Annotated in this window: 64 protein-coding genes and 1 pseudogene (1 of these 65 cut by a window edge); 39 read left to right on the plus strand and 26 right to left on the minus strand. The window is 63.2% G+C overall.

Going from position 1 to position 54,379, the window contains the following annotated elements:
* The first annotated feature begins 37 nt into the window (after positions 1–37).
* The 15 genes from IQ35_RS15495 (at position 38) to IQ35_RS15565 (ending at position 14,856) form a co-directional block, all read left to right on the plus strand.
* Entirely contained in the window at positions 38–163 is a 126-nt protein-coding gene (locus tag IQ35_RS15495) for an AMP-binding enzyme (protein WP_277872632.1), read from the plus strand.
* On the plus strand, positions 160–1,410 hold the full coding sequence (locus IQ35_RS15500) for an NAD(P)/FAD-dependent oxidoreductase (protein ID WP_145074634.1): 1,251 nt from the start codon (positions 160–162) through the stop codon (positions 1,408–1,410). The genes IQ35_RS15495 and IQ35_RS15500 overlap by 4 nt, the downstream gene beginning before the upstream one ends.
* Before the next feature lie 15 nt (positions 1,411–1,425).
* Positions 1,426–1,908 carry a 4-hydroxylaminobenzoate lyase gene (locus tag IQ35_RS21585; RefSeq protein WP_145074636.1) on the plus strand — a complete coding sequence of 161 codons (483 nt, stop codon included), beginning with the start codon at positions 1,426–1,428 and terminating at the stop codon, positions 1,906–1,908.
* 1 nt (position 1,909) lies between these two features.
* Positions 1,910–2,695, plus strand: a complete 786-nt coding sequence (locus IQ35_RS15510) for an enoyl-CoA hydratase-related protein (protein ID WP_158636673.1) — start codon at positions 1,910–1,912, stop codon at positions 2,693–2,695.
* Positions 2,696–2,718: 23 nt separating this feature from the next.
* Positions 2,719–4,263 carry a phenylacetic acid degradation bifunctional protein PaaZ gene (paaZ, locus tag IQ35_RS15515; RefSeq protein WP_145074640.1) on the plus strand — a complete coding sequence of 515 codons (1,545 nt, stop codon included), beginning with the start codon at positions 2,719–2,721 and terminating at the stop codon, positions 4,261–4,263.
* A 3-nt stretch (positions 4,264–4,266) separates the two neighbouring features.
* Positions 4,267–6,282, plus strand: a complete 2,016-nt coding sequence (locus IQ35_RS15520) for a 3-hydroxyacyl-CoA dehydrogenase NAD-binding domain-containing protein (RefSeq protein ID WP_145074642.1) — start codon at positions 4,267–4,269, stop codon at positions 6,280–6,282.
* Positions 6,279–7,043 (plus strand): alpha/beta fold hydrolase, encoded by a 765-nt coding sequence (locus tag IQ35_RS15525; protein ID WP_145074644.1) that lies wholly within the window; start codon positions 6,279–6,281, stop codon positions 7,041–7,043. Before IQ35_RS15520 ends, IQ35_RS15525 begins: the two co-directional genes overlap by 4 nt.
* Before the next feature lie 3 nt (positions 7,044–7,046).
* A complete protein-coding gene (gene pcaF / locus IQ35_RS15530; RefSeq protein ID WP_145074646.1) occupies positions 7,047–8,249 on the plus strand; it encodes a 3-oxoadipyl-CoA thiolase in 1,203 nt (400 codons plus the stop codon).
* On the plus strand, positions 8,249–8,668 hold the full coding sequence (locus IQ35_RS15535) for an NAD(P)H-dependent oxidoreductase subunit E (protein ID WP_145074649.1): 420 nt from the start codon (positions 8,249–8,251) through the stop codon (positions 8,666–8,668). The genes pcaF and IQ35_RS15535 overlap by 1 nt, the downstream gene beginning before the upstream one ends.
* Positions 8,665–10,203, plus strand: coding sequence for an NADH-ubiquinone oxidoreductase-F iron-sulfur binding region domain-containing protein (locus IQ35_RS15540; RefSeq protein WP_145074652.1), 1,539 nt, complete (start codon positions 8,665–8,667; stop codon positions 10,201–10,203). Before IQ35_RS15535 ends, IQ35_RS15540 begins: the two co-directional genes overlap by 4 nt.
* Positions 10,200–11,015, plus strand: coding sequence for a formate dehydrogenase accessory sulfurtransferase FdhD (fdhD, locus tag IQ35_RS15545; protein WP_145074655.1), 816 nt, complete (start codon positions 10,200–10,202; stop codon positions 11,013–11,015). The genes IQ35_RS15540 and fdhD overlap by 4 nt, the downstream gene beginning before the upstream one ends.
* Positions 11,015–13,858, plus strand: a complete 2,844-nt coding sequence (gene fdhF / locus IQ35_RS15550) for a formate dehydrogenase subunit alpha (protein WP_145074658.1) — start codon at positions 11,015–11,017, stop codon at positions 13,856–13,858. Before fdhD ends, fdhF begins: the two co-directional genes overlap by 1 nt.
* Before the next feature lie 29 nt (positions 13,859–13,887).
* On the plus strand, positions 13,888–14,067 hold the full coding sequence (locus tag IQ35_RS15555; protein WP_145074661.1) for a formate dehydrogenase subunit delta: 180 nt from the start codon (positions 13,888–13,890) through the stop codon (positions 14,065–14,067).
* A gap of 201 nt (positions 14,068–14,268) precedes the next feature.
* A complete protein-coding gene (locus IQ35_RS15560; RefSeq protein ID WP_145074782.1) occupies positions 14,269–14,529 on the plus strand; it encodes a helix-turn-helix domain-containing protein in 261 nt (86 codons plus the stop codon).
* Between the two features lie 90 nt (positions 14,530–14,619).
* Entirely contained in the window at positions 14,620–14,856 is a 237-nt protein-coding gene (locus tag IQ35_RS15565; protein ID WP_145074664.1) for a helix-turn-helix domain-containing protein, read from the plus strand.
* 2 nt (positions 14,857–14,858) lie between these two features.
* Here IQ35_RS15565 and IQ35_RS15570 read toward each other — a convergent pair whose 3' ends face one another.
* Entirely contained in the window at positions 14,859–15,401 is a 543-nt protein-coding gene (locus IQ35_RS15570) for a helix-turn-helix domain-containing protein (RefSeq protein WP_145074666.1), read from the minus strand.
* 205 nt (positions 15,402–15,606) lie between these two features.
* On the opposite strand from IQ35_RS15570, the gene IQ35_RS15575 reads away from it, so the two are divergent.
* The 16 genes from IQ35_RS15575 to IQ35_RS15650 all read left to right on the plus strand — a co-directional run bounded on the left by IQ35_RS15575 (position 15,607) and on the right by IQ35_RS15650 (position 28,938).
* Positions 15,607–16,578 carry a transglycosylase SLT domain-containing protein gene (locus IQ35_RS15575; protein ID WP_145074669.1) on the plus strand — a complete coding sequence of 324 codons (972 nt, stop codon included), beginning with the start codon at positions 15,607–15,609 and terminating at the stop codon, positions 16,576–16,578.
* Entirely contained in the window at positions 16,578–16,832 is a 255-nt protein-coding gene (locus tag IQ35_RS15580) for a TrbC/VirB2 family protein (RefSeq protein WP_145074672.1), read from the plus strand. Before IQ35_RS15575 ends, IQ35_RS15580 begins: the two co-directional genes overlap by 1 nt.
* A gap of 2 nt (positions 16,833–16,834) precedes the next feature.
* The gene (locus tag IQ35_RS15585) at positions 16,835–17,149 is read left to right on the plus strand and encodes a TrbC/VirB2 family type IV secretion system protein (RefSeq protein ID WP_242003365.1); all 315 of its coding nucleotides are present in this window, start codon (positions 16,835–16,837) and stop codon (positions 17,147–17,149) included.
* Entirely contained in the window at positions 17,149–17,415 is a 267-nt protein-coding gene (locus IQ35_RS15590; RefSeq protein ID WP_145074675.1) for a TrbC/VirB2 family protein, read from the plus strand. The genes IQ35_RS15585 and IQ35_RS15590 overlap by 1 nt, the downstream gene beginning before the upstream one ends.
* Positions 17,416–17,425: 10 nt before the next feature.
* The gene (locus tag IQ35_RS15595) at positions 17,426–17,764 is read left to right on the plus strand and encodes a VirB3 family type IV secretion system protein (RefSeq protein WP_158636674.1); all 339 of its coding nucleotides are present in this window, start codon (positions 17,426–17,428) and stop codon (positions 17,762–17,764) included.
* Positions 17,757–20,156 (plus strand): VirB4 family type IV secretion/conjugal transfer ATPase, encoded by a 2,400-nt coding sequence (locus IQ35_RS15600; protein ID WP_145074678.1) that lies wholly within the window; start codon positions 17,757–17,759, stop codon positions 20,154–20,156. Before IQ35_RS15595 ends, IQ35_RS15600 begins: the two co-directional genes overlap by 8 nt.
* A 76-nt stretch (positions 20,157–20,232) precedes the next feature.
* Positions 20,233–20,871, plus strand: a complete 639-nt coding sequence (locus IQ35_RS15605) for a type IV secretion system protein (protein WP_206751997.1) — start codon at positions 20,233–20,235, stop codon at positions 20,869–20,871.
* A complete protein-coding gene (locus IQ35_RS15610) occupies positions 20,871–21,155 on the plus strand; it encodes an EexN family lipoprotein (RefSeq protein WP_145074684.1) in 285 nt (94 codons plus the stop codon). Before IQ35_RS15605 ends, IQ35_RS15610 begins: the two co-directional genes overlap by 1 nt.
* A 3-nt stretch (positions 21,156–21,158) precedes the next feature.
* Complete coding sequence (locus IQ35_RS15615) at positions 21,159–22,226, plus strand: type IV secretion system protein (RefSeq protein WP_145074687.1); 1,068 nt, start codon at positions 21,159–21,161, stop codon at positions 22,224–22,226.
* A 13-nt stretch (positions 22,227–22,239) separates the two neighbouring features.
* Positions 22,240–22,617, plus strand: a complete 378-nt coding sequence (locus IQ35_RS15620) for a hypothetical protein (protein ID WP_145074690.1) — start codon at positions 22,240–22,242, stop codon at positions 22,615–22,617.
* Positions 22,618–22,619: 2 nt separating this feature from the next.
* The gene (locus IQ35_RS15625; RefSeq protein WP_145074693.1) at positions 22,620–23,309 is read left to right on the plus strand and encodes a VirB8 family type IV secretion system protein; all 690 of its coding nucleotides are present in this window, start codon (positions 22,620–22,622) and stop codon (positions 23,307–23,309) included.
* Positions 23,306–24,172, plus strand: a complete 867-nt coding sequence (virB9, locus tag IQ35_RS15630) for a P-type conjugative transfer protein VirB9 (protein WP_145074696.1) — start codon at positions 23,306–23,308, stop codon at positions 24,170–24,172. The genes IQ35_RS15625 and virB9 overlap by 4 nt, the downstream gene beginning before the upstream one ends.
* Entirely contained in the window at positions 24,169–25,524 is a 1,356-nt protein-coding gene (gene virB10, locus IQ35_RS15635; RefSeq protein WP_242003367.1) for a type IV secretion system protein VirB10, read from the plus strand. Before virB9 ends, virB10 begins: the two co-directional genes overlap by 4 nt.
* Positions 25,525–25,554: 30 nt before the next feature.
* On the plus strand, positions 25,555–26,580 hold the full coding sequence (virB11, locus tag IQ35_RS15640) for a P-type DNA transfer ATPase VirB11 (RefSeq protein WP_145074699.1): 1,026 nt from the start codon (positions 25,555–25,557) through the stop codon (positions 26,578–26,580).
* On the plus strand, positions 26,580–28,526 hold the full coding sequence (locus IQ35_RS15645; RefSeq protein ID WP_158636676.1) for a type IV secretory system conjugative DNA transfer family protein: 1,947 nt from the start codon (positions 26,580–26,582) through the stop codon (positions 28,524–28,526). The genes virB11 and IQ35_RS15645 overlap by 1 nt, the downstream gene beginning before the upstream one ends.
* Entirely contained in the window at positions 28,516–28,938 is a 423-nt protein-coding gene (locus tag IQ35_RS15650) for a hypothetical protein (protein WP_145074703.1), read from the plus strand. The genes IQ35_RS15645 and IQ35_RS15650 overlap by 11 nt, the downstream gene beginning before the upstream one ends.
* On the opposite strand, the gene IQ35_RS15655 is transcribed toward IQ35_RS15650, so the two are convergent.
* From IQ35_RS15655 to IQ35_RS15680, 6 genes are all read right to left on the minus strand, one after another.
* Positions 28,935–29,399 (minus strand): type II toxin-antitoxin system YhaV family toxin, encoded by a 465-nt coding sequence (locus IQ35_RS15655; protein ID WP_145074706.1) that lies wholly within the window; start codon positions 29,397–29,399, stop codon positions 28,935–28,937. The genes IQ35_RS15650 and IQ35_RS15655 overlap by 4 nt on opposite strands.
* Positions 29,400–29,411: 12 nt before the next feature.
* Complete coding sequence (locus tag IQ35_RS15660) at positions 29,412–29,735, minus strand: type II toxin-antitoxin system PrlF family antitoxin (protein ID WP_145074709.1); 324 nt, start codon at positions 29,733–29,735, stop codon at positions 29,412–29,414.
* A 312-nt stretch (positions 29,736–30,047) separates the two neighbouring features.
* Complete coding sequence (locus IQ35_RS15665; RefSeq protein WP_184205005.1) at positions 30,048–31,793, minus strand: ATP-dependent nuclease; 1,746 nt, start codon at positions 31,791–31,793, stop codon at positions 30,048–30,050.
* 344 nt (positions 31,794–32,137) lie between these two features.
* Positions 32,138–32,623, minus strand: coding sequence for a hypothetical protein (locus tag IQ35_RS15670; RefSeq protein WP_145074714.1), 486 nt, complete (start codon positions 32,621–32,623; stop codon positions 32,138–32,140).
* Positions 32,620–34,137 (minus strand): relaxase/mobilization nuclease domain-containing protein, encoded by a 1,518-nt coding sequence (locus IQ35_RS15675; protein WP_145074717.1) that lies wholly within the window; start codon positions 34,135–34,137, stop codon positions 32,620–32,622. Before IQ35_RS15675 ends, IQ35_RS15670 begins: the two co-directional genes overlap by 4 nt.
* Complete coding sequence (locus IQ35_RS15680; RefSeq protein ID WP_145074720.1) at positions 34,134–34,718, minus strand: ribbon-helix-helix domain-containing protein; 585 nt, start codon at positions 34,716–34,718, stop codon at positions 34,134–34,136. Before IQ35_RS15680 ends, IQ35_RS15675 begins: the two co-directional genes overlap by 4 nt.
* 324 nt (positions 34,719–35,042) lie before the next feature.
* Between IQ35_RS15680 and IQ35_RS15685 the strand changes: the two genes are divergently transcribed.
* Positions 35,043–35,303 (plus strand): hypothetical protein, encoded by a 261-nt coding sequence (locus IQ35_RS15685; RefSeq protein WP_158636677.1) that lies wholly within the window; start codon positions 35,043–35,045, stop codon positions 35,301–35,303.
* A gap of 81 nt (positions 35,304–35,384) precedes the next feature.
* Here IQ35_RS15685 and IQ35_RS15690 read toward each other — a convergent pair whose 3' ends face one another.
* Positions 35,385–36,002: a hypothetical protein gene (locus tag IQ35_RS15690; protein WP_145074726.1), complete on the minus strand. Its 618-nt coding sequence runs from the start codon at positions 36,000–36,002 to the stop codon at positions 35,385–35,387.
* 123 nt (positions 36,003–36,125) lie between these two features.
* On the opposite strand from IQ35_RS15690, the gene IQ35_RS15695 reads away from it, so the two are divergent.
* Positions 36,126–36,896, plus strand: a complete 771-nt coding sequence (locus IQ35_RS15695; RefSeq protein WP_145074729.1) for a DinB/UmuC family translesion DNA polymerase — start codon at positions 36,126–36,128, stop codon at positions 36,894–36,896.
* Complete coding sequence (locus IQ35_RS15700) at positions 36,896–37,150, plus strand: hypothetical protein (protein WP_145074732.1); 255 nt, start codon at positions 36,896–36,898, stop codon at positions 37,148–37,150. The genes IQ35_RS15695 and IQ35_RS15700 overlap by 1 nt, the downstream gene beginning before the upstream one ends.
* A gap of 340 nt (positions 37,151–37,490) precedes the next feature.
* Here IQ35_RS15700 and IQ35_RS15710 read toward each other — a convergent pair whose 3' ends face one another.
* The 4 genes from IQ35_RS15710 to IQ35_RS15720 form a co-directional block, all read right to left on the minus strand.
* Positions 37,491–37,934, minus strand: a complete 444-nt coding sequence (locus IQ35_RS15710) for a thermonuclease family protein (protein ID WP_145074735.1) — start codon at positions 37,932–37,934, stop codon at positions 37,491–37,493.
* A gap of 69 nt (positions 37,935–38,003) precedes the next feature.
* The gene (locus IQ35_RS15715) at positions 38,004–38,303 is read right to left on the minus strand and encodes a hypothetical protein (RefSeq protein WP_158636678.1); all 300 of its coding nucleotides are present in this window, start codon (positions 38,301–38,303) and stop codon (positions 38,004–38,006) included.
* A 131-nt stretch (positions 38,304–38,434) separates the two neighbouring features.
* Positions 38,435–38,599 carry a hypothetical protein gene (locus tag IQ35_RS21280; RefSeq protein ID WP_184205008.1) on the minus strand — a complete coding sequence of 55 codons (165 nt, stop codon included), beginning with the start codon at positions 38,597–38,599 and terminating at the stop codon, positions 38,435–38,437.
* A 649-nt stretch (positions 38,600–39,248) separates the two neighbouring features.
* The gene (locus tag IQ35_RS15720; protein ID WP_145074738.1) at positions 39,249–39,647 is read right to left on the minus strand and encodes a single-stranded DNA-binding protein; all 399 of its coding nucleotides are present in this window, start codon (positions 39,645–39,647) and stop codon (positions 39,249–39,251) included.
* Positions 39,648–40,513: 866 nt separating this feature from the next.
* Here IQ35_RS15720 and IQ35_RS15725 point away from each other — a divergent pair.
* Both IQ35_RS15725 and IQ35_RS15730 read left to right on the plus strand, forming a co-directional pair.
* Positions 40,514–40,873: a type II toxin-antitoxin system RelE/ParE family toxin gene (locus IQ35_RS15725; RefSeq protein WP_145074739.1), complete on the plus strand. Its 360-nt coding sequence runs from the start codon at positions 40,514–40,516 to the stop codon at positions 40,871–40,873.
* A complete protein-coding gene (locus IQ35_RS15730; protein ID WP_145074740.1) occupies positions 40,866–41,201 on the plus strand; it encodes a helix-turn-helix domain-containing protein in 336 nt (111 codons plus the stop codon). The genes IQ35_RS15725 and IQ35_RS15730 overlap by 8 nt, the downstream gene beginning before the upstream one ends.
* A gap of 19 nt (positions 41,202–41,220) precedes the next feature.
* Here the strand turns inward: IQ35_RS15730 and IQ35_RS15735 are convergent, their stop codons facing one another.
* The 8 genes from IQ35_RS15735 to IQ35_RS15770 all read right to left on the minus strand — a co-directional run bounded on the left by IQ35_RS15735 (position 41,221) and on the right by IQ35_RS15770 (position 45,725).
* Complete coding sequence (locus tag IQ35_RS15735; RefSeq protein WP_145074741.1) at positions 41,221–41,451, minus strand: hypothetical protein; 231 nt, start codon at positions 41,449–41,451, stop codon at positions 41,221–41,223.
* Between the two features lie 67 nt (positions 41,452–41,518).
* Entirely contained in the window at positions 41,519–42,523 is a 1,005-nt protein-coding gene (locus IQ35_RS15740; protein WP_242003368.1) for a DUF2493 domain-containing protein, read from the minus strand.
* A 293-nt stretch (positions 42,524–42,816) separates the two neighbouring features.
* Positions 42,817–43,032 (minus strand): DUF6117 family protein, encoded by a 216-nt coding sequence (locus IQ35_RS15745; protein ID WP_145074744.1) that lies wholly within the window; start codon positions 43,030–43,032, stop codon positions 42,817–42,819.
* Complete coding sequence (locus tag IQ35_RS15750) at positions 43,019–43,537, minus strand: hypothetical protein (protein WP_145074747.1); 519 nt, start codon at positions 43,535–43,537, stop codon at positions 43,019–43,021. The genes IQ35_RS15745 and IQ35_RS15750 overlap by 14 nt, the downstream gene beginning before the upstream one ends.
* 80 nt (positions 43,538–43,617) lie before the next feature.
* Positions 43,618–43,887 carry a DUF5983 family protein gene (locus tag IQ35_RS15755; RefSeq protein WP_145074750.1) on the minus strand — a complete coding sequence of 90 codons (270 nt, stop codon included), beginning with the start codon at positions 43,885–43,887 and terminating at the stop codon, positions 43,618–43,620.
* Between the two features lie 155 nt (positions 43,888–44,042).
* The gene (locus IQ35_RS15760; protein WP_145074753.1) at positions 44,043–44,444 is read right to left on the minus strand and encodes a hypothetical protein; all 402 of its coding nucleotides are present in this window, start codon (positions 44,442–44,444) and stop codon (positions 44,043–44,045) included.
* A gap of 34 nt (positions 44,445–44,478) precedes the next feature.
* Positions 44,479–45,075, minus strand: a complete 597-nt coding sequence (locus IQ35_RS15765) for a DUF6927 domain-containing protein (RefSeq protein ID WP_145074756.1) — start codon at positions 45,073–45,075, stop codon at positions 44,479–44,481.
* Between the two features lie 17 nt (positions 45,076–45,092).
* Entirely contained in the window at positions 45,093–45,725 is a 633-nt protein-coding gene (locus IQ35_RS15770) for a hypothetical protein (RefSeq protein WP_145074759.1), read from the minus strand.
* Between the two features lie 146 nt (positions 45,726–45,871).
* Here IQ35_RS15770 and IQ35_RS15775 point away from each other — a divergent pair, with 146 nt between their 5' ends.
* On the plus strand, positions 45,872–46,129 hold the full coding sequence (locus IQ35_RS15775) for a type II toxin-antitoxin system ParD family antitoxin (protein ID WP_145074762.1): 258 nt from the start codon (positions 45,872–45,874) through the stop codon (positions 46,127–46,129).
* Positions 46,126–46,422, plus strand: a complete 297-nt coding sequence (locus tag IQ35_RS15780; RefSeq protein ID WP_145074765.1) for a type II toxin-antitoxin system RelE/ParE family toxin — start codon at positions 46,126–46,128, stop codon at positions 46,420–46,422. Before IQ35_RS15775 ends, IQ35_RS15780 begins: the two co-directional genes overlap by 4 nt.
* A gap of 21 nt (positions 46,423–46,443) precedes the next feature.
* Here the strand turns inward: IQ35_RS15780 and IQ35_RS15785 are convergent, their stop codons facing one another.
* The 6 genes and pseudogenes from IQ35_RS15785 to IQ35_RS21085 all read right to left on the minus strand — a co-directional run.
* Positions 46,444–46,662 carry a zincin-like metallopeptidase domain-containing protein gene (locus tag IQ35_RS15785; protein ID WP_242003369.1) on the minus strand — a complete coding sequence of 73 codons (219 nt, stop codon included), beginning with the start codon at positions 46,660–46,662 and terminating at the stop codon, positions 46,444–46,446.
* Positions 46,663–47,045: 383 nt separating this feature from the next.
* Positions 47,046–47,912: an ArdC family protein gene (locus IQ35_RS15790; RefSeq protein ID WP_145074771.1), complete on the minus strand. Its 867-nt coding sequence runs from the start codon at positions 47,910–47,912 to the stop codon at positions 47,046–47,048.
* A 169-nt stretch (positions 47,913–48,081) separates the two neighbouring features.
* Entirely contained in the window at positions 48,082–50,244 is a 2,163-nt protein-coding gene (locus IQ35_RS15795) for an integrase (protein WP_145074774.1), read from the minus strand.
* Positions 50,241–52,028 carry a hypothetical protein gene (locus IQ35_RS15800; protein WP_145074777.1) on the minus strand — a complete coding sequence of 596 codons (1,788 nt, stop codon included), beginning with the start codon at positions 52,026–52,028 and terminating at the stop codon, positions 50,241–50,243. Before IQ35_RS15800 ends, IQ35_RS15795 begins: the two co-directional genes overlap by 4 nt.
* Positions 52,025–53,374 carry a tyrosine-type recombinase/integrase gene (locus tag IQ35_RS15805; RefSeq protein WP_145074780.1) on the minus strand — a complete coding sequence of 450 codons (1,350 nt, stop codon included), beginning with the start codon at positions 53,372–53,374 and terminating at the stop codon, positions 52,025–52,027. Before IQ35_RS15805 ends, IQ35_RS15800 begins: the two co-directional genes overlap by 4 nt.
* Positions 53,375–53,531: 157 nt before the next feature.
* Positions 53,532–53,663: pseudogene (locus IQ35_RS21085) on the minus strand (zincin-like metallopeptidase domain-containing protein); the annotation flags it as partial.
* A 141-nt stretch (positions 53,664–53,804) separates the two neighbouring features.
* Here IQ35_RS21085 and IQ35_RS15810 point away from each other — a divergent pair.
* On the plus strand, positions 53,805–54,379 hold the start of the coding sequence (locus IQ35_RS15810; RefSeq protein WP_062061472.1) for a tyrosine-type recombinase/integrase. Its footprint extends 637 nt past the window's final position; the window shows 575 of its 1,212 coding nt (coding positions 1–575); the start codon lies at positions 53,805–53,807; its stop codon lies beyond the right edge, outside the window.

The raw sequence follows: 54,379 nt of genomic DNA on the forward strand, positions 1-54,379 counted from the left end.
TCCCGGGTCAACTCTCAGTGGAAATCAACAGGTAAGGCTGAAGGAGCACTGCAAGGAACATCTGGCCCCTTACAAGTACCCGCGCTGGATAACTTTCGTCGACGAATTGCCCAAGACGGCCACCGGCAAGATTCAGCGCTTTCGTCTGCGAGAGAAAGCATGAGCCAGTCTGATAGATATGACATCGTCATAGTTGGCGCTGGTCACGCCGGTGCGCAGGCAGCGATTGCACTGCGGGGGGCGGGGTTCGAAGGTACGATTGCCGTGGTGGGGCGTGAAAATGAGCTTCCCTACGAACGGCCGCCGCTCTCGAAGGAATATCTTGCTCAGGAACGTCCGTTCGAGAGCCTCTATCTCCGTCCGGCGGAATATTGGACCGAAAAACAGATCGCCATGCTTTTAGGCAAGACCGTGGTGGCAGTTGATCAAGCAGAGCATACGGTTTCGAGCGAAGACGGAATGCGGATCGAATTTGGAAAACTGATCTGGTGCGCCGGTGGCGATCCACGCGGTCTTCCGGTTACGGGCGCGGACTTGTCCGGGGTCCATGCGGTGCGCGATCGCGAGGATGTCGATGCCATCATGGCCGAGCTTCCGACAGTCGATAAAGTCGTGGTTATTGGCGGTGGCTATATCGGTTTGGAGGCCGCCGCAGTCCTCTCCAAGTTGGGTAAACGAGTTACACTGCTGGAAGCACTGCCGCGTGTGCTGGCCCGGGTCGCGGGCGAGGGCCTGTCCGATTTTTATCATGTAGAGCACCGTGCTCAAGGGGTCGATTTGCGGGTCGATCAGCAGGTCGAAGCATTGGAGGGGGACGGGCATGTCTCCGGGGTCAGGCTGGCAGGTGGGGACATCTTGCCTGCGCAGATGGTTATCGTCGGTATCGGCATTGTTCCATGTGTCGAACCGTTGCTTGAGGCCGGGGCCGCTGGAGGCAACGGCGTTCTCGTTGATGCGCAATGCCGAACGACTCTCCCGGATGTCTTCGCGATAGGCGATTGCGCCGCGCATCGGAACGCCTTTGCCGATGGCGATGTGATTCGCCTTGAATCCGTACAGAATGCCAATGACATGGCGGCGGTAGTGGCCAAGACGATCTGTGGCGAAGAGGCAGAGTACAAGGCAACGCCCTGGTTTTGGTCCAATCAGTACGATCTGCGCCTGCAGACTGTCGGGTTGTCCGCCGGTCATGACCATGCGGTCGTCAGGGGTGACCCCGCCAGTCGCAAATTTTCGGTCGTCTATCTGCGCCGCGGACAGGTGATCGCGCTCGACTGTGTCAACAATGTACGCGACTATTCGCATGGTCGCAGGCTGGTCGAACTTGGCATCAAGGCCGATCCGGCCGAACTGGCGGACGATTCCAGGCAATTGAAGGAATGGCTGAAGGCGTCCTCTCCGACCGCTTGAAAGGTAGAGTATGTTATGAGTGAAAGTCCGCAAACGCCCGAAGCATTCGTGCAGCATTTCGTAGAGGTGACGCAGCGCATTTCCGGGCAGGTGATTGGTTCGGACCTCGAAGAGCAACTCAATCAGGCCTTTCCGGCAGGGGGCGAGTGGTTCGAAGCTGCCAAACGGATGTGTCGCGCAGGCTGTGAAGAAGGCTGGCTTTGCGCGCGCGAAGCTGGCGGGATCAAGTTCGGCCGCGCCGTACCGCCCAGCGATACCCTAAATGGCATGTCGATCGATGTCGTAGAGATGGACAGTATCGTCGGACCCCACCATTCGCACCCAAACGGAGAGATCGATCTGGTGATGCCGCTGCTTGGCGCAGCGGAATTCGATGGGCGTGGTGCGGGCTGGAAGGTTTACGGCCCTGGTTCGGCCCATCGACCCACCGTCACTGGGGGAAAAGCGTTGGTGCTCTACCTACTGCCGGACGGTGCAATCGAATTTACCCGGGGTTGACGTGTCTGACCCCGCCGAAAAACGTATTGCGCTGCATATACAGGATAGCATTGCCACGATCACACTGACGCGGGAGGCGCGTAAGAACTCGATCGACGGGCCAATGCATTTTGCTTTGCGCGATGCACTTTCCCGGATCGAAACAGATCCTGCAATCCGTGCCGTCATACTGACCGGTTCCGGAACGGCCTTTTGTGCAGGCCAGGATCTGAACGAGCGCGCCCGCACGTTTGAGCAAGGCGATACGCCAGACCTTCGCGCTTCGCTGGAAGATAATTACAACCCGCTTATCCGCCGGCTGGCCCGCTTGGACTGCCCGGTCATATCGGCAGTTAATGGTATTGCCTTTGGCGCTGGCGCCGGTCTTGCCATCGCTGCCGATATCGTACTCTGCGCTGAATCCGCCCGCTTCCAATTCGGCTTTGTCAATGTCGGGCTTGGTCCGGACAGTGGTGTAAGCTGGACCTTGCCGCGGCTCGTCGGTCAGGCACGCGCACTTGATCTTGCACTGACGGGGAGGCTGGTGAAGGCGGATGAAGCATTCGCCATCGGTCTTGTCAGTCGCGTTGTCATCGATGCAGAATTGACGACGACTGCGCGTGCCATCGCCAAGGAATTTGCTGCGTGCTCGTCCAGTGCTTTGACCTCGATTAAGAAGCTACTTCGAACCAATCCCAACGGGTCATTCGATGCCGCCTTGGACGCTGAGCGCGATGCCCAAGACCGGCTTGGTCGAAGCGATGCCTATCGCGCAGCGGTTCTCCGCTTTGTGCAATCCCGTAAGTGATTTTGCTTTAGGATCCAAACTCTATGAACAATGTAATAGCGCTAAAAAGCTACGCCGCAGACCGTTGGCTTGCGGAAGGCGAAGGGGCAGAACTCGTCTCGGCTATCGACGGCGCGACGGTCGCCCTCATGCCAGGAGTAGCCGATGTGAGGGAGATGATCGATCATGCCCGCCGGGTCGGTGGCCCGGCTTTACGGGCCATGACTTTTCGGCAGCGAGGAGAAATGCTCAAGGCGGCGGCTGCGGCAATTAGTGAGCGTAAAGCCGAACTTTACGCGCTGTCCTCGTTCACCGGGGCGACGAAGGGTGACAGCGCTTTCGATATCGAAGGCGGGATTGGCACATTTTTTGTCTATGCTTCGAAAGCCAAGACACTACCCGATGCGCATTTCATGCTGGAAGGTGGGCGCGAAACGCTAAGTAAGGGAGATTTTTTAGGGCAGCACGTCCTGGCCCCCCTGATCGGGGTCGCAGTTCATATTAACGCTTACAACTTCCCTGTTTGGGGAATGTTGGAGAAACTGGCTCCGACGCTGCTTGCTGGCATGCCCGCCATCATAAAACCTGCGACCTTCGGGTCATACCTGACTGAAGCGGCATTTCGGATCATGATCGAAAGCGGGGCGCTACCCACTGGATCTGTTCAGTTGCTTCTGGGCGATACGAGCGATCTGCTCGATTTGCTCGACGGGCAGGATAGTGTGGCCTTCACCGGTTCGGCCGCGACCGCCAACCGGCTAAAAACTCATCCTAACATAGTGAAGAACACCGTGCGGTTTGCGGCCGAACAGGACAGCCTCAACGCGTCGATCCTTGGTATGGATGCGGGGCCGGGCACACCGGAATTCGACTTGTACGTCAAGGAAGTTGCGCGCGAGATGACGCAGAAGGCGGGGCAAAAATGCACTGCGATCCGGCGCGCGCTCGTGCCGACCAGTATGCTGGACAGTGTTCAGAACGCGCTCATTTCACGCCTTGGCAACGCGACGATCGGTGACCCTCGCGATGAGACGACCAGATTGGGCGCGCTTGCCGGAATTCCCCAACGAGCGGATGTGATCGCCAACTTGGGGAAGTTGACGGCGGAGGCTGAGGTCGTTTTTGGAGGAGAAGTTCCAGAACTGCATGGCAATCTTGCCAAAGGCGCTTTTTTCGAACCGACCCTTCTGCGTTGCGAAAACCCGGATGCGGCAGAAGCGGTCCACTCGATCGAAGCCTTCGGCCCGGTTTGCACGCTTATGCCTTACCGTGACGCAGACGACGCCATCATGCTCGCCAAAAAGGGCAAAGGTTCGCTCGCCCTTTCCATTTTTAGCCACGACAGAGGCGTGACCGTGGATCTTGTGAAGGGGGTCTCGACTTTCCACGGCCGGGTCATGATCGTTGATCGTGACAATGCCGAGCATTCGACCGGTCATGGCGCGGCGATGCCGCATCTTCAGCACGGAGGGCCCGGTCGCGCTGGTGGCGGGGCCGAACTTGGCGGTACGATTGGGATGCTGCCCTATATGCAGCGTAGTGCCATTCAGGGGAGTGAAGCCTTGATTAGCGCAGTGGCGGAATCCTGATCGATGCAAGAAATCGCCAAGTGGGAACGGGATGGTGCGGTCGCCATCCTCACTATCAATAATCCCCCGGTAAACGCCATTTCCAGAGAGGTGCGTGCTGCGCTGGTCGAAGGCGTGAACCGGGCCGCCAAAGATGACGATGTCGGCGCGCTGGTTATTGCTTGTGCAGGTCGCACTTTTTTTGCCGGAGCCGATCTTAAGGAATTCGGAAAGCCGTCGACCAAACCGTTCCTGACCGAAGTTGTAGATACGATCGAGAGTTCGGACAAACCAATCGTGGCCGCGATCCACGGCAGTGCGTTGGGAGGTGGTCTTGAGATCGCCATGGCCTGTCACTGGCGCGTTGCCGAGCCGGATGCCAAGCTTGGCCTGCCCGAAGTCAAGCTGGGGTTGATGCCCGGCGCGCGTGGGACACAGCATCTGCCCCGTCTGGTGGGGGTGAAGAATGCGCTGGAGATCATTGCGTTCGGCAATCCGGTTACGGCCCGTGCAGCGCATGAAATGGGTCTTGTCGACGTCATTGCTGAAGGGGATCTCCTTCAGTCGGCAATTGCGCAAGCGAACAAAGTTGTTGGAAGGCCGCCGCGCCGAACACGCGAGCAAGTCGCTGAAAAAGTCGACGACGCCGTTTACGATGAGTTCGCCAGGTCGAATTCCCGCAAGTTCGATCGACTCGATGCCCCACCGGCGATTATCGCGTCGGTTCGGGCCGCGACAGAGCTGCCGTTTGAACAAGGTGTCGCGCGCGAACGGGAAATATTCCTGAAGCTGCGGGAAGGACCGCAGAACGAAGCGCTGCGGCACGTATTCTTCGCCGAGCGTGAGGCCGCGAAGGTGCCGGGAATCGATAGTGTAGTACCGCGCGAGATCAGCCGGGTAGGCGTGGTCGGTAGTGGCACCATGGGCAGTGGTATCGCAATTGCACTGCATGTCGCCGGCTATCCCGTGACGCTTTACGAGCGCGATCCGGCGGCTCTGGATCGTGGCTGTCAACATATTCGTGCGGTGCTTGAAGCGAATGCCAATGCAGGGCGGATGACCCGGGAAGCAGCGGATGCGGCATTGAACGCACTTCAACCGGTTACTGCTATGGAAGCGTTGTCCGATGTCGATCTGGTAATCGAGGCCGCTTATGAAACGATGGAGGTCAAGCGGGCGATCTTCTCAGAGTTGGACCGCATTGCCCGACCGGGAGCTATTCTCGCTTCCAACACGTCCTATCTGGACCTTGATGCGATAGCTCAGGTGACGTCGCGTCCATCGGACGTCATCGGGCTGCACTTCTTTTCGCCGGCGCATGTGATGAAATTGCTCGAAATCGTGCGTGGTGTAGAAACTGCCACCGACGTGATCGCGACAGCCTTTGTGTTGGCGAAATGCATCGGCAAGCGCGCCGTTCTGTCGGGCAACGCCTGGGGCTTTATCGGCAACCGGATGCTGGCGGTGCGCCGCGAACAGGCCGAAGCGATGGCCGTGGAGGGCGCTTCGCCTGCACAAGTGGACAAGGTGATGGAGGCTTTCGGGATGGCCATGGGGCCGTTTCGCGTTGGGGACCTTGCCGGGCTGGACCTTGGATGGACGCCGGAAACCTCGAGCGGTTCGACCATTAGGGAACGGCTCAACGAAGCTGGGCGGCGAGGGCAGAAGACCGGCAAAGGCTTTTACGATTATGATGAGAAACGCCGCCCCGTTTCTTCGCAAGAGACGCTCGATATTATCGCAGGCTTTGCGCGAGATCGCGGGATCGTGCAGCGCGCGTTTACCGATGAGGAAATTCTCGATCGCCTGCTCTGGCCCATGGTGAACGAAGGAGCGTCGATTCTGGCGGACGGTATCGCGCTGCGGGAATCCGATATCGATGTGGTTTGGATCAATGGCTATGGCTGGCCTGCCTGGAACGGTGGCCCGATGTTCCACGCCCGCAGAACTGGTCACGGCGAAGTCATCCGTCGTCTTGAGGAATTGGGAATTCAGCCTTCTGCGGGACTTCGTAAATTGGCGGAAGAGAACGCGCCATGATATTGTCGACCATCGAGGTCGCGGGCAAACGGCTCGAAGTAGCGACCTGGCGATCAGATCACGGACGCGGGCTTCCCATCCTACTGTTGCACGAAGGACTCGGCTCAATCCGTTTGTGGAAGGCTTTTCCGGAAGAACTGGCCGCAAAGACTGGGCGGACAGTCATCGCATGGTCGCGAAGGGGGCACGGATCTAGCGATGCGCGCGATGATGCTCACACTGTGAACTATATGCATCGAGAGGCGGATTTCCTTCCAGACATTCATCACCAGCTAGGAATCGAACGTGCCCACTGGTTCGGTCACAGCGATGGTGCATCGATCGCACTGATTGGCGCCTCGCGTACCCAACAATTCTGTTCCAGCCTGATACTCGAAGCGCCTCATGTTCTCGTCGAAGACCTGACATACGAGAGCATCGCCAAAGTTACCGCCGGCTTTACGCAGTCCGATATGGGAGAGCGCATGCGGCGCTATCACGAGGAGCCGTATCCGCTATTTCGAGACTGGAGTGCGATTTGGCTATCGCCGGAATTTCGCGAATGGAACATTGAGGATGTTCTGTCTAGAATCGATAAGCCCATGCTGCTTATCCAAGGCCGCAACGACCAATACGGAACGATGGACCAACTGGATAGGATCGTTCGTGCGGTTCCGCGAGCCATCAAGGTGGAGATCGACGATTGTGGTCATTCCCCGCATCTTGAACAGGAACAGCGAGTGCTCGAAGCGGTATGCGATTTCCTAAAGGATAAGGAATAAGACATGGCCGCCGCGTTTATTTGCGATGCTATTCGCACACCGATCGGTCGCTATGGCGGTGCACTGTCTTCCATTCGTGCCGATGATCTGGCCGCCATTACTATCCGTGAGCTGATGAAACGCAACCAGGGCGTAGACTGGGCTGCGCTAGATGATGTCATCCTGGGCTGCGCTAATCAGGCGGGCGAGGACAATCGCAATGTCGCCAGAATGGCCGGGCTTCTTGCAGGGTTGCCACACGCCGTCGGCGGCTCGACCGTCAACCGGCTGTGTGGTTCCGGCCTCGATGCGCTGGGCACTGCGGCACGTGCCATTCGTGCGAGCGATGCGGAGTTCATGTTGGCCGGTGGAGTCGAAAGCATGAGTCGGGCGCCATTTGTCATGCCGAAGGCATCTGCGGCATTCTCTCGGGTTAACACCGTCTACGACACGACGATTGGCTGGCGCTTCGTAAACGACGCCATGAAGGTTCGCTATGGCGTCGATTCCATGCCCGAAACTGCAGAAAATGTTGCCGTGGACTTCGGCGTATCCCGCGAAGATCAGGATCATTTTGCCCTGCGTAGCCAGCAAAAGGCTGCCACGGCGCAGGCTAACGGTCGTCTCGCGGTAGAGATTTGCCCTGTCCTCGTTCCGCAGCGCAAGGGCGAGCCCCTCGCTGTTGATAGAGATGAGCACCCCCGCGCGACGACATTGGAAGATCTATCGCGCCTGAAGCCAATCGTGCGAGCGGAGGGATCCGTTACCGCCGGAAATTCGAGCGGGGTGAACGACGGGGCGGCTGTCCTGATCGTCGCCAGCGAGAAGGCTGCCTATACACATGGCCTTATACCGCGCGCTCGTATAGTCGCAATGACAACGGCAGGCGTAGAGCCACGGGTCATGGGGATTGGGCCGGCGCCGGCTACATTGAAGCTCTTGCAGATGACTGGTATTGCTATCGACGCCATCGGAGTGATCGAACTCAACGAGGCGTTTGCATCGCAGGCGTTGGCCGTCATTGAGGCGCTAAGGCTGCCGCACGACGATCCGCGCATAAATCCGAATGGCGGCGCGATCGCTCTTGGGCATCCGCTCGGGATGTCTGGCGCTCGGCTTGGACTGACGGCTACTGAAGAATTGATCCAAACCAACGAGCGCTACGCCATCGCAACGATGTGCATCGGTGTTGGGCAGGGTATTGCCCTCTTGCTTGAGCGGGTTTGATGTCGATTTCTTTAGAAGCCATCGTCGCTCGTCACGCGGACCGAGATGGCCCGCTCCTGCCGATCCTGCATGACGTGCAGGCGGAAATCGGCGCTATTGATGCGGGTACGGAAACGCGCATCGCGCATCTTCTGAACCTGACCCGCGCCGAAGTGCACGGCGTGGTCAGCTTCTATCACGACTTCAAGGCCCAGGCCGATCCGCGCCCGGTGGTGCATATCTGCCGGGCCGAGGCGTGCCAGGCCCGCGGGATCGAGGCGATGATGCCTGCCGTCGCCGCAGCGGCTGGCGACAGGGTTCGGGTCGAGACGGTCTATTGCCTAGGCTTGTGCAGCGTCGGCCCCAATGCGCGGATCGGCGACGATCTCCACGCGCGGCTGGACGAGGGCGCTCTGACGAAACTGGTGGAACGCGCATGACCACGGTCCGCATCTCCGACGACGCTGTCACCCGCGCTTGCGGGGCGGACAAGGTCGTCTCCGCCTTCGAAAAACTTGGCTGGACCGTCGAACGTGTGTCGAGCTGGGGCATGCACTGGCTGGAACCGCTGGTCGAAGTGAACGGTGTCGGCTGGGGGCCCGTGACGGCGGATCGCGTGGCCGAGATTGCCGAGGGCAAGGCCGATGACCTGTGCATCGGACCGGTCGCCGCGCATCCCTTCATCGCCAGCCAGCAGCGGCTGACCTTTGCCCGCGCGGGCAAGACGCGACCGCTTAGCCTTGACGATTATGCCGCAACCGGCGGCTGGGCCGGACTGGACCGGGCGCGCGCCATCGGCGGCGAGCGGGTGTTGGCCGAGATGATCCAGTCGGGCCTGCGCGGTCGCGGCGGCGCGGGGTTCCCCGCCGGGATCAAGTGGCAGACCGTCGCCAAGGCATCTGGCGAGCGTAAGTACGTCGTCTGCAACGCGGACGAAGGCGATAGCGGCACTTTTGCCGACCGTATGGTGATGGAAGGCGATCCCTTCGCGCTGATCGAGGGCATGGCGATCTGCGCCCATGCGGTCGGGGCGGGGCAGGGCTATGTCTACCTGCGCAGCGAATATCCCGACGCCATCGCCAAGATGAACGCGGCGATTGATCTCGCCGCCGACCGGATCGCACCGTTCCGTATGGAAGTTCGCGTCGGTGCGGGGGCCTATGTCTGCGGCGAGGAAACGTCGCTGTTGAACTCGCTTGAAGGCAAGCGCGGCGAAGTGCGGGCCAAGCCGCCGTTGCCCGCATTGCAGGGCCTGTTCGGCTGTCCGACGGTCGTGAACAACGTCCTGACGCTGGCTGCCGTGCCGCATATCCTGACCGACGGCGGGGCCGAGGCTTACGAAAACCTCGGCATGGGCCGATCCAAGGGTACGATGCCGATCCAGATCGCGGGAAACGTCAAGCAGGGCGGGCTTTACGAAACCGCGTTCGGCGTGACCTTGCGCGAGCTGGTCTACGACATCGCAGGCGGCACAGCTTCGGGCCGTCCGGCCAAGGCTGTGCAGGTCGGCGGGCCGTTGGGTGCCTATATCCACCCGGACCAGTTCGACATCGCCTTTGATTACGAAGCCTATACCGCCGCCAACGCGCTGATCGGCCACGGGGGGATCGTGGTGTTCGACGACACCGCCGACATGGCCGCGCTGGCCCGCTTTGCGATGACGTTCTGCGCGGCGGAATCGTGCGGCAAGTGCACCCCCTGTCGCATCGGATCGGTGCGGGGCATGGAAATTATCGAGCGGATCCTCGCCGGTGGGCGTAAGGCCGACGCGGTCGAAGTGCTGCCCCAGATGCACAACGTGCGCGATGCGGAGCGTAGTCTTGAGGAGCAGGTCGCCCTGCTGGAAGACCTGTGCGAGACGATGAAGTTCGGCTCGCTCTGCGCGCTGGGCGGGTTCACGCCTTATCCGGTGCTGTCCGCGCTGCGCCACTGGCCAGAGGATTTCGGCCTGACCAAACAGGCTGTGCCCGCATGATCGGCACGATGGACACCCGCCCGCGCCGCCTTGGCCTTGCCGAGGCAGGTGGTGACAGGCTGGACCGCGCGGTCCCGGTCGAGACGCCGGTGGCCATCGAATACAACGGGCTGGGCTATGCCGTGATGATGGCGACGCCCGAGAACCTTGAGGACTATGCGCGCGGCTTCACCCTGTCCGAAGGGTTGGTGGAAAGCGTGACCGAGATCGAAGCCATCGACGCGCACGAACTGCCCGGCGGCTGGATTCTGCGCATCACGCTGCCGCACGACAACATGGAGCCGGTGATCGCCCGCGCGCGCACCCGCGTTTCGGAATCGAGCTGTGGCCTGTGCGGTATGGACAACATCGCCGAAGTCCTACGCCCCCTGCCGCCGGTATCGGCGCAGTTGACCGTCACCCGCGAAGCCATCGCCGCCGCGCTGGATGGGCTGTCCGCGCATCAGCCGATGGGGCGCGAAACCGGGGCGATGCACGCCGCTGCGTTCTGCGCGTCTGACGGCACGATCCTTGCCGCCGCCGAAGATGTCGGGCGGCACAACGCGCTCGACAAATTAATCGGCGCGATGGCGCGGCTGGGTCTGAACGCGGGTGAAGGCTTCATGCTCCTCTCTGCACGGTGCAGTTTCGAACTGGTCGAAAAAACCGTGCGCGCGGGTTGCCCGCTGCTCGTTACTATATCCGCGCCGACCAGCCTTGCGGTCGAGCGCGCCGCGCAGTCGGGCCTTGCGCTCGTCGCGCTGGCCCGCCGCGATTCCGCGCTGATTTTCGGCGATCCGCATGGTATTCTTGCCCTTGAAGGAGACGCCTGATGGGCTATCAGAAACAGCCCGATTTCGGCACCCCGGCCTCGCGCTCGGACGTACCGGTCACGCTCACCATCGACGGACGCGAAGTGACCGTGCCCGAAGGCACCAGCGTGATGCGCGCGGCGGCCCAGATCGGCGGCGACATTCCAAAGCTGTGCGCGACGGACATGGTGAAAAGCTTTGGCTCCTGCAGGCTCTGTCTGGTCGAAGTCGAAGGCATGCGCGGCACGCCCGCATCGTGCACCACGCCGGTAACCGAGGGCATGGTGGTCAAGACCCAGACGCCCAGATTGGAAAAGCTGCGGCGCGGGGTGATGGAACTTTACATCTCCGACCACCCGCTCGATTGCCTGACTTGCAGCGCGAACAACGACTGCGAATTGCAGGACGCCGCTGCTGACGTTGGCCTGCGCGATGTGCGGTACGGCTATAATGGGGCGAACCATCTGGGGCAGGCGGACGATACGTCGAACCCCTATTTCACTTTCGAGGCAGACAAGTGCATCGTCTGCTCGCGCTGCGTCCGCGCCTGCGACGAAGTACAGGGCACGCTGGCGCTAACCGTCGACGGGCGCGGCTTTGCGAGCAAGATCAGTGCGGGCACCGTCGAGGACGATTTCCTGTCGAGCGAGTGCGTGTCGTGCGGTGCCTGCGTGCAGGCCTGTCCGACCTCGGCGCTGATGGAAAAGAGCGTCAAGCAGCATGGCAAGCCGGAACGTTCGGTCGTGACTACCTGCGCCTATTGCGGCGTCGGCTGCACGTTCCGCGCGGAAATGCGCGGCGAGCAACTGGTGCGCATGGTGCCGTGGAAGGACGGCAAGGCCAATCGCGGGCATTCGTGCGTGAAGGGCCGCTTCGCCTGGGGCTATGCCAACCACCAGGACCGGATCACCACGCCGATGATCCGCGATTCGATCGATCAGCCGTGGCGCGAAGTCAGCTGGGCCGAGGCGATCAGCTATACCGCGGGCCGGCTCAAGGACATTCGCGATCAGCACGGCGCGCGGGCGCTGGGCGGGATTACTTCGAGCCGGTGCACCAACGAAGAGACGTTCCTCGTCCAGAAACTGGTGCGCGGCGGGTTCGGGTCGAACAATGTCGATACTTGCGCGCGGGTTTGCCACTCGCCGACCGGTTACGGGCTGAAGACCACCTTCGGCACCAGCGCGGGCACGCAGGACTTCGACAGCGTCGAGCATAGCGACGTCATCCTCGTCATCGGGGCCAACCCTACCGACGCGCATCCCGTCTTTGCCAGTCGCATGAAGCGGCGGTTGCGCGAAGGCGCGAAGCTGATCGTTATCGACCCGCGCCGCATCGACCTCGTCCGCTCGCCCCATATTCAGGCGCAGCACCACCTGCCGTTGCAACCCGGCACCAATGTCGCGGTCTTGACCGCGATGGCGCACGTGATCGTGACCGAAGGGCTGGTCGACACGCAATTCGTGCAGGAACGCTGCGAAGTCGACGCTTTCGAGGACTGGGCCCGGTTCGTGGCCGACGAAACCCACAGCCCAGAGCGGCTGGAACCCGTGACCCGTGTGCCAGCAGAAGACCTGCGCGCCGCCGCCCGCCTGTTCGCGACCGGAGGGAACGGCGCGATCTACTACGGTCTTGGCGTTACCGAACATAGCCAAGGCTCCAGCACGGTCATGGCCATCGCCAACCTTGCCATGGCGACCGGCAATATCGGTCGCCCCGGTGTTGGTGTGAACCCCTTGCGCGGCCAGAACAACGTGCAGGGCGCCTGCGACATGGGCAGCTTCCCGCACGAGCTATCGGGCTATCGCCATATCTCCGATGCCGAAACGCGCGCGCTGTTCGAGGCGGACTGGGGCGTGACGCTCGATCCTGAGCCCGGTCTGCGGATTAACAACATGCTCGACGCGGCCTGCGACGGAACATTCCGCGCGATCTACATCCAGGGCGAGGACATCCTCCAGTCCGATCCCGACACCAAGCACGTCGTGGCGGGGCTGGAGGCGATGGACTGCGTCATCGTCCACGACCTGTTCCTGAACGAGACCGCGAACTACGCGCACGTCTTCCTGCCGGGCAGCACGTTCCTTGAGAAGGACGGCACCTTCACCAACGCCGAACGCCGTATTCAGCCTGTGCGCCGGGTGATGGACCCCGCCAACGGGTACGAAGACTGGCAGGTTACGCAGTTGCTCGCCAATGCGATGGGGCTGGGTTGGGACTATGGCCACCCCAAGGAAATCCTGTCAGAGATTGCCCGCCTGACGCCGACCTTTGCGGGCGTAACGTGGGAACGGCTGTGCGACCAAGGGTCGCTGCAATGGCCGGTGAACGAGGCGAACCCCGATGGCGCGCCGGTGATGCACGTCGATGGCTTCGTGCGCGGCAAGGGACACTTTGTCGTCACCGAATACGTGCCGACCGACGAAAAGACCGGCCCGCGCTTCCCGCTGCTACTCACCACCGGGCGTATCCTGTCGCACTACAACGTCGGCGCGCAAACGCGGCGCACCGCGAATACCGCGTGGCACCCGGAAGACCTGCTGGAAATGCACCCCACGGATGCGGAGAACCGGGGTCTGAACGACGGCGACTGGGCAAAGTTGGCCAGCCGCAAGGGTGAGACGACCTTGCGCGTCAAGGTCACCGAGCGCGTCGCGCCGGGCGTGGTCTATACCACGTTCCACCACCCGGAGACGCAGGCGAACGTCGTCACCACCGACTATTCCGACTGGGCCACGAACTGTCCTGAATACAAGGTGACGGCGGTGCAGGTCATGCCCAGCAACGGCCCAACCGATTGGCAGGAAGGTTATACTAACAGGTCAGCCAAAAGTCGTCGGATCGTGACTGAGGTTTCCAGGTGAGTTCGGCACAGCACATCAGGCTGATCGAGATGGCGAACAAGATTGCCGCCAATCTCGCGGCACGAGGCGAAGATCGTGCAGTTGCCGAGACGGCACAGCATATCGTTGACTATTGGGATCCGACGATGCGCTCGACCCTGTTGAGCGCCGAGCCGAACCGGCTTTCGCTCATTGCCCGCCGCGCGGTCGAGAAACTTTCATCGCGCTGAATGCATGAGTACGCGTGTGACTGCGGCAAGACAGAATACGGGGATCGAAAGCCGCGATGACCGGCACCGGGGCGAACAAAGCATTTCAAACACAACGGAACTCACGGTAGCCAGAAAGATGATACTGCATGACCAGATTTGATGATATACGTTTCATCAATTGGAACGGTTCTCGCTCATTGTGGCGGGGTGCAGGCAGGTATGGTGCGCTACTTGAGTCTCGACGAGACTGTATCGGAGACGATCCGCATTCTCGCGGAAAATTGCCGTCGGCGTCGGGCGGCGCTTGGCCTGTCGCAGGCAGAACTCGCCGAACGGACAGGCATCGCTGTATCACACACCTCCAATATCGAGAACGCGCGAGCCAACCCGACAGTCGAGATTCTCGATCTGCTGGCCGGGGAGTTTGGCTGCAGAACCGCAGCCTTGCTGATGCCAATGGACGACGAACCGAGTGGCTGATTCATCGGGCAGAAGCAGTCAAGGCAGTTGTGGGCATTCACTGCATGCGAATGAGCGTGACCGTTCCTCTCATTTTCCGTGGAAAGCCCCATGGCCAATAACGATCAACGGGACACAGCTTCCTACCGTAATCTGGCAGAGCAAATCAGCCAGCGGATGTCAGAGGCAGGGATGTCGTCCGATCAGCTCGCCGCATCGGCGAATATCGAATTTGACCGCCTGACGATGATAATGTCCGGATCGGCACGCGATGTGACGATTACGGAAGTGGTCCACATTGCCGCCGCGCTCGGCACACAAGTGTCAAACCTCTTCCTGCCCTTCTGACTTCAGGCCTTCCTGTGGCGCTGCAGATAATCGAACAGCGTCGTCCGACCGACACCTAACCGTTTTGCCACCCTGGCAACGCTCGCGCCGTCCTCGTCCAGCATAGCGCGGATGCGCGGCAATTCCGCCTCGGCAATGCGCGGCTTGCGGCCGACCTTGGGTTCGCGGCTGTGGGTCTTGATGCCGTGGACCTGCCGCCAGTGGGTATCGAGCAAGGCAATGAACCGGAAGAGTGCGCTGTCCGCGTCCGGTTCTATCACCAGCCCCGGCTTTGTAAACTCGACGGCAATTCCGTTCGACAAGACCTTGCGCAGCATCCGTACCAACGTCGTGGTGGCAATCGGGAGGCAGGTGAGGTCATAAACGCGGATACAGTCGCCGGGCTCAAGCGCACTGCCTTGCGCCGCCAGGACCTTGGGCAGATCCACAAAACTCACCGTGCCGGCATCGGCAATCAGATCGACGTCCTCTTCGCAAAACGCACGCTGTTCCTCAATCGAAGGCGAATGGCTGGTCTGGGCGAGAAACAGGACGGTTTTGGCCAATGAGCCCACTCTGTTGAAGACGGTTGGAATGAACCGGTCAACCTAACGACCCGGCCCCCGCGCGGCAAGCGGGCGTGATTCGTGGCCTGCTGGCCACATGAACCAGTGTTGGCGCAGTTCTTCGTGAAATGCCGCAATAATTCCTGTTGCGAATCGTCGGTATTACTCTATTAACTATATACGGACTTCATGGGGAGGACCGGCTATGGCCCTTGACGCAACAGTTCTGGCAGCGCTTTTACAGGCATGCGCCAGCAATGTTGCGCCGGTCACCATGCAGGCGATCATCGCCGTCGAATCCGAGGGCAATCCCTACCGGATCGGCGTCAATTCAGGAGCGCGGCTGAAGCGTCAACCCGACAATCTTGCCGATGCGATCGCCACCGCCGAAAGTCTCACGCATCGCGGCGCCGATTTCGATGCCGGGCTGATGCAGATCAACAGCGCCAATTTTGCGCGCTACGGCCTCAATGCGCGCAGCGTGTTCGACCCATGCACCAATTTGCGGGTCGGCGCGGCGATCCTCACCGATAATTACAGCCGCGCGCGCGATGATGGCCATCCCCGTCCCTGGCAGGCCGCGGTCAGCGAATACAATACCGGCTCGCGATCGCGGGGGCTTGCAAACGGCTATGTCGGCAAGGTCTATGCGGCAGCAGGGAGTCGGCAGGCGCTTTCTGGCGGCGCGGCACAATCTGGGCGGAACTGGACCGCGGAGGCCGTCGCTGGCCTTATCGCCCGCACATTCGATGCGCGCATAACCGATACATGGCGGGCGATGAACGCCGCCTATGGTGCCGAACACAGCTTTCACAAATATGGACGCGCGGTCGATTTCGTGCCGCGCGCCGGTCTCGGTTCGATAGACCGCGCGCAAATACGTTCGCTGATGGCGGCCAACGGCATTGCAATCACCGAACTGCTGGGTCCGGGCGATCCGGGTCATTCGGATCACTGGCATGTTGCTTTCGACGGCACAGGTGTGAACAATCCGCCTGTCTCGCCCGGCACCTCTTTCCTGACGAGCGCGGACAGTGCGGCAAGCACAGAGCCTGTCCGCGTCGCCGCCGTGCTGGCAGACAATACCGGGTACCAGCACGAATCCGAAACCGCCCCACCAAGCTGGGACGTGTTCGCCCGCGCCCGCTGGGCCGCAAGCCCGGCAGGACGCCAGTAATGCGCGGGTGGGGCAAACGCACCGTCTCAGCCCTGCCGGTCGCAGTGATCGCGGCAACATCCACTCCCGCCATCGCCGATGTCGGCGGCATCGCGACGACAGTCCTCGCTGAACTCACGGCGCTGGCGCTTCCGGCGATCACGCTTGGGGTGATCTGGCTCGGGGTGCTGGTCATTTCGCGGCGCGCGTCCCTGATGACGTTTCTGGTCATGTGCGTCGGCATCGTCATCGTCATAAGCGGAGGATTTTTCTGAACATGAGGACACTGCTCACCATAACCCGCAATCGCTGGAACATTTCGCTGGCCATGGCCTTTGCCGCGCTTGCGACCGCCCCGGTTCCGGCCTGGGCGCAGGGCATGAACCAGACCCAGGTCGATTCGATGCTGACCAGCATCCTCAACATGCTGACCGGGCCGATCGCCAAGACGCTGGCGATCATCGCGCTGGTCATTGCCGGCTTCATGTTCTTCTTCGGTCACGGCAACAAGGCGCTGCTGGGCTCGATCATGGTCGGCTGCTTCATCGTCTTTGGCGCAGGCTGGATCGTCTCGACGATCAGCGGCACCTGATGCGCCAATGGCGCGCCTGGCCGCTGCTTGGTGCGAGCCTCGCATGGTCCGCGTGCGCCTCGGCGCAGGTCGCCTCGGCTTCGTCGCAGGCATCGTCGATGGCCACCAAAATGATCGCGGCGGGCATTGTCTTCGCGACCCTGGCGCTGGTCATCGCCGGCTACTTCTTCATGGCCGGACATGGCGACCGGCAGACGCTGGCGCTCTGGGCCGCGGGTTTCATCATCATCCTTGCAGCGCCGGCGATCGCCGCCCTGCTGACATGAGGAGGGAGTCGTGTCCGAACCCGTCTATCTGACCGAAGACCCGCTGTTCCTCGCCCTCACGCGCCCGACGCTGTGGCTGGGCGTGCCGGTCGAGGCGACGATGGCAATCGGCCTTGTCTCGGTTATGGTGCTGATGGTCTTCGGCAATCCGATCTGGGGGCTGGCGATCGGCGGCGCGCTATTGGGCGCGGCCCGCCTCATCGTGCGCAGCGACTACAACATGTTCCGCATCCTGTTCCTCTACGGGCGCACCAAGGCGGGCGCGCCCAACAAGCTGGTCTGGGGCGGATCGAGCTATTCGCCGCTGCCGGTGGTCGGGATCAAGCGCAAGACCTTTGCCGATGCTTAAGGCGCCGGTTCTCAAGGGCAAACTCGCCCGGAAACTCGAACGCGATCCGGCGAAATTCCTGCCCTACGCGCGCCACGTCAATGATCACATCATCGCGCTCGACAACGGCGAATATATGGCGGTCTTCGCGCTTGACGGCATCGCCTTCGAGACCGCCGACATCGCGACGATCAACGACTGGCACGAAAAGCTGAACGGCGCCTGGCGCACCCTCGCCCACGAACGCCTCGCGGTGATGGTCCATACCGTGCGCCGGATCGAGCGCGACTATCCCGACGGCACGTTCCGATCCGATTTCGCGCGCGATCTCGACGCTGCCTACCGCGCTCGCGTCCTCGCCAAACGCATGTTCGTCAACGAACATTTCCTCACCCTCATCTACCGGCCTGCCGTCGGCGTTGCCGACAAGGCGGCCTCGTCGGTGTTCTCGCTGTTCCGGCGCGATAGCGCCGAGGAAGCCGAGGACGATATTGTCCAGACCTTCAGCGATGTGCTGCGCGATGCCGAAAAGCTGTTCGGTCGGGTCAATGCGCGGCTGCTTCGGACCTATGAGCACAACGGCCTCCTCTTCAGCGCGCCGATGGAACTCCTCCAGCGGATCATGACCGCCGACCGTCGCCGGGTGCCGATCGTGCGCGGGCATCTCGGGCGCGCGATCTATTCCGACCGGATCATCTTCGGCGCGGAACTGTTCGAGATCAGGGAGCCGGGCGGATCGCGCTGCGGCGGCATCCTCGCGGTGCGCGAACATGCGGCCCGCTCCTTCCCGGGCCAGCTCAATGCGCTCCTCGAAGCCAATTTCGAATTCGTGCTCGCCCAGGGCTTCGCCTTCCTCGGCAAGCAGATGGGGATCGAGACCGCGCGGCGCAAACGCGCGCAGATGAGCGCCACCGACGATGCCGCCTTCAGCCAGCAGGCCGAACTCGAAGGGCTGATGGATGATCTCCAGTCCAACCGCTCGGTCGCGGGCGAACATCATCTCGCGCTCGCGGTCTTCGGCGAGAGCCCGAAGATCCTTGCCGAACATATGAGCGTGGCGCGCGCCGCGCTTTCGGAAAGCGGGATCGTCGCCGCGCGCGAGGATCTGGCGCTGGAGGCCGCCTACTGGTCGATGCTGCCGGGCAATTTCGAGTGGCGCACCCGGCCCGCGACGATCAATTCGCGAAACTTTGCCGCATTGGCCCCGATGCACACCTATCCGGTCGGAAGCCGGGAGGGCAATCACTGGGGCGACGCAATTGCCCTCGTCAAGACGACTGCCAATTCACCGTTCTACTTCAACTTCCACTTCGGCGACGTTGGCCATACCCTGATTCTGGGACCGAGCGGCGCGGGCAAGACGGTCATCCAGAATTTCCTTTTGGCCGAGGCCGAAAAGACCGGCGCGCGCATGGCCTTCATCGACAAGGACCGGGGCGCGGAAATCTTCGTGCGCGCGGCGGGCGGCACCTACCTCACCTTGCGCAGCGGCGAGGTCTCGGGCTTCGCGCCCTTGAAGGCGCTCGAGGACACCCCGCGCAACAAGGAGTTTCTCGGCGCCTGGCTGCGCCAGCTCGTGACGCCAGAGAAGGGCGAACTGTCGCCCGTCGATCTCTACCAATTGTCACAAGCGCTGGAGGCGGTGTGGCGTCTGCCGCGCGAACTGCGCTCGCTTGCCGCGGTGCGCTCGCAGCTCGACCAGACCAGCATGGAAGGGATCGGCGCGCGGCTCGATCGCTGGACCCGCAGCGGCGAATTCGGGTGGGTGTTCGACAACGAGGCCGACACGCTGGCGCTTGATGCCCGGCTGATGGGCTTCGACATGACCGATTTTCTCGAAAACGACGCGATCCGTCCGCCGCTGATGAGCTACCTCTTCCACCGGCTCGACGACATTATCGACGGCAAGCCTGCGATCATCGATATCGACGAATTCTGGAAGGCGCTCGGCGATCCCGCGTTCCGGGGCTTCGCGCGCGACGGGCTCAAGACCTACCGCAAGCGCAATGCGATGATGATGTTCGGTACCCAGTCGCCGGCCGATGCGCTCAAATCCGACATTGCCGAGACGATCATCGAGCAATGCGCGACCAAGATCCTGCTGCCCAATCCCAACGCGCAGGCGCGCGACTATGTGGGCGGTCTCAACCTCACCGAGGCGGAATTCCGGCTGATCAAGATCGATCTGTCGCCGGAAAGCCGGCGCTTCCTGGTCAAGCAGGGCCACGATTCGGTGGTGGTAGAACTCGATTTGAACGGAATGGACGACGAACTGGCGGTGCTGTCGGGCCGGCAGGGCACCGTCGCCCTGCTCGATGAACTGCGCGCCGAGCACGGCGATGATCCCGCCGACTGGCTACCGCACTTCAAACGGCGCTGGCGGAGCGCCGGGCGCAGCGAATGGGGAGAATGATATGAAGACGAGACTTATCGGCACTGCTCTGGCCGCGCTTGCTGCGCTCGCCATTCCGACCGCAGCTTCGGCGCAGATGGCGGTTGTCGACGTGCGCGCCATCGCGCAGGCACTCCAGACGGCACGCAACACGCTCCAGCAGCTCCAGGCCGCGCAGGACTTCTACGCCAAGGTCAATTCGGTCTCAAATATCCGCGATGTCTCGAACCTTCTCAACAATCCGCTGCTGCAGACCGTGGTGCCCGAGGGCATGCAGAATTCGGTGCAGCTGGTCTCGGCCGATCTCGCCACCCTGGGCGCGATCGGCAACCAGGCGAGAGGCTTGCTCGATGCCCGTGATTTTTCGCTCGGCGGCATGGACCAGGCGCTGGGGGCTACGCAATCGATCCTCACGAAAGCCGCCTCGACCAATGCCGCGCAGCAGGCCTACGGCGAATATCTGCTCGAAAGCAGCGATGCCTCATCGAAGGGGCTCACCCAGCTCGGCACGGCGCTTGGCACGGCCACGACGCTGCGCCAGTCGCAGGATATCGAGGCGCGCGCGACGATCGAGGGGGCGCAGGTCAGCAACCGGATGCTGCAACTGATGGCGGCCGAACAGGCGGCGCGCGCCAGGGCGGCACTCGATGCGCAGGAAGCCTTCGCCGCCTCGCAACGGAAAACCCAACAAAACATCGACAGCGGCGCGCTCTGGCCCAGATGGGAAGGCCAGTGATGGCCGCGCGGCGCGTCAGATTGGTCGCCGCCGTCGTGCTTGCCGCGTCCTGCCTAGTCGCCTGCCAGCAGGCAAAGTCAGTCGACTGGTACAAGGCGCACCGCGCCGAAGCCGAAGAGGTCGAGACCCGTTGCATGGCTAATGGTGCTGTCGGCGAGGACTGCGGCAATGCGGCCCTCGCGCTGAAAGCGCTACGCGCAGAGGATTTTGCACGGGCGCAGGCCGCCACCCAGAAAAAGATCGAGGACGGGTCAATGTGGCCCAGCTGGAACGGGAAGCGATAGGCCGTGCTCGACCAGATCTATACCATGCTCGAAGGCTCGATAACCGGAACGCTGGCGGGCAAATACGCAGCCGTGCAAGGACTGGTCTCGGCGCCCTTGCAGACGGCCATGGCGATCAATCTGGTCATCGTCGGATTCGCGGTGATGCGCGGCGCCTCGAACGAGCCCTTCGGCAATTATCTCGGGACCTGGCTCAAATGCTATCTCGTGATCCTCGCCGCGACCTCGAGCCTCGCGCCGCAGATTGCCGCCGCGGCGCAAAGCGCGCCCGATCAGCTCGCCGCCGCGCTCGGCGGGGGCGCACTCAACGCCTCGTTCGATTCCTTTGTGCAGAACGCGGTCAATCCGGCGCTCTCGCTCCACAACGCGATGCCGCCCTGGTTCGAGGGCAATTCGTGGATCCCGATCACCATTCCCAATCTCGCGACCGGGTTCATGGTGATCCTGATCCTCGTCATCGCCTATATCATCGCCGCGCTCGCCATGGTCATGGTGCTGTTCATCAAGTTCGGGCTGTTCGTGACGATCGCGACCATGCCGATATTCGTGGGCGCGCTGATCTTTCCTTCCTCCTCGGGCCTGTTCTTCTCCTGGCTCGGCGCGGTATTGAACTATGCGATCCAGACCGCCGCCGTCTCACTCGCGCTGGTGCTGGTGGTGGGTCTGGTCAATGCCATGCCTTCGGCACTGGCAGCGGGATCGGGCGGGGATACCTGGACCACGCTGATCGCCATGGTCGCCCAGCTTGTCGTCATCCTCGTCGGCGGCTTTCTCATCATGCAGGCACAGGCGATCGGCTCCTTTGCGGGCGGCGGCGGTTCGTCGGGCGCGGGCTTCCTTGCCGCGCTCTACCCCACGACCATGGCTCGCCAGATCATGACGCGCGCCAATCGCGCGCCGATTTCTCTAGCGCGCGGGGTGGGCAATGCCGCCGGTTGGTCGCTGGCGCGCCAGAGCGCCAACCGCGCCGCCTTTCTCGCCAGCGCCAGCGGCGGTGGAACTGGCGGTGGAGGCGGCAGCGGGGGCGGGCGCACCAGCATGGGCGGCGCATCGACCAGTCGGACAAGATAACGGGAGGCCGGGAGTGGCGAGTATTAGAGGGAGCGCGCCCCACGCGCGCCGATGGGCAGGACTGAGCCTGCTGGCAGGCGCGATGTTGACGATGACCGGCTGCGCGACCGACCGGCAGGCCGCGAAGGCGCCGCCCAAGGGCTGTTCGCGCGGCGCGGCGCGCCCCGCCAATCCCAATGGTTCGGTGCTGCTGAACGCTGCCGTTATCGGCACGGCCAATCCCGATGGCACGGTGCCGGAGGAGCGCAAAGTGATGCTGTTCGAAAGCGGCACGGGCAAAGCGAGCGGCAGCGACATGTCGGTGCCCGCGCTTGCCCCGGCGCCCGGCGCCAGGGCACGGCCGATCTCGCTGCGGAGCCAGCCCGGCGCGCCCGCCACCGGGAGCTGCTGACCATGGCGCTGGGGGTAAAGTCGAAGGACGATCTCAACAAATATTTCGCGGAAGCGAGGGCGTGGGATTTCGACCGCGCGCGCGAGGCGGCGCGCCAGAAACGGATCGCCTATATAATAGCTGGCTGCGGCGTCGCCTTCGGCATGGCCATGCTGGTCTGGCATATCGCCGCGCCGCTGACCTCGGTCGAGCCCTATGTGATCCGGGTCGACCGCGAAACCGGGGCGGTCGATGTGGTGACCAGGCTCAACCGCACCCGCGATGTCACCGTCGATGAAGCGGTGAACAAATATTTCCTCGCCGCCTATGTCCGCAGCCGCGAGGGCTGGAATCTCGCGGCCGCCCCGCAGATGACGCAAGCGGTCCTTTCGCTCTCCGCGCCGCAGGAGCAGGAAAAACTCGCCGCCGCCCGCCGCCCGCAGAACCCGGCGAGCCCCTATAACGTCTATCAGCAGGGCCAGGTGGTGACCGCGGCGATCCGCAATATCGCCTTCATCAGCCCCAACGTCGCGCAGGTGCGTTTCGTCAAGACCGTCTCGCGGCCCGGCAACGCGCCCGATCAGGCAAACTACTGGCTGGCGACGATCAATTTCAAATATGTCGAGCGGCCGACAAGCGAGGCCGGACGCCTCGACAACCCGCTGGGCTTTCAGGTCGAAAGCTACCGCGCCGACCCGGAGATCGGGCAATGAGCGCGCGGGGCACGCTCCGCCTAGCATGGGCCGCGATCGCCGTGCTCGCCGCCATGCCTGCCTTGGCGGAAACCACACCGCGCAGCGGCCCCGACGATTCGCGCATCCGCTATGTCGATTACAACAAGGATGAGGTCGTCAAGATCAACGGCGTGTTCCGCACCGCCTCGCAGATTGTGTTCGGACCCGGCGAGACGATTGCGAGCGTCGCGCTCGGCGATACGATCAGCTGGGAAGTGGCCCCTGCCGACAATGCCCTCTTCATCAAGCCGCGCGAGCGCGCGCCCGACACCAATCTCATTGTCGTGACGCGCCAGGGCACGTTGACGCGGACCTATACTTTCGCGCTTTCAGCACGCAGCGGGGCGATCCGCAGCGGCAGCAATGCCCAGTTCGTCATCCGCTTCCGCTATCCGCAGGAAGAAGCACTGGCAAGCCGCCAGGCCGAACTCGACCGGATCCGGCTCCAGATGCTGCTGGTCGAGGCCGGCGGCGTCAAGCTGGCGCTTGAGGCCGGCGCGCTCGAGGGCAAGCGCAACCTCGACTATTCGGTTGCGGGGTCCGCCGACCTCGCCCCGTCGGAAGTGACCGACAACGGCCAGTTCACGGTGCTGCGTTTTCCGCGCAACCAGCCCATCCCGGCGATCTTCACCGTGCTCCCCGATGGCAGCGAAGCGGTCGTGCCCTACGATGTGCGCGGCGAATTCGTGGTCATCCATCGGGTGGCTAAGGAGTTCCGTCTGCGCCGCGGCAAGGCGATCGCCTGCATCTGGAACAATGCGCCCGCCGGCTACGGGCCGGACACCTCGTCGGGCACGTCCTCACCCGAGGTCGAGCGCCAGATTGAGGGAGGCAGGCCATGAGCAGTCCGGACGAGGCATTGCCGCCCGCAGCAGGGTCAGAACAGGCACCAGCACCGGGCGAGGTCCGGCGCGGCCTGACTTACGATGATACCAGCATCGACCAGCGCACGCTTGACGATGCCAACAGCCTGCGCCCCGAAGTCGATCGCGGCGCGTTCAATCCGCGCGGGCGGCTGAAGGCGATGGGCAATGCCGGCATGCTGGGCGCGGTCGTGGTCGCGGCCTTCGCCGGCTTCCTCGTCTATTCGATGTCGACGCAGCCAGATGAGGCCAAGGAGAAGGTCGACAATTCGACATTCGCGCTGGCAAGCGACCAGGGGGACAGGCGCAAGGAACCTGCTGCCGCGATCGTCGTCGATCAGGGCAATTCGGGGGCCATGCGGCAGGTCGGAACCGACCCCTTCGGCAATCCGATCATGGCCGATGGGCCAGGCCAGGATTTGAGCCAGGGAACGAGCGTTCCGGCGATCGAGGGACGCGGCGGCGCAAGTCCAATCGAACAGCGCCTCGAACAGGAACGCCAGGCCCGCATAGCCGCGGCCGCGCGCGAACAGGCGCGGCAGGATGCGATGCGGCGCGCGCCGGTTATGGCTGTCTCACCCGGTGCGATCATGGCCGGGGGCAGCGCGGCCAATGGGTCGCCCGCCAATGCCGGACCCTTCAGCAATCTGCGGGTCGGACCCGATGGCCGGACCCCGGCGAGCGCCGATGGCGAGGGTAGCAGCGGCGGCACCCCGCTCGAGCGCCAGCTCGGCGGCATGGCGATCGGCAAGGTTGACGCGGGCAAGGTCGGCAACCGCAATTTCCTCGTGCTCGCCGGCGCGCAGATCCCCTGCATCTTGCAGACCGCGATGGATTCGACCCAGCCTGGCCTTACGAGCTGCATCATCCCCGAGGATGTCTGGTCGACCAATGGCAATGTCATCCTGATGGAAAAGGGCACCCGCGTGCTCGGCGAATATCAGGGCGGCTTCTCGCGCGGCCAGAACCGGATCTTCGTGCTGTGGAACCGGGCGATCACCCCGTCGGGCATTTCGGTCGCGCTCTCCTCGCCCGCCGCCGACCAGCTCGGCCGCGCCGGCATGGGCGGCAAGGTCGATACCTTCTTCTGGGAGCGCTTCGGCGGCGCGCTGCTGCTCTCGATCGTCGGCGATGCCAGCACGGCGGCCACCAACAACCTCGCCGGTGTGACGCAAACGATCCAGGCGCCCAATACGGCAGCGCAGGGCGCCGTGCAGGACGGCATGGGGGTGAAGCCGCGCCTGCGTGCGGCCCAGGGCGGGGAAATGACCATCATGGTCGCGCGCGATGTCGATTTCAGCAGCGTCTATTCGCTGCGGCTAAAACCCTGATGCCCCGATGCCCGATGACATGAAGCGCTGATGTACGACCAGTCCATCCTCCTCCACCATCTCGCACCCTTGCGCGGCCTGCTCGATGCGCCCGAAGTCACCGAACTCGTCATCAACCGGCCCGGTGAGGTCGGCGTCGAAGGAAGCGGAGGCTGGCAATGGGCCGATTGCCCGCAACTCAGCGTGCCCTGGCTCGAAACCCTTGCCAACGCGATGGCGAACTTCACCAAGCAGAAGGTGAGCGCGTCCATGCCGATCTGCTCGACCAGCCTGCCCACCGGCGAGCGCGTGCAGATCGTCGCCCCGCCCGCCTGCGATCTCGGGCTCTATTCGATCACCATCCGCAAGCCTTCAAGCCGCACTTTCGGGCTGGGTGAACTCGAAGCGGGCGGCCTCTTCAGCCAGACCCGCGAGGCGCGCGGGCGCCATTCCGACGCCGACGAGGCCCTGCTGGCGCTGAAGCGCGACGGCAAGTGGGCCGCATTCCTCGAAATGGCGGTCACCGCGCGCAAGAACATCCTTATTTCCGGGGCGACGGGCTCGGGCAAGACCACCCTTTCCAAGGCGCTGATCCAGCTCATTCCGGCGGGTGAGCGGCTGCTGACGATCGAGGACACCCGCGAACTCGTCGTGCCGCACCGCAATGCGGTGCACCTCCTCTATTCCAAGGACGGCCAGGGTCAGGCGCAGGTCGGTGCCAAGGCCCTGCTCGAGGCAAGCCTGCGCATGCGGCCCGACCGCATCCTCCTCCAGGAACTGCGCGACGGCACCGCCTTCTTCTACCTGCGCAATGTCAACAGCGGCCATCCCGGCTCGATCACCACGGTCCATGCCGATTCCGCCGCGCTCGCCTTCGAGCAGCTCTCGCTGCTGGTCAAGGAATCGGAAGGCGGGCGCGATCTGGAACGCCGCGATATTCTCGATCTCCTCCATCTGCTGGTCGACGTCGTGGTCCAGTGCAAGAAAGTGGACGGGCGCTTCCTCGTCACCGAAATCTGGTTCGACCCACCAGGAGGTCCCTGGACCGCCGGCGGCGAGGACAAGGGCGCCGGCTGATGGAGCGGCGGCACATCGCGATCTATGGCATCCTTGCGCTACTGACCGCGCTTGTTCTTGGCGGCCTCATCGCGGTCACCGCGATGGGCCAGCTGCGCAGCGATCTCGAACTGTGGCGCATGCCGGAATATTTCTGGTTCTATCGTCATAATGGCTTTGTGATGGGCTGGCTGGCGAAGGGCGTTGGCGGAGCGGCCGCCCTGATCGCGCTCATGGTGGGAATGATCGTGCTGCGCCGCCGCGACAGCCTGCACGGGTCAGCGCGCTGGGCGCGGCGCGGCGAAGCCCGCGCCGCAGGGCTGATGGACAGCGAAGGCCTGCTGCTGGGGCGCAGCGGCAGCGATTTCATCCAGTTCGGCGGCAGCGAGCACGTCCTCCTCGAAGCCCCGACCCGCGCCGGCAAGGGTGTCGGCGTCGTCATCCCCAATCTCCTCACCTGGGCGGATTCGGTGGTGGTGCTCGACGTCAAACAGGAGAACTGGCAGAAATCGGCGGGCTGGCGAAAGCAGCTCGGCCACGAGGTCTGGCTGTTCGATCCGCTCGACCCGCAAGGACGCACCGCGCGCTACAATCCGCTGGCCCATATCGACCGCACCAACCCGGTCGAAGTCATCGACGAATTGCAGAAGATCGCCGCGATGCTCTGGCCGCCGCCATCCGATGGCGAAAGCTTCTGGATGGACAGCGCGCGCACCGCGTTTCTGGGTGTTGCTTCCTATATTGCCGCAACGCCGGACCTCCCCTTCACCATGGGCGAGGTCTATCGTAATTTCAGCGCCGGCGACGCCAAGGCGCGCTTTCCGGTGATCATCCGCCAGCGCGCGGCAAACGGCGATCCGCTTTCCGAACCGTGCGTGTCAGCGCTCAGCGACTGGATCAGCAGTTCGGCCAACACCTTCACCTCGATCCGCCAGTCGGTCTCGGCCAAGATCAACCTCTGGCTCAACCCCTATGTCGATGCCGCCACTTCGGAATCGGATTTCGACCTGCGCCACTTCCGCTCGCGGCCGATCTCGCTCTATCTCGGCGTCTCGCCCGACAATATGGAGCGTGTGGCCGACATCTATAATCTGCTGTTCCAGCAGCTCATCGATCTCAATGTCCGCGAACTGCCCGATCCAAAGGCCGGCAAGCATCCGCTGAAACTCCTTCTCCTCCTCGACGAATTTGCCCGGATGGGCCGGGCCAATGTCATCGCCTCGGGCTTTTCCTATGTCGCGGGCTACGGCATCCGCCTCCTGCCGGTGATCCAGGCGCGCGGCCAATTGCGCGATGTCTACGGCGAGGACGTGACCAGCGAGATCGTCCAGAACTGCGGGGTCGAACTGGTGTTCACCCCCAAGGACAACCGCGTCGCCAGGGAAATCTCCGAACGCCTCGGCAACTACACTTACGAGGCGCGCAGCCGGTCGCGACGGGTGTGGGAAGCATTCGAAGGCTCGGTCTCGACCTCCGACCAGCGCCGCGCGCTGGTGCTGCCGCAGGAACTGCTGCTGATGTCGCAGGAGGAGGTGATCGTGCTGCGCGCCGGTATCCGTCCGCTCAAGGGGCGCAAGATCCGCTATTACAAGGACCGGTGGATGCGCCGGAAGTCTGCCATCGCGCCGCCCGTGGTTCCCGCCCGTCCCTTCGATCCCGCCATAGCGCGGCGCTCGCTCGCGGTGATCCAGCAGGTGCAGGGGGGTGGCGGAAATGAGGGCGATGGCACGCGCGAGATGAGCGACAGCGAGGTCCTCAAGGGCGTCGCCCATGGCGAGCTTGTGGGGTTTGCCCTTGAAGACCTCCCCGATGGTGGCGACCCCCGCAAGGCCGTGGGATTCTTTCAGGAGCTGGGGTTGCGCTGCAAGGTAGAAGATTTTGAGAATGTCGCCGCGGCTGCGCCAGGTACGGATGCGGCGGCGGATGCCTTTCACATGCTGGGTCAGGTGAAACGAAATGGCGGATGACAGGACAGACGGTGCGGGTTCGGGCCAGGGAGAGGCGAAGCCGGTCCCGGCATCGCGGCCAGGTGAACGCCATGATGGCGCCCGCGACGCTGCACGCGATGCGATGAACCGCCAGCTCGCCCAGGATTTTCGGGCGATGAGCCAGGCCGAGCGTTTGAACGACCAGCGCATGGCGGGCGGCGCGAAGATGATCGCCGCCCTCGATGCGAGCATCGAGGCGAAATACGGCCATGCCACCCCCGAGGCCGCGCGGATGAAGGAGGCCGCGCGTGAAGCCGTGGCAAAATCACTCGAGCGCGGTCAGGTGATCAGCCCGCCGCAGGTGCGCAGCGCCACGCACGAACGCGATGCGGCGGCCGAGGCGCATCGGCGCGGTGAGCAATCCATGCGCGAGGACGGGAGGGAGCGTTAGCCCTGGTCGGACGTCAGTTCCTGGCTCGCCGCCATCAGCTCTGTCCAGTCCTCGGGCGGGTTCCCTTTATCGAGCATGCTGGCAAAGACTGCATAGGCATCGGTCTTCGCGCCATAGGTGCGCAGGGTGACGCGGTCGTTGACCCAGGCGAAGATTATAATCTTTGCGCTCGACGAATAACGGAAGAACAGCCGGAACCGCCCGCCGCCGAATTTGGCGCGGAACCAGTGCTTGCGGTCGGGGCCAAGAGTTCCGCCCTGGCGAAACTCTGGCCGCGCCGGATCAATCGGGATTACTTCGAACATCAGCTTGCGCAAAGCGGCGAGCAGTTTTGCATCGGCCGAGGCGGTGTACCCCTTGGGACCTTTCTTCGCTTTCTTCGCCACCACCTCGATCAGGCGTTCGAGCTGACCCAGGAAAAGCGGATGCGCATAGAGCGTCCAGCCATTGACAGTGGTCATCGGGCGGCGCGGCTAGAGTGAAACGTCGCCGTCGATCGGAGCGTCGAGATCCATATCCATGCCCTCGGTCAACGCCGCAATCCGAACCGCGAGATCGGGCGACAGCGCCTTGATCGTCTCGGGGTGCTTGCGGATATCACTTGCCATGAATTCGAGAAAACGGCCGATGGCCGGGTCCTCATCCTCCTCGACCCGCACCACGGTCACGCCGCGCTTGTCGACGCGAAAGGCAATCTTCCCGCCGTAATCGACGCCCAGCGCCTGCCGCACCGCCTTGGGGATGGTGGTCTGGCCCTTGGCGGTGATCGTGCTGAACTCTTCGATTGCGACGCCCATGTGTGCCTCCGTTACGGCGCATAAGGTAATGTATATTCCTTACCTTATCAAGCTGGAATCGGTAAATCCGATCCACAGCCTTTCGCCTCCCCCAGAACAGCTGACCGAGCAATGCTCTTGAATTGGCGGAATGCCTGTGGAAGAATGGACGCAACCGCCTTAATTGCTGTCGCATGCGATCAGAAAGCCGTCCGTCGAAACCTGCCGTCGGTTTAATATGCTAACGCTTGTTCACGTTACTGAGCATCGGCGCTGAGCATAAGGCCGCCCGCCGATTCTTCGCGGATACGGGATTAAGTTACTTTACGCAGTCTAATCACTAGCTGGTTCCGCAAAAGCCCCATTAATCGTCTTGAACACCTTTTCCGCGCGAGATGCAGTGTCCTTAGGCAAATCCGTTGCGGTTGACCATGTGTCGAACTGTTTCCACATTTCGCCCATCACGCGGCGCTTATCGAGTTCGGTGTGGCCGTATCGCGATTTCAGGACCCACTCTACTTTCTTGGTAACCATGTCAGATCCATCGACAGGTAGGTCATCGAGCTTGATCGCCAGGCCGTAGGTGGCGTTCACGCAATCCACGTAGAATTTGTCAGGAAAAAGGTCCTCAATAGCGAAATCGGTCTTCTTTGATCCGGACGCCTTTCCCAGCATGATTGTACGGAATCGTCTCTGCTTCTCCTCTGCTAGTTTCGACACGTAGAGTTCGTCGATTTTGATCTTTGCTTTTTGCCCCGCCTCATCGGTGTCGAGCAACACGCCCGCATCCCAATCTTGGCCGATGGCAAAACCAGCATACATCGGGGTTTTGGAAGCACCGTGGGCAGGCCACAGATATACTCGGTCCGAGAGACCTTCCTTGCCAGCAGCCTTGAGCAAACCCGACAATTTGTGAAGGATAACCGCATCGTCACCGCCCTCGACAATCAAGACCTGACGGTTGCTCAGTATGCCACTCTGATCTCCAGTGAGACCGAGGCTCTGTTCAATGACCGCCATTGGCTCGCGCTGAGAACTTACGATGCCTTGGGTCACGCCGACGTGATTATCCCGGCTTTCGATGATTCGAACTCGTTCCGGATGCGCCAAGTCGACCATTGAGGCTAAGTGCGTCGTGTAAAGGATCGTGTTATGCTCAGCGAGACGGTCGAAAACAGCTAAGAGGTCCCGCTGTCCAGTAAAATGCAGATGTACACCGGGCTCCTCGAGAAGAAGAACACAGTCTTTGAAGTCGCCACCCGTCGCGTGGGTGAACTTCCACGCGAAGGATACATACCAACGAAAGCCTGTGGAGCGGCGGTGAAGCCGGACCGGCATCCCGACTGCCTTATCCTCTGCAAAAATGTTCAGCGTGGGGCCGTCGATTTCAATGTCGAACTCAACTTCCTTTTGTCTCCAGAGATTGGCGAACTGATTCGTCAGGTATTTCGAGGCTGAGCGCTTGTCGAAAGATCGGACCGTGCGACCCTCAGACGACTGACCCTTTTTGAGGAAATCGTTTAGGTCGATATTTGCGAGATCGAGAATGATAAGGATCGTTTGATCTTCGTGGCTGAGCCGATGACGCTGCCCACCCACATTATCTAAACGCTGCTTGAGTTGGTCGAGCTCGATCTGAGCGCCGGACATCTCGTAATCGCGGATATAGACGAATTTCGGAACGTTCGCTTTAGCCCACGCTTTTGCCTTTTCGTCATCAAGTACGCCATCAGTGAATCCACGGATACTAAACCCGGTCGAGTAACCGTACCAGCGATTGAGGGTGACTGTGACGCTGGATGGGAGTGAAAATGTCTTTTCAGCGGCCGCTCCACCCGCCCCGCCTTCGTTGTCATCACTTTCTTCGACTGCCACCGCCGCTTCATCAAATAGGGCAGTGATATCATCGGTCGATAAAGTGAAGTTCGCCTGACAGACCAACTTGCCCTTCGCTTCCTTCCGGCCGTCCCACTTGTCGACGGGCCAATCCTCATCAAGGTCGTAGGTCGCATCGTCGATAGGATTGAGACAATAAAGAGCCTCAAAGAGATTGCTCTTTCCTGCCTCGTTCTGTCCCACGAATGCCGTGATCCGATTTGCCGGTATCCAACCTGAATCTAGGACATTCCGAAAGTTAGTGACTCTGAACCCCTCGAACCTCATCCTGAACTCCTATTCAGATTTTGAGAATAGATAGTGAACAAAGCCTATTCTTCAAGATGGATCCGACGACAGGGATTCGAACGCTCGGTCCCAAAGTCGGCAGCGAAAGTGGTGCCGACTTGCACGAGTTCGAAGGAGTCATCGCGAAATGTAATCTGGAGCAGCCGATTACCCCTATTCCATCACCACGAGCGGACTAACCGGATCGTCCGCAAACTTCCGCTATACCATCCTGAGCGCAACGTGCGGCACGTCCGATGCTAACGCACCCGATCGTCGCGCCCCTCGCGCTCCAGACGTTCGAGATCGCCATGCTTTTGCCGAACACGATATTCGACCTGCCGATTCCGGGCCTTTTCAAGCAGAGATAGTTCCTCCTTCTCCCGAAGCTCGCGAAACCCCGCAGCAAGCGTAGCCTTGTCGACACGGTCGAGACGCTCAAGATGGCCATCCATGTCTGCCTGCCCAAGGATCGGCGCGCCGGCATCGGGGTGGAGCCGCAGGAACAATTCGAAAGCCGGATCTTCGAGCGCCTCGTGCGGGAGCGGCTCGGCGGCACCGCTCGCATAATAGGCGGCGGCCGACGCCAGCGCAATCAGCTGGAGGCTGTGCGCCTGGGTATCCAATGCGGCGGTGATGCCGGCGATCGCCGCCGCCTGCTCATGTTGGCTTTCGGCGATAGCACTGAGCGCATCGACGATCACGTCGAGCTTGTCGTGCAGAGCATCAATCCTGTCGTCCGTCATCGGCGCGGACCTCCCTTGTCCCCGTCCCTGTCCCTATCGCGATCACGGTCGCGCTCCTTCTGGCGGAGCCGTTCCCGGTCCTTTTCCTTGATCGCCTCCTCAAGCCGCTTCTCAAGATTCTGCGCCCAGTTGGCGGGTGGCGTGCGCGCCGATTCCTGTCCCGGCTTCGCTGGTTCACCGCTGGCAGCCTGTCCGCGGCCAGCAGACTGCTGCTTCAGTTTCGCCGTGGCCTGCGCCAGCTTGTCGAACCGATCGCCTTCGCGCGCCCTGGCGAGTTGCCCGGTCTGGTCCCGAAGCTGCTTCGTGGTTGCCCTGAGACGCGCAAGCCTGTTTGCCGGACTGTCCGCCTTCCCTTCCCTGCCCGGCATATCCTTGTCGCCCGCACGGGCGCGCACCCGCGCTTTCAGCTTCTCGAGAGCGGGGTCTTGCTCAAAGTGCTCGGGCAGCGCCCTGCCCTCCTTGAGCCGCTCGATGATCTCGCTGCGCGCCGGGGTGGGTTCGCGGATCTGGTCGACGAAAAGTTGCAGCGATCTGGCAAGCCGCTGCTGCTCGTCACCGCCGTGATCGCTGAGTTCGGCAATGGCCTTAAGATAGGTTGATTTGACCAGAGCGATATTCTCGGCTGTCCGCGAGACCTGGCTCTCACGCGCACGCATGAACGCCTGGTCCGGCTCCCACTTCCCCTCCAGCACCGCCGCCCGCGAGACATCGACACGCAGCGCTTCCCCGCGTTCGCGCATCTTCTGGACCGGCAGCTTGTCATGCTTGGGCGGATAGGCGCGCGTCATGCGAATGGTCGCATCGGCTTCGATACCGCGTGCGCGCAGCAGCTCGGCAAAGCGTTCGCGGTTGTGCTGAAGGAACGCACGATCGGGATTGAACCGGCGCCCGTCGAGGTCGCGCGCGGCGATGATCAGATGGACATGCGGATGCGCCTCATCGGTGTGTAGCCCCGCCACCCAGCGCCGGTTGGAAAAATCGGTTTCGGCAAGATCGCGCACCGCACCGTAGACCTTTTCCGCGTCAGTGCCGGGCGGCATCGAATAGACCATGACGATGGCGGTCGCCCCCTTGCGGCGATCATCGCCGGTCTGTTCCCACTCTTCCCAGGCGCGCGCAAGCTCAAGCATTTCTACCGCGCTTGTCAGCTCGCGCCCCTCGCTGGTCACCAGCGGAACCGCGTCCTTTCCTTCCATCCCGAGACGGGCAACATAGGTGAAGCAGCCCACCGTGCTGGCCGATCCATGCAGCCGGCTCGTGATTTTCACCATCACCTGCGGCACGCGCCGCGCGGTCCGGTCAAGCTGCTGGCTGGCAGCCGCAGTACGCACATCTGCCGAACGAGCCGATCCGCGCGATTGCGGTAGGCCCAGTGTCTGAATGACACCCAGAAGCGCATTGCCAAGACGGCGATGCCCTTCATTGTCCACCCTTCCCCGCCCGCCAGAGCGAGCGCCCTGAACCCGTTCAAGCCGGTCAAGCGTCGTCTCGGAAAAAATGAAGGCTGGACTCATTGCGCTTCGCCGGCTTGCTGCACCGAAGGCCGCTGCGTCCAATAGGCAACCTCACCCATCGCGGCATGGCGTACCTGACTATCGACACCTTCGAGCAACGCCTGAATGTCATCGCGCAGCGCCAGGACATGCTGCGCGGTCTGGGCAATCTCCAGCGGCGCATCGGGTTTGGCGGCGACGTTCATCGCCTTCACCGCCTGATTGAGCGAATAGCCGAGCGCGCGTATCTGCTTTGCGATCTGCTGCAATTGCCGATTGCTCGATGGAACAAGGCGCAGGTTTCCCGCCCGCGTCCAGAGTTGCCAACGGATCGTACGCTTGAGCCACTCGTGCCGCGAGAGACCCGCCTTCCTCGCAACGCTTTCGATTGTCGCAATTTCCGACTTGGGAATGCGGACCGAGATCCGATCGGTGCTCATGCCCTCCCCTTCGGGCGTATCGCGCACCTCGTCCATCCGGCTGCCCAGCGCATCCGTGATCGCCCGGTTGATCCACGCGCTGCGGGACATGCCTGCCGCGCGCGACAGCGCATCGATCAGCTCGCTCACCTTGTCATCAATGCGCAGTGTGACATGTGTCATGACAGCCCCGTGCAGCGGACTATTGCGGTCACATTGTGTTACAATGGCACTGCAACAGCTATCCTGCAAACTTCAATCTCTAGCTCTTCTCTATCATCCAATGCCTTACCGCACAATCAGGACTTGGCAGACGCGGACGGGAGGGAGTGGGTGCGCGGGTAGGCCCTTTGAACGACCGGAATCGACAATCGCAGCCGTTGCTTCGATGAACTGTTAGGCAGCAACCGCGGCACCTGGATCAGACCGTATCGTCGATTGCCAATTCGCATGGCGCGCGATATTCGATGGCAACGCAGAAGCGGGTACATTGAGAGGGTATTTTGCATGGCCAGGAAATCACAGACCATCGAGGCCATTCAGGCGGCAAGGATCAAGGCCGAAGAACTCCTGCGCCAATTGCAGGAGCGCGAACGCGAAGCGCTTGCCGCCCAGGCTGATGCCGGCAAGTCCACACTCATTGCGGCCATCAACCGCGTCAAGGTCGCCGAACTTTCCCGAGCCGATGCAACCACGATTGCGAGGGCAGTGGCAAAGCATGGCGGCGAAACGGTTGCTCGCGCGCTCGCCAGACTCAGTTCCGATTAGGCAAAGGGACGCGCCGGGTTCTTGAGCAGCCCGGCGAGCCTTCGTTAGCGTTGACGATAGGCAGGTGGAGTTTCGAGCGCCCTATTCCTGATCCGAAGGAAACCGGATTTCGAGTGGGGTATCAGGCCATCTGCCTGCGCGCATCAAAGACTGAGCCGCAATATAGTCACCAGCCTCCAGCGCCGATGCACGGCGATCCGTTCTCGTCAGCATACGCGCTGCCATGATCTCAGCGTCCTTGCGCATCCACCACGGCGCGAGCACGTCCGACAACCAGTACCATGCGGCGAATGCTGCGACGATGTACCCCGCCAGAAGCAGTGGCATCGTCGCGAAAGCCTGGTCGAGCGGCAGCGGCGCACGCGCATAATGGGCGATCACAGTGCTTGACGCCGCGGCAGTCGCGGCCGCGAACGTGAGGAGTAGGAGCGATTTTCCTGTCAGGAGACTGCGCGCCTTTGCTGCGGCAAGATCGGCGGCGAATGAAGCGCGATCTGTTTCCAGTTTGAGCGCGGTATGGCGAACGGCGGCTGCCACGTCGCGCGCATAGTGCTTTGCTTCCTTCCGCTTTCGCGCCGCGTCCTCACGGGCATGACGCTTGCGCTCTGCCCGCTCCTCTCGCGCCCGTCTCATGCGCAGGCGTCGATCGCGCAGCGCGGCGACGGCAGGCCGATCAGAGGCGGGAACATTGCGAGCCATCGTGCGATCCTCTGTTAGTCAAAACGCCCCTGTCGGCTCCATCAAAATGCCTTCGCATTAAGTTCGTGCCGGAGACTTTGGCCGGACCAGGGAGTGGGTATCCGCAATTTATCGGCGCGCCGGATGACGGTCAACCAGACCTGCCTTTCACTGGCATTGGGGTCACTCGCGAACGGCCATAAGCTGGGCGGGGAACGGGTGGGTATTCCGGGCGTCGGCACCAATATGGCGAAGCGGCTGATCCGCAGCCGGATTGTCACGGTCAGCGATCTCTATGACACCGAGCCCAAGCAGATGCGCAAGATCTGGCGCAGCGTCACCGGCGAGCGGCTGTGGTATGCGCTGCACGGCTATGACGTGCAGGCTCCCGAAAGCCGCCGCGGGATGTTCGGCCATGGCCGGGTGCTGCCGCCGGAGTGCCGCGCGCCCGAAGGCGCGCGCGCGATTTGCCGGGTGCTGCTCACCAAAGCGGCGCGGCGGCTGCGGCGCGAAGGCTTCTACTGTTCGGGTGTCTGGCTCTGGCTCGATCACGGCGGCGGACACTGGAGCGGCAAACGGGTGCTGCCGACGGTCCATGACGATCAGGCGCTGCTGTCTGAGTTCGAGATTTTGTGGCGCGAGGCGGTGAGCCATCTGCCGCCGCGCACGCTGATCTACCGGCTCGGCGTCACCCTGTTCGACCTCTCGCCGTCCGATTGCCGCCAGCTCGACTTTCTCCTTGCCGACGACAGCGAACGCCAGCGCTGGGAAGCGATCAACACGGCGATCGATCTGCTCAATTACAAATGGGGCAAGACCGTCGCCAGCATCGGCTTCTGGCCCCACCGGCATGTCGAGAATATCGGCGGCAAGATTAGCTACACGCGCATCCCGTCGGCTGAGGATTTCTGGTGATGGGCAGCTGGAAATCGAAACTGCGCTGCGGCGATCTGCCCGAGGGGGCAAAACTAGAAGCAGTCTGCCGCCGCTGCGGCCAGGTCCGCTATCTGACGCGGGGCTATCTGGTGGACGAACGCGCCGCCGGCCATCTCTACATCGACGAAATCGAGGCGCGCTCGCGCTGCCGGGTGTTGGGCTGCAAGGGAAGGATGCGCTTGGCCATGATGCACAGGAACCAGACCAGCGGTTTTGTCGGGGGGATGGCCTGAACCCCGCCGCCTGGGAATCTGTCCATGTCTTCGACAATGGGAGAGCCGAAGGCGATGGCCCGCCATCGGCTTCTGCCCGCTGGCGAAGCCGGGGGATGGGAATGCGCAAATGAGAGCCGGTCAGGGGGAGCAGGAATGACCCGGCCTGCACAAGCGAGCGGGAGCGAGCGCGGAAGACCGGGGACACCCCTGGCCGCCAAGCGAGCCGCGACGCGGCGAGACGGTCCAGCTCTTGCGCAGGGAAGGGGTGGCCGCCCCTTCCAGACGAAGGCACGCGCGCCGCGCGGACGCGCGGCTCAACTTCCGGGAACCTGGGGCGCGAAAAGATCCGGCTCAGGTTTCAAGGCTTGCGGCGCGGACAGCGAAGATTGGCGGGCCAGAAGCGATCCCAGCGCAGAACCGTGCCAGTCGCAAGCATCGCGCAAGACAGATTGCGGCCGTCGGCCATGGTGCAGGAAGCACCGGTGCGGTTTCCGCTGGCCGCGCCTGTCGACAGGCAGCGCATGGTCGGCGCGGCAACACGGACATGCGCGAAGGGCGAGCCGTAATAACGCACCGTGCCGCGCGAACCGCCGAGGAGGTCCACGAGCGCGCGGGTGGCAGCCATGCCCGATGCCGCCGGACAGGGCTGGCCGGGACGACAGCTATCGTCGCGTTCGCGCGCCGCGATGCCGACGAGCCGCAGCCGCGGACCTTCGGCGCATGTGACCGGGCCATCGCCGTCATAGACCAGCGTCGGGGTACAGGCGAACAGGAGGCCGGCGGCGATGACGGGAACGGGCATGGTCAGGTCTGGCGCATCAAATCCGGTCGATTGCCCCGGTGCAGCGCGGGGACAGCGAGATAGGGTAGGTCAATGGTGAGCACTCGATCCATTGTCTGCGCTGGCATCGCCGAAGATGTGACCAAGCACATCGACGAATTGCCCGTAAATGTCGCGCCGGGCCTCCACCTGTTTGCGGGCACGCGAGAAAAACACCCGGTGCCCCCAGGGCGTGTGCGCTTCATCCTGAAAGAACCGGCCATGCCAGAAGCCCGGTTCGCCTTCGATCCGCAGAGCGAGGCCCAGGCTAACCGACAATCTCTCCAGCCCCGTGGCGATTTCGTCGTCGGTCCACTCAATCTCGTCCGTCAGGTCTGGCACACTCATCACGCGGTGCAGTCTATCGAGCGCGCGACACAAAGTCGAATGAACGCGGGAGCGGGCCATGAACCATTGTGAAAATGGCAATGGCCCCAAGGGTACCAAACCCCTGGGACCATCGGTGGGCGGCAGGTGGAATGTCACCCGAATGGATCGAATTCCGCTACGATCTGGAGGTTGGCATCGCGGTCTTCCTCGGTGATGACGGCGTATTGAGTGCCGATTGCGATGACCAGGGTGATGACCATCAGGTTTCTGGAGAGGCTGAGCGCGCTGCGGCGGGCAAGCATGACATCGTTGAACATATCGAGGCTCCTGGGTGCGGCGGGGCTGATCCCCGCTCGACAGCGCCCGACGTGTCCGCGAAGCGGCTGCGATCACTTTTTTCCAGGATGGGAAAAAGCCGTAGCGTAGCGCCCGGACCCCCCGCGGGTTGAACGCATTAAGCCCGCTCGCAGGACCAAGGATTGCGCAAGAGAGAGCGGGAATCAGCCCTGCCGCATGAGCCTTGCGATCAACGTCATGATTGCCCGCCAGTGCCCGGATCGAACCATGATGGTCAGCTTGGTCACCCCGGCCCGTCTGGCCAAAGCCCGGAAGAAACAGGGCTGCCCCGCACGGTCGCTGCCTTCTCGCAGGTATCGCCCTGCATGCTGATCGATGAACCGGCGACGCTGCGCTAGGCTATCACTCGCCTGCTCACAGTCTGGATGGTGAGCGCCCCCCTCCCCTTTGCGGCGAGGTACGCAGACAGGGAAATGATCAGGGCCGCCACCATGTTTGCAGCGGACAAGCTCGGGCACATCGCGGGATGCAGAACCCGTAGCCCGGACATGACGCGCCGATTTCATCACTGCGCGAAAATCCATCGGCAGCCGCCGTGCTTCCCACATCGCATGGGCAACATGAAAAAGGCCCGGCACCTTGCGGCGCCGGGCCCTTGGCGGGTGTCACTCAGTACGGGATGTCGTCGTCTTCGACATCGTCGGCCGCGTTGTCGCGCGGCTTGTAGCTCAGGAAGTCGACCTTCTCGGCGATGATCTCGGTCGCGTAGCGTTCCACGTTGTCGCTATCGGTGTAGCGGCTGTAGTGGATGCGGCCTTCGACCAGGAGCTTCTGGCCCTTGAAGCCGTATTCGGCGACAGCCTTGCCCAGACCATTGAAAAGGGTGACGCGGTGCCATTCCGTGTCGTCGATGCGGCGGCCGTCGCGATCCTTCAGGATCTTGCCGTCGCTGTCGCGCTTGGGACGCGAGGTCGCGAGCGAGATGGTGGTGATCTTCGCGCCGCTCTGGGTGGTGCGGACTTCGGGATCGGCGCCGACGTTACCGGCGAGGATGACGAGATTTTTCATTTCGAGGTTCCTTCTTTGGGTCGGGGGCCTGTCCCCTCGACGAGCACCGGAAAGAGCCGTTCCGGACAGCGCCTCCACCGCAGCGCCCTGGCGCGAAGGGAAACCCCGATACGAGGGGTGGTGCGGGCAGCCGCGCATCGCGCGGCAACTCGGCCCGAAGGATTGCGGGTTGGGGGCGCTGGACGAGCGGATCAGGTGGCGAGGAAAAGAGAGGGAACAGACCCACCGGCCCGGACAGGGGAACAACGATGAACTGATCTATCCGTCGCTGGTGTCGGTTGCCGGTCCTGTTCTTCCCCACCATTGCGGCAATGCATAACAGTCACCGGAGCTGCTGGCCGTTGCCCAGGGTCGGCATCGGGATCGTCCTGCGATTGCGCCGACGCGGCCGAGGGGATTCACGGATAATGGCATTCCGCGATAATGATCGCGGGTCCGGCAAGGCGGGCGTCTATACCCTGCTCAGGTTGGGCAAATGGTCGATCGCCCATCCAACACTCTGCCGCACTGATGGCGTTCAGCGCGGCGTCACCGGCCGAAAAGAGAGCCAACCATCGGCATTACAATGCTCCAGCGCCACGTTTTCTGGCACCATGTGTCGCACATCGCCGCCCATCACCGTTCCGGGAGATAATCCCGCCCGGTCAAAGCAGCGCTCAGTGCATAACGGGCCTCACGGGGCAGATGGGCGATGACCGAAAGGTAGGCGCTGGCGAAGAGATTAAACCACGGGCAATACGAAGTCCTTCGCTTTGCCTGCCTCGCACCGAAGCTTATGCTGCAGGCGATAGCAATGCTGGCTCGCCGCATATCGTTGGTTGCGGCTTGCATTGGTTCGGATTGACTTTGTTGGCAAATATGACTACATGACGAAGGCGCGTAACACGCTCCGCACAGTCTCCTGGATCAAGGCGGCGCGGAAAGATTTTGAGGCATTCCCCACAAGGGCCATGGATCGGGCATTCGACGCCCTGACCGTGGTGGCCGACGGTGGGACACCGGAGATTGCCAAACCGCTCACCGGCTTGGGGGCGGGTGTGTGGGAATTGGCGATCAAGGAGCGCGGCGACGCCTATCGCGTCGTTTACGCGCTGCAAGTGGGCGATGACATCTGGGTGGTCCATGCCTTCCAGAAGAAGTCGACCAAGGGAATTTCGACGCCGCGCCACGAAATCGATCTCGTGCGCGAGCGTATCAAGCGGTTGAAGGAGATGCTCGGTGGCTGACCAGAATGACGATTTCGAACTGGTTCGCGGTTCCGGCAACGTCTTTGCCGATTTCGAGGTGCCCGACGCGAGCCTGCGCCAGTTGCGCGCGATCCTTGCCGCTGAAATTATCAAGACGCTCGATAGTGAAGGGCTAACCGTGCGCGATGCCGAAGCGCGCACCGGGATTGCTGCGGCGGATTTCTCCCGTATCCGCCAGGTCAAGCTCGACCGCTTCACCATCGACCGGCTGATGCGTATTCTCGACCGGCTAAATCGTGATGTGCGGGTGAAGATTTCCGTATCGCCTCGCGCAAAGGGAATGCACGCCTCGTCCGTTGCCGCCTGATATCCGTGGTTGCTGAAGTTTAGTCTGTGCCCGTGACATGGCTGGCCAGAGCAAAAGGATCAAAGCTTGCTTCGATATCCTCCGGCGCAAGATCCTCGCGGGCAAAGAGCGCGCGATCGGACAGGACCGTGCGGGGTGCATCGACGTGTCCGGTCGCGACGACGTGATAGGTGTCGCCATCCTGGCGTCCCCGCCTGCAGGCGAAGTTCCAGCAATGGCTGAAGGTCTGGAAGGGATTGGGCAGTTTCATGGGGTCGGGTCCTCTCGATAAACGAATGAGTACGGGGGCAGCCATGACGGCGACCCCCGTGCGCAGATCAGGCGCTCTTGCGACCGGCCTGCGCATTGTGCGCGGAAGGCGGCATGCCCAGGGGGCCACGGCGATCCACGATACGGATACCGGCCTTCTTGGCATCAATCACAAGGCGTTCGCTCACGCCATTACCGGGGAAGGCGATGACGTAGCGAGGTTTGAGGTTCAGGAACTGGTCGTTCCTGCGAAAACCTGCGCGGTCGCCAAGCTTGCGATCGAGGCCGAAACGGACCTGCTGCACGCCCTTCTGTTCGGCCCATGAGGCGGCGAGACCATCGAGCCCGCGCATGTCGCCGCCATGGACAAGGTACATATCGCCAACCCGCTCGCGCACCGCGTTGAGCGTGCGGTGCAGGTTCTCGGCGAACTGGCGCATGTCGTCATCGGACCTGAAGGTCATCCTGCCTCCGGTGAAGACAACGGGGGTGCCAATCGCGGTATTGGCATCGCGGACCTTGTCACGGCGCGCCTTGAGGAATGCGCGGCCATCGATGATGGCGGAGGTGACGCCCAGCGATATCCGGTTACCGGCGCCGGGAATCCACGACTTGCCAGTTTCGCGAATGTAATGGGCGGCGGCAACATCGCGCATCTGCTCGTAGCAGGTGGCGGCTTCCTCGATCTTGCGGGCAACCTCGATCTTGTCTTCGAGGTTGCTGGCGTTGATTTCGCTGCCGTCCTGTTCGGCGATGAGCAGCCGGATATCGTCGGTAAGCCGGTCGATGACTGCGTGTTTCTTCTGCGCGGCGCGGTGGAAGAGGTTGACCAGACCCCAGCCCAGATCCTCGATGTCGCGCTCGAGCGAGGTGTTCATCATGGTGGCGAACAGATCGCTCCAGATCGCGGTGGTCGTCTGTTCCAGCGCTTCGGCGAGGGGCGGAGCCATTCCGCCCGTGGCATCGTCACCGGGTTTGAGGTGACCGAGTTGCAGGCTTTCAAGGGCTGCGGCGAGTGTGGTCATGGACCTGTCTCCTGTTTGTCGCCGGCGGCCTATCCGCCGGATGAGCATCTCCCGGGACGCCGGAATAGCGGGGACCGCACCGAGGCAGGGCCGAGGGGAACCTCAAAATCCGGAGGCTGGAGCGGGCAGGCGCGGCACGCGCCAACACGGCCCGGATTTTGGGGTTGCGGCCCCCGCGCGGCGGCCCACATGCGAAATCCTCCGGCGGGTTGTCGGCGACGGGTGGGCGGACTTCTGACACTGCCTGCGCAGCCTGTGCCGCAAGCGAACGCGTCACTGCGCCGCTGCCGAGAATGTGGACCTCGCCCCGCTACGCCATGGACAGCATTCCGACGGGCGGCTCACGATGGCGGGATGTAGGCCTCGTAGGGATTCCTCGGCGCGAGATGGCCGAACGGGGTCATGACATAGGCATCGCCGTCGCGGCCAACGGCGCACAGGACATAACGGGTCTCGCCGCTTTCGACCTCGGTGCATTCCATCAGCGCAAGGTTGTCGTCGCGCGCGGCCCTGAGCAGCGTCTGGAAATTGGTGCGGGCGTGATCAGGAATCGCCATGACGAACCTCCCCCTGAGCCAGGGCTTCCTTGTAGAACCGGTCGAGCAGCGTGTGGGCCGATTCCGAACGGATGGTGTCGGCGGTGATCAGCATGGCGAGTCCGCCAAAGCCATCGGGCCGCATCTTCGAACAGGTAAAGGCCATGGTGACGGTGAGATGGTCGATTTCAGGCGCGCGGCGCACGATGTCCTGCAGCACGTCGGGCCAGAGATCTCCGCCCATGTCGAGTTCGAACTCGTCGTCACCCTGGATCGCATCGGCATGGTCCGCGCGCAGCATGGTGACGAGGCGACTCGTTGCGTGGTCGGTGGTGTCCAGCGCTTCCCGGACCTCTCCGGGATCGAGCCAGGTCAGGTCACGTGCGCCATCGTCGCTGTAGTAGTAGGCAATGCCGTTCTCGATCTCCTCGTCGAAAACCTGGGCAAGGACCATCGCCTCGATCGGCAGGATTGCGGACACAGGGATCACCGGTTCGACGACGGTGGGGGTGTAATAGTCGGCCATTTGAAATCTTCCCAAAAATGCGAAAGCCCGGCGCGGCGGCCGGGCTCGGTGGATAGAACGGGTGACGGGGCAGTGAAGGGCTAACCCCAGTCGAAAGTCGGCAGCTCGTCGATCTCGTCGGCGTCGCGGTCGAAGTTGATGTATTCGGCGCCGAGCGCGCGGGCGCGGGTCATCACCGCGACAAGGTCAGGCTGCACATCATCGCCGGGTTCCTCGCTCGCCCAGACGAACCAGCCATAGGGCGTCGGCGATGAAATCACGTCCATCCGGTCCAGATAGGTGCGGGCGGCGGGCGAGAGATGCGCGGTCGAGCAATCGAGGAACAGCCGCAGCGGATAGGTGACGGTCATGACGCGCCTCCCAGCGGCCGCGCATCCGCAATGCTTTCACCATGGGCAAAATCACCCCCGTCATAGGTCGCCACACAGGTGCGCTGGAACGGATTTGGCAGCGCGGACAGTGGCGCATCGCCGATAGTCAGCGGGGGAATGGCGCGCTTCGCGAACTAGGCAAGCGCCTGCAACGCGGTAAGCGAAGTCGCGGCAAGGATCGTCTCGACAGCAAAAACAGCGCGGCCATCCTCGTCCGCCTCAAAGGCGTGCGAAACCCCGTTGCCGTGTGATACGACCACTTCCGGGTTGAACGCGCCGGGGCATCCACCGGAAGTGCGGCGGTAGTAGAGCCGGTTGGCGAGCACGAATGCCTCGAGATCATCGACCAGGCCCCCGTTCAGTTCCTCGCCGTAGAGGTCGAGCGATGCGTCGCCGGGGATGTTGTCTGCCGTCAGGGCGTCGCCGCCCCAGTCGAGCGAGAGGGCATATTGATCGGCAAGGTCGATGAGGCGGGGAAGGAGGGCGGCAGGAAGGTAGACGCCAATTTCGATTGTGCAGGTTGTACGGTCGCCCATGGCGATGTCCTTTCATAGTTGAGGGTGATGCCGCTCAGCTTGCGGCGATGGCCGGGTTGATCAGGCGGTACTGGAAGCGCTTGACGCTGCCGATGCGGGCGACTGCGCCGGTTTCGGGATCGCGGTAGCGCAGCCCCCGCCCCCTCGGATTGGCGATCACGATGAAACGCGCGACGGTCCTGCCATTGGTCAGGGCCAGCGGCGGATCGAAGATGATCGTCTGCCCGGGTCTGGGTGTGGGCCGCGCGCCGGCAAGCGACCGGGCAAGGGCGTTGGCGCGGCATTTCGCGCGCCATTCGAGTGCATTCGGATGATCCGTTTCGGTCAGCAGATCGAGAATGGCGGGTGGGCAATCGGCCTCATAGGGGCCCATTTCCTCGCTCATGTCCTTGTAACCGAATGTCATTCCATCGCGCGCACGAGGATTGTATTTGGTGAGGCAGATGAGCCCCAGAACGATGGTTTTCGCGCCCGGCCGGATACGCTCGACGGCGGCATAATAGACGCTGCCGACCTGCGCGGAGGCAAGGACGGTCGCGCGCTCGGTCTCGCCAGAATAGGTAAATTGATTGTCGAGATAGGAACGGGGCGATGGGTATCCGCCGAGTCCCTGCATAAAAAGCCAGCCCATATGGGTCTCCTGTTGTGTCAGGCCGCGTCGGCCAGTGGGGGTGTGAGGTTGCCGATCATCGCCTCGATGCGGCGCGCGAATGCCTCGGGGTCGAGCAGGTCCGCGATCGGGCGCCAGTGGGTCTTGCCGACCGCGCCGCCCGGCGAGACTGCCGCGATACCGACCTCGTGACCGGTCACGAGATTGCGGGGCACCACCTCGATCTCGATTCTACTGTGGCGAAGGTACGTCCGGCCTTCGCCGGGTCCGCCATGGCAGGCAGTGCCGATGCGAACGCCGTCGTTCGCGATGTTCAGCGCCTGGGCGAGAACACGCAGCGCAGTGCGAGCCTGAGCGTGGAATGTCCGCTTCGCAGCTGCGTCGGAGGGGAGGGGATTGCCTGCGATCGCGGTCAGGGCAAGATGTCGGACCACGTCGCCGCGATCGAGCATGCAACGCACCCGCAATTCCTCCGCATCGGGTGAGGCGCGATCGGCGACAACCCCGATATTGCGGGCAAGCAGCAGCACCGCGGCATCGCGTTCGGGCGATTTGCCCGCGCGGGCGCAATCCTCGACCGCGCGATTAAGCGCGTGGAGGGCGGTATGGATGGTGGTCAGCGCGTCGGGATGCAGCGCATCATTATGGCGGTAATGCGTGTCGTAGTGCATCGGGAACCTCCGTTCGTGAGCGCCCGGATGGGCTCACGAAGCCGAAGGCCCCCTCTCCTCTCCTTTGGGTTGGCCATTGACCTGGCATTTTGACTTTATCAACTGTTGATAAGGCGCTATGATCCGTCGTGATTGGAGACCACGTCATGATCAGTGCAGACCTTGGACATCAATTGGAGCAATTCGTCTCAAGCCTCGTCGCAACGGGGCGTTATAATTCGAAAAGCGAGGTTTTGCGCGAAGGCGTCCGATTGATCCATGATCGCGAAACCCGTCTGGCCGCTTTGGATGCCTCTATTGCACGGGGCCTTGCCGATGCGGACGCTGATCGCACCGCATCAGCGATCAGTGTTTTTGATCGACTGGAAGCAAAATACCGTGCGCTGGATGCCGACGATAAATGATTGTCCATCTCACGGCTGAGGCTGAATATGATCTTGAGGCGATTGGCGATTACATTGCACGCGACAATCCGGCACGAGCGGTGAGCTTCCTGCATGAACTGCGTGCAAAATGCCTTGGCCTTGCTGACATGCCGGAACGTTTTCCGCTCGTTCCACGCTATGAGACGGCGGGTGTGCGCCGGCGTGTTCATGGGGATTATCTGATATTCTACAGGGTCGAACGAGACAAAGTGGTCATCATTCACATTCTTCATGGCACCCAAAACTACAGTGCCATCCTCTTCCCGTCATGACCCGCTAACACGACCGACATTTCACGCCGCCATACGGTCGGGATCATCCACGGCTTCAGGCTTATCGAGCCGGGTCAGGCGCAGGAGATAGCCATAGGCCTCTTCGGCGCGCGCGGCGGCGGTGAATATGGCCCGAGAATCCTTGCGCATCAACTTGATCCACGACCCAATATAGGCGGCATGATTGTCGATATGCTCGACGGGAAGGCCAAGATCCGCGCCGAGCAGACATGCAGTCATCTCCGCCACATATCCTGACAGTCCAGCGAAAAATAGCGGTTGGAAGGTGAAAACCATCGGTGCCTCCAGCCCTGCCCAAAAACCCCATGGCTCCCCCGAGGCGGGGGTGGGCGGCGAGAACGACCGGAGAGGCCCGCGCAAGCGGCGGGCCGCACCCGGAGGGGCGAAATGAAATGGAGCAGCTCGGCGAAGCCGGGCTTGCGGCGCGCCGTGGCGGGCCTAGCAGGGAGCGCCGACCAGACCCGCATCGAGGGAGGCCCGAAAATCAGCGCCGCCGCGCCAGCGGCGTCCGCTGGTGAGCGGGCGAAGCCCGCGCATCGCCGTGCGCGACGAAGCGGCCGAGCCCGCCAGGGATCGGCCGTTCAGCCTTGGTCGCTGCTGGATCATGGCTGCCGGGCGTGCATCCAGTCGGCCGCCGCCTGCGCCTTGCTCGCCGCGGTGAAGATCGCCCGGGGCTCGTCCTTGAGCAGTTGCAGCCACGAGGCGATATAGGCCGCGTGATCGGGTCGCGGTTCGTGCGCGATCCCGAGGTCGGCGAGCAGGAACGATGCGGTCAGCTCGGCAGTCGCTTCCTCCATGGCGAGCGCGTGCCTGGTCCACTTGGCGCTGAAATCGCGGTCGAGCCGATGGGCTGCGCCACTGGCATGGGCTGCCTCGTGAATATGGGTGGCGTAGAAGCCGTGGGCGTCGTGGAAGGCGCTGAAATCCGGCATGTAGATGCGGTCTTCGGCGACGTGATAATAGGCGCTGGCCGAGCCGTAGACGGTATCGATGCCGAGCGAGGCGATAAAGGCTTCGGCGGCGGCGAGGCGTTCGCTCTCGGGCAGGTCCGGCCCCGGTTCGGGCGCATAGCCATCGACCTGATCGGCGTTGAAGAGGCTGAACGCCTTGGCGAAAAGCCGTCGGTGGTCGCCATCATCGTCGCTGGCTTCGTCGCCCTTCGCGCGAAACTCCTTCCAGAGGACGCCGAGGCTGGCGTGCTCGCCCTTGCGGACCTGCGCGCCGAGCGCCTGCCACTGGCGATAGGTGCCCCAGACCCCGCTCGCATAGCCGCTGCCATAGGCGGCCGCCCAGAGCGAGACCGTATTTATGCCGCGATAGGGCTTGCCGCTGGCGACGTTGGTCGGGCGGGTGACATCGGCGGCGGAATGATGCCACGGCATGCGCCAGGTGCCGGTGCCGACTTCGATGGCGTCTACGATCGCGTCGGTGACGCGAGCGTAGACGTCTGAACGTGGTGAGGCTGACATGATCTGTTCTCCGTTCTCGCGCCGGGGACCATCCCCGGCGGCGGAGGCCCGTTCGCGCCGGGCACAGGGGAGCTCGCGCACCCGTCAGGGCCGCAGCGAAGCGAAGGACGGCGAAGCCGTTGCGCGGGCGCGCCGACCGGCGCAGGACTCCGCCAACAGCCGGGGTGGTCTACGGCGCGGGAGGATCGATCCCGGCAATCACCGTGGTCAGGCGATCCAGCTCGCGCTGGAGAGCCTGACGCTGGAGATCGGAGATGCGCCGTTCGCGTAAGTGCGCCCTGGCATCGGCCGCCGCGCGTTCCCAGGCCGGCCTGTGGCGGGCGGTGATGCAGGCGTTGGGACAGCGGGTCGGCTCGCACAGGGCGGTGAGCGGCTGCGCGGGATCGGGGGTTGTCACGCGCTTGAGGCAGAGCGCGGTTGCAGGATCGAAGAAGCAATCCGCGAGCGGACCGACATGGAAGGTGCGCGCGACGCTGGCGAGCATGACGCGCAGGCGGGCCCGATCGGCGATTATGGCGGGCAGTGGCCCGAGCTTAACGGCGGCATCGTCGAGGGTCCGCGCGATGCGCGGTCCCGCCGGTCCGCCGAGTGATGCGCCGCCCTGCCGCCGGTCGAAATAGTCCAGCAGATCGTCAATCTGACCGAGCCGGCGTTGCGCCTCCACCTCGGCACGAAACCCCGATGCGCTTGTCCCGGCATAGCCTTCGAACGCAGCGACCGAGGCGTGCTTGTACTGGATCATGCCGGCGATAGTGCCGAACGGACGGTTGGCGATGTGCCACGCTATCGTGCGCCGGAACTGCCGCGTCGTGATGCGCCACGGCTTGCCATCGGGACCGGGCGGGATAACCGGCATATCGGGGCTGCCGAAGACGGTGTTGAGGTGATCGCGGAAGGTGTTGAGCTGGCGGACCACCTCGCTCGACAGATGCGTCTTGGAGACGGCGCTCGCGCGCAGCACCGGCCAGAGCGTGTCGCTGCCGCTGGCGCGCGCCGGTCCTGCCGACAGGCGTTCGAGCACCGTGATCGCATCGGCGACTGGCTCGATCGTTACCCAGCTCGCCGCCTCGCCCACGGCCGCCCGGCGCTTGTAGATGGTCGATCGGATGCGATGCCGCTCGATCAGGCCGTCCTCGCTGCGCGCGATAGAGAGACACCCGCGCCGCATCGCCTGCACCTCGCAGTCGCGCATGCCGGTCAGATAGGCGCACACGATATAGGCGGCCGCCTGGAGCATCCGTTCCTCGTGTGCGAGAGTCTTCGCGTCGAAGCGCGCGCGCCATGGCCGACCGCTCTCGGGATCGATCGAGATCGGCGTGTCCATGCCGCCGACCTCTACCCCCAGCTCAGCCGCGACTGCGTCGATCAACCTCGCTTCACCGCCGGTCAGCAGGAGATGCGCGCCTGGCTCGGCCTGCACGTCGATCCCGGCATGGAGATGCAGGAGATGGGCGTTGATCGGTGGGGTCACGGCGCCAGTATTGGGGTCGACGCGCAGCTTGCCGTTATGAGCGGTGCCCCAGATCGGTGCGCCGCGCCCCTCGCGGCGTCGGCGACCGAAATAGGCCTTCAGGCGGGTGCGGCGACTTTGCCGGCGATCAGCGTCCGGAAGGCCGGCGTCGGCGGCGGCAAGGCGATCCCGGCGCGCTTCGAGCCGATCTAGCTCGCGGCGGGCGGCGAGAATATCGTTGGCGAAGACGGTGACGTAGCGCAACGACCAGGCGAGCAGCGGGGCGATGACGTCTTCCGGAAACCGCGGGGTCCGGTTCTCGCGGACGTGCCGGTAGCCTGCGACGCGTGCCGGGGCCTGCCCGGCCCAGGGCTCGAATGCAAGGCCGCCGTCAGGCAAGTGGTCACGATAGTAATAGAGATCGGAGACCACTTCGAGAAGGTGGCCGACGATGACGGGTCGCCGAGCCGGATCGGCACGAAGGTGCCGGGCATAAGCATCGGCCAAAGCCTGATCGATGCGACCAAGGTCAAGCCATCCAAGCTGCTCACGCGCGAACGCGAAGAACCGGCGGGCACGGTTGAATGCCTGGCGAATACAGGTGGGTGGTAACGTCGTCCGATAGCCGGGAAGATCGACGTTGAGACGGGCGTAGAGATAGGCGCGCATCGCCGCCTGCACATCGGCATGTTCGAGCACGTCGAAATGCGCGGTGACGTGGCAGCGCCGGGCGTTCTCGCGGAAGACAGCGGGACCAAGATCCCAGCTTGGGTCGCCGACGCGCGATAGCTCCTCACGGATATGGCCTTCCTTGAGCGGCGCGCTCGCCAGCACGGGGCGATCGTCGAAGGCGGGCGCCAGGGCATGGGCGGCCATGGTCATGCGCGGACCTCCGGCGGCAGATAAAGCCGCTCGCTCTCCATCTGCCGGCGCGCATCGGCGATGACGGCATCGGTGAAGGCCGGCACGATCTGGGCTGTGATGCGAGCATGGACGCGGCCGAACTTGGCTGCCCAATCGGTCGCGGGCAGGCTCAGCCGCTGCTCTTCGACGAATGCGAGGAAGGCGAGGATCGCGGGGAGCTTGCGCACGGTGATGACGGCGTTGGGACAATCAAGGCAGCCCCAGAAGGGCTGCGCGCAGGGTGATCCGGCCTCGGCGAAGGGACTGTTGTGGAAGCCAGCGCAGGCGGCGAGCCAGACATCCTGTTCGCCGTCGAGCAACGGACTCACGGTATCGGGCGGCATCAGCGGCGCGGCCTGATCGGGCGCTTTGCGCAACGCCTGCTCGGCGGTGGGCGGGAGCACGGTCGGCATCGCGGCGGCGACCGCTGCGCGGAAGGCGTCGGCGACGGCCGTCTCGTGCAGGGGCCGGAGCGACGGCAGATCGGCATAGTGGCGCGCCGCCACCTCGCGCGAGTGGCCGACCGCGAAGCGGGCCATATGCCCCTCGGTCTTGGTGTACCACAGCGCCTTGTGGGTCTTGCGGAGCCGGGAGAGCAGCAGGTGGAGCGGCTTGCCGTCGTCATCGACAATATCGTGCTGCGCTACCCAGGCATCGATCCGTTCCGTCGGGTGGCGGATACCTGCCCGCAGGCCGCCAGCGTTGTGATAAACCCAAAGACGATCGTCATTCAGATGCTTGCGGGCAGTCGCCGTGACCTCGATCAGGCGACGAATAAGACCGCCAGGCGTGCCACCACCGCCGTCGCGGACGCACATGCTCTTGTGCTCGGCGCCGCGGGCGCGGCGCTTGAGATAGCGCAGCTCCACCGTGCCGGCATGGGGGTTGGTGAGACAATCCACGGTCAGCGTCTTCAGGCACTCGGGCTCGAGGCCGGTATCGAGCGTGAGCAGCACGAGCAGCGCCGGCAGATCGCGCGCGCGCAGGTGATGGCGGCCATGCAGGTCGTCGATGAGCGTGCTGATCGTCAATCCGCGCCGCATGCGCATGAAATAGAGGCTCTTCAGCGCGGGCTGGTCTGCGACGATAAAGCCTTGCCGCGCGATGATCGCTTCGACATCGGCGCGCGCCTTGGCGATGGCCGGGTCGCCCTCATCGGTCCGGTCGTCGGCGCCGATACGGCGGAACATCGCTTCGACATCGGCTCTCGCGGTGTCGCGCAACGCCCGGGCGACGAAGGGGCTATAAGCATCGCGCGGGGTCGAGCGGCCCGCCGATGTGGCCAGCGTGTAGCGCAGCCGCTCATGCAGATCGGGCGCGATCCGATCGGGCCGGTCTACCTCGATCGCGCGCAATGTGTTGATGAGTTTGCCGACCGTGATGTGCCGGTGGATCGCGCCCATCCCGCGCTGTTCGAGCGCGGATGCGAACCCATCGATATGGACTGCGCGCAGGTCGCTGACGCCGGTTACCTCCGGTGCACCATCGCCAAGCCAGGCGAAGAAGTGACGATAGACCTGCACATACTGCTTGATGACGCTGGCCACACCGATGGGGCCGCCGAGCGCTGCTGATCGACGCAGTGCGCCGACGAAGGCGATAGCGAGCGGGCGAGGATCAAGCCCGGTCATATCGATCAGGACCGTTCCGCCATGCCGCGCCTCGATGGTGAACTTGAGGCCGAGCACGGGATCGGGCTGCACGGGCTCCGGCGTGATCGGCGAGAAGGCAACGGGCCGGCCCTTGCGGGGACGCCCGCTCATATGCCCTGCGGTCCCGGCAACAGCGCGAGCAGCTCCTCGACCGCCGCATCCACCGTATCGGAGCGGGTCGCGATATGATCGAGATAGATATAGGTGGTGGTGAGGCTCGCGTGGCCGAGCAGGCGTTGCACCTGTTGCAGCGGGTCGCCAAGGATCAGCCGGTAACTCTCCACCGGCCCCGCCGGCAATGCGGCTTCGCGCAGCCGCTGCTGGATCAGCAAGGCGAGCATATGGACCGCGAATGTGTGGCGAAGCTGGTGCGGGCTGATCGACAGCGGGAAGCCGTTCTCCTCGCACCGGTTGCAGGCGCGGGTAAAGATCACCTCCCACGAGTTGGGCCGAACAGGCTGCCCGACCTCGGTCAGCCATAACGCCGCCGGCTCGCGGGGCGGTCCATCCTCGTCGTACAGGATAAGGCGGCATCGTTCCTCCGGAGTGCAGACATCGCGCATGCGGTCGAGACCGGCGCGGGTGACAGGGATCGGTCGGTCGAAACTGGCCGCGCCATCGCGCGCGGCGAACTTGGCCACGCGCGCTGCGCGCTCGACGGCGACATAGGCGGCGATCTGACGAAGCAGCCGGCGTGGGACCAGAACGCTGCGTCCCCGGTCGCCCTTGGTGAGCGGCGGCGGGAGAGGCAGCCAAAGTTGTTGGGCATCTCCGTCCGCGCGGTCGATCGCCGCGAGCTCGGCGGTGAGCAGGCCCGACGCCTCTTCGAGGCGCAGGCCTGTGGTGACGAGAAGGTCAGCGAACAGCGCGTTGCGCAGCCCGTTCCGGTCGCGAGCGCCGGGGCGCTCGGTGCCGTCAGGGGTGAGCCCGCGCAGGCCGACCTCGCGGAAAATGCGGTAATCGTCCATCGTGACGAACCGAACATCCGATCGCCTGGCGACACGTTCATAGGCATCATTGCGCGCCGCGATCATGCCGCGACGGCCGCCTTGCGCCGGTCGCCACACGGCGCGGCGGCTGAACGGCGCGTCGGTGATCAGCCCTTGCTGCTCGCCCCAACGGTAGAGACGATCGAGGCTGGCGACAGCGCGGTTCCAGCTTGCCGCCGTTATGCGGTGATCGGCCTCGTCGCGGCGTCGCTCACGATGATAGGCGTCGACATCGTCGCGGGTCGCAGCCCACACGGTCTTGCCGCAGGCATCGAGAAAACGAAGCCAGACTACGACATCATAGGCATAGGCGCGAAGCGAGTGCCGCGAGCGGACGCCCGACAGCGGTAGGTCGAGAAAGAATCGATCCAGATCGGGATCATAGAGCGCGTCGCCGTGCAGGATCCGCGGCACATGCGCATCGAGGCCCTTGGCCTCGCGGCGCTCGCAAACAGTAATGATCGACACCGGCGCGAAACCCTCCCCCCGGACCCCCCACCCGGAAGCTGACCTTCACACCGATGCGCGCTATGGCCCGGCAGCAATCAGGCTGGCCTCCGCCAGCTCTTGGGTCAGCGCTACGGCCAGCCTGATTACTGCCTACCGTGGGCGTCCGTCGCCGACCTTACTGCAATGTTGCGGGCGGCGCAGACTGTCCAGATAAGGCGACCAACTCCTCGAACGCATATGCCTGATCGCCGAAGCGCTTCCCGAACGATCGGGCAAGCCGGGCTGGATGGCCTGTCCAGTGGCCGTTATGCCGATATCGGCATAAGATCCATAATGCCGTGATCCGGATTATGCCGCATCTGGTCGGCAGCGCGCGGTTGGCAGTATGATCGCGCCAATCCCATTCGGCATAATCTTCGTCGCTCCAACAACATGGAGCACGACGATCATGCCTGAATATTTGCAGACCAGCATCGAGCCTTATCTGGACTCGTTCGCCGAGAGTTTTGCGGCGGAGAACTACACGCCCGCCACGATCAATGCCTATCGATTGATCCTGCGGAAAGTGGGCCGCGTGATGGATGCTGAGGGTATCAGTCCTTCGGCGTTGACGCTCGATATGGCCGAGCAGGTGGGCCGCCAGGTGCCGCGCAAGCATGCGGGCACGGCATGGCCGTATAAGTTGGCCCGTCGCTTCGCGCAGCATCTGCTCGATATCGGCGTGACGCAGCCGGTGCCGTTGACCGAGGTGCAGCAGGCGCGCGCGACACTGCTGGCGGACTTCGAGACCTATCTCGTCAAACAGCGCGGCCTCAGTCCGCGGAGCATCCCCCATACGATAGGCTTCGCGCGCCGCTTCCTCGACTATCGCTTCGGCGAGACGATCATCGATCCGGGCAGCCTGCGTCCCGCTGACGTGATCGGCTTCATGGAGCATGTGCTGACCAGCGCCCGTCGCGACAAGACGGTCGCCACCCATGTCCGTATCTTCCTTCAATATCTGTTCGGCTGCGGGGCCACGGC

Origin of the sequence: Sphingobium wenxiniae, from assembly GCF_007830065.1 — a bacterium.
Lineage (GTDB): Bacteria > Pseudomonadota > Alphaproteobacteria > Sphingomonadales > Sphingomonadaceae > Sphingobium > Sphingobium wenxiniae.

Bases quoted from the DNA above. Each gene is read 5' to 3' on its own strand.
- IQ35_RS15500 (WP_145074634.1), top strand. From the start codon at position 160: ATGAGCCAGTCTGATAGATATGACATCGTCATAGTTGGCGCTGGTCAC.
- IQ35_RS21585 (WP_145074636.1), top strand. From the start codon at position 1,426: ATGAGTGAAAGTCCGCAAACGCCCGAAGCATTCGTGCAGCATTTCGTA.
- paaZ (WP_145074640.1), top strand. From the start codon at position 2,719: ATGAACAATGTAATAGCGCTAAAAAGCTACGCCGCAGACCGTTGGCTT.
- IQ35_RS15520 (WP_145074642.1), top strand. From the start codon at position 4,267: ATGCAAGAAATCGCCAAGTGGGAACGGGATGGTGCGGTCGCCATCCTC.
- IQ35_RS15525 (WP_145074644.1), top strand. From the start codon at position 6,279: ATGATATTGTCGACCATCGAGGTCGCGGGCAAACGGCTCGAAGTAGCG.
- pcaF (WP_145074646.1), top strand. From the start codon at position 7,047: ATGGCCGCCGCGTTTATTTGCGATGCTATTCGCACACCGATCGGTCGC.
- IQ35_RS15535 (WP_145074649.1), top strand. From the start codon at position 8,249: ATGTCGATTTCTTTAGAAGCCATCGTCGCTCGTCACGCGGACCGAGAT.
- IQ35_RS15540 (WP_145074652.1), top strand. From the start codon at position 8,665: ATGACCACGGTCCGCATCTCCGACGACGCTGTCACCCGCGCTTGCGGG.
- fdhD (WP_145074655.1), top strand. From the start codon at position 10,200: ATGATCGGCACGATGGACACCCGCCCGCGCCGCCTTGGCCTTGCCGAG.
- fdhF (WP_145074658.1), top strand. From the start codon at position 11,015: ATGGGCTATCAGAAACAGCCCGATTTCGGCACCCCGGCCTCGCGCTCG.
- IQ35_RS15555 (WP_145074661.1), top strand. From the start codon at position 13,888: ATGGCGAACAAGATTGCCGCCAATCTCGCGGCACGAGGCGAAGATCGT.
- IQ35_RS15560 (WP_145074782.1), top strand. From the start codon at position 14,269: ATGGTGCGCTACTTGAGTCTCGACGAGACTGTATCGGAGACGATCCGC.
- IQ35_RS15565 (WP_145074664.1), top strand. From the start codon at position 14,620: ATGGCCAATAACGATCAACGGGACACAGCTTCCTACCGTAATCTGGCA.
- IQ35_RS15575 (WP_145074669.1), top strand. From the start codon at position 15,607: ATGGCCCTTGACGCAACAGTTCTGGCAGCGCTTTTACAGGCATGCGCC.
- IQ35_RS15580 (WP_145074672.1), top strand. From the start codon at position 16,578: ATGCGCGGGTGGGGCAAACGCACCGTCTCAGCCCTGCCGGTCGCAGTG.
- IQ35_RS15585 (WP_242003365.1), top strand. From the start codon at position 16,835: ATGAGGACACTGCTCACCATAACCCGCAATCGCTGGAACATTTCGCTG.
- IQ35_RS15590 (WP_145074675.1), top strand. From the start codon at position 17,149: ATGCGCCAATGGCGCGCCTGGCCGCTGCTTGGTGCGAGCCTCGCATGG.
- IQ35_RS15600 (WP_145074678.1), top strand. From the start codon at position 17,757: ATGCTTAAGGCGCCGGTTCTCAAGGGCAAACTCGCCCGGAAACTCGAA.
- IQ35_RS15605 (WP_206751997.1), top strand. From the start codon at position 20,233: ATGGCGGTTGTCGACGTGCGCGCCATCGCGCAGGCACTCCAGACGGCA.
- IQ35_RS15610 (WP_145074684.1), top strand. From the start codon at position 20,871: ATGGCCGCGCGGCGCGTCAGATTGGTCGCCGCCGTCGTGCTTGCCGCG.
- IQ35_RS15625 (WP_145074693.1), top strand. From the start codon at position 22,620: ATGGCGCTGGGGGTAAAGTCGAAGGACGATCTCAACAAATATTTCGCG.
- virB9 (WP_145074696.1), top strand. From the start codon at position 23,306: ATGAGCGCGCGGGGCACGCTCCGCCTAGCATGGGCCGCGATCGCCGTG.
- virB10 (WP_242003367.1), top strand. From the start codon at position 24,169: ATGAGCAGTCCGGACGAGGCATTGCCGCCCGCAGCAGGGTCAGAACAG.
- virB11 (WP_145074699.1), top strand. From the start codon at position 25,555: ATGTACGACCAGTCCATCCTCCTCCACCATCTCGCACCCTTGCGCGGC.
- IQ35_RS15645 (WP_158636676.1), top strand. From the start codon at position 26,580: ATGGAGCGGCGGCACATCGCGATCTATGGCATCCTTGCGCTACTGACC.
- IQ35_RS15650 (WP_145074703.1), top strand. From the start codon at position 28,516: ATGGCGGATGACAGGACAGACGGTGCGGGTTCGGGCCAGGGAGAGGCG.
- IQ35_RS15655 (WP_145074706.1), bottom strand. From the start codon at position 29,399: ATGACCACTGTCAATGGCTGGACGCTCTATGCGCATCCGCTTTTCCTG.
- IQ35_RS15660 (WP_145074709.1), bottom strand. From the start codon at position 29,735: ATGGGCGTCGCAATCGAAGAGTTCAGCACGATCACCGCCAAGGGCCAG.
- IQ35_RS15670 (WP_145074714.1), bottom strand. From the start codon at position 32,623: ATGACGGACGACAGGATTGATGCTCTGCACGACAAGCTCGACGTGATC.
- IQ35_RS15675 (WP_145074717.1), bottom strand. From the start codon at position 34,137: ATGAGTCCAGCCTTCATTTTTTCCGAGACGACGCTTGACCGGCTTGAA.
- IQ35_RS15680 (WP_145074720.1), bottom strand. From the start codon at position 34,718: ATGACACATGTCACACTGCGCATTGATGACAAGGTGAGCGAGCTGATC.
- IQ35_RS15685 (WP_158636677.1), top strand. From the start codon at position 35,043: ATGGCCAGGAAATCACAGACCATCGAGGCCATTCAGGCGGCAAGGATC.
- IQ35_RS15690 (WP_145074726.1), bottom strand. From the start codon at position 36,002: ATGGCTCGCAATGTTCCCGCCTCTGATCGGCCTGCCGTCGCCGCGCTG.
- IQ35_RS15695 (WP_145074729.1), top strand. From the start codon at position 36,126: ATGACGGTCAACCAGACCTGCCTTTCACTGGCATTGGGGTCACTCGCG.
- IQ35_RS15700 (WP_145074732.1), top strand. From the start codon at position 36,896: ATGGGCAGCTGGAAATCGAAACTGCGCTGCGGCGATCTGCCCGAGGGG.
- IQ35_RS15710 (WP_145074735.1), bottom strand. From the start codon at position 37,934: ATGCCCGTTCCCGTCATCGCCGCCGGCCTCCTGTTCGCCTGTACCCCG.
- IQ35_RS21280 (WP_184205008.1), bottom strand. From the start codon at position 38,599: ATGTTCAACGATGTCATGCTTGCCCGCCGCAGCGCGCTCAGCCTCTCC.
- IQ35_RS15720 (WP_145074738.1), bottom strand. From the start codon at position 39,647: ATGAAAAATCTCGTCATCCTCGCCGGTAACGTCGGCGCCGATCCCGAA.
- IQ35_RS15725 (WP_145074739.1), top strand. From the start codon at position 40,514: ATGACGAAGGCGCGTAACACGCTCCGCACAGTCTCCTGGATCAAGGCG.
- IQ35_RS15735 (WP_145074741.1), bottom strand. From the start codon at position 41,451: ATGAAACTGCCCAATCCCTTCCAGACCTTCAGCCATTGCTGGAACTTC.
- IQ35_RS15740 (WP_242003368.1), bottom strand. From the start codon at position 42,523: ATGCTCATCCGGCGGATAGGCCGCCGGCGACAAACAGGAGACAGGTCC.
- IQ35_RS15745 (WP_145074744.1), bottom strand. From the start codon at position 43,032: ATGGCGATTCCTGATCACGCCCGCACCAATTTCCAGACGCTGCTCAGG.
- IQ35_RS15750 (WP_145074747.1), bottom strand. From the start codon at position 43,537: ATGGCCGACTATTACACCCCCACCGTCGTCGAACCGGTGATCCCTGTG.
- IQ35_RS15755 (WP_145074750.1), bottom strand. From the start codon at position 43,887: ATGACCGTCACCTATCCGCTGCGGCTGTTCCTCGATTGCTCGACCGCG.
- IQ35_RS15760 (WP_145074753.1), bottom strand. From the start codon at position 44,444: ATGGGCGACCGTACAACCTGCACAATCGAAATTGGCGTCTACCTTCCT.
- IQ35_RS15765 (WP_145074756.1), bottom strand. From the start codon at position 45,075: ATGGGCTGGCTTTTTATGCAGGGACTCGGCGGATACCCATCGCCCCGT.
- IQ35_RS15770 (WP_145074759.1), bottom strand. From the start codon at position 45,725: ATGCACTACGACACGCATTACCGCCATAATGATGCGCTGCATCCCGAC.
- IQ35_RS15775 (WP_145074762.1), top strand. From the start codon at position 45,872: ATGATCAGTGCAGACCTTGGACATCAATTGGAGCAATTCGTCTCAAGC.
- IQ35_RS15780 (WP_145074765.1), top strand. From the start codon at position 46,126: ATGATTGTCCATCTCACGGCTGAGGCTGAATATGATCTTGAGGCGATT.
- IQ35_RS15785 (WP_242003369.1), bottom strand. From the start codon at position 46,662: ATGACTGCATGTCTGCTCGGCGCGGATCTTGGCCTTCCCGTCGAGCAT.
- IQ35_RS15790 (WP_145074771.1), bottom strand. From the start codon at position 47,912: ATGTCAGCCTCACCACGTTCAGACGTCTACGCTCGCGTCACCGACGCG.
- IQ35_RS15795 (WP_145074774.1), bottom strand. From the start codon at position 50,244: ATGACCATGGCCGCCCATGCCCTGGCGCCCGCCTTCGACGATCGCCCC.
- IQ35_RS15800 (WP_145074777.1), bottom strand. From the start codon at position 52,028: ATGAGCGGGCGTCCCCGCAAGGGCCGGCCCGTTGCCTTCTCGCCGATC.